60 protein-coding genes (1 of these 60 cut by a window edge) are annotated in these 57,310 nt (G+C 36.1%); 35 read left to right on the top strand and 25 right to left on the bottom strand.

The window, feature by feature from the left end; all coding sequences use genetic code 11:
* From Q0X52_RS04225 to mscL, 4 genes are all read right to left on the bottom strand, one after another.
* Positions 1-281, bottom strand: the 5' portion of a protein-coding gene (locus Q0X52_RS04225) for a type II secretion system protein (protein WP_297575311.1). Its footprint begins 160 nt before the window's first position; only the first 281 of its 441 coding nucleotides appear in the window; the start codon lies at positions 279-281; its stop codon lies beyond the left edge, outside the window.
* Positions 282-337: 56 nt separating this feature from the next.
* A complete protein-coding gene (locus Q0X52_RS04220; RefSeq protein WP_297575309.1) occupies positions 338-1,120 on the bottom strand; it encodes a phosphatidylserine decarboxylase in 783 nt (260 codons plus the stop codon).
* A 1-nt stretch (position 1,121) separates the two neighbouring features.
* On the bottom strand, positions 1,122-2,237 hold the full coding sequence (locus tag Q0X52_RS04215) for a metallophosphoesterase (protein ID WP_297575307.1): 1,116 nt from the start codon (positions 2,235-2,237) through the stop codon (positions 1,122-1,124).
* A gap of 62 nt (positions 2,238-2,299) precedes the next feature.
* Complete coding sequence (mscL, locus tag Q0X52_RS04210; protein WP_297575306.1) at positions 2,300-2,704, bottom strand: large-conductance mechanosensitive channel protein MscL; 405 nt, start codon at positions 2,702-2,704, stop codon at positions 2,300-2,302.
* 103 nt (positions 2,705-2,807) lie between these two features.
* Here mscL and gltX point away from each other — a divergent pair, with 103 nt between their 5' ends.
* The 3 genes from gltX to Q0X52_RS04195 are packed head-to-tail and all read left to right on the top strand — an operon-like array spanning position 2,808 to position 6,006.
* Positions 2,808-4,103, top strand: coding sequence for a glutamate--tRNA ligase (gene gltX, locus Q0X52_RS04205; RefSeq protein WP_297575305.1), 1,296 nt, complete (start codon positions 2,808-2,810; stop codon positions 4,101-4,103).
* Entirely contained in the window at positions 4,100-4,372 is a 273-nt protein-coding gene (locus tag Q0X52_RS04200) for a YggT family protein (protein WP_297575303.1), read from the top strand. Before gltX ends, Q0X52_RS04200 begins: the two co-directional genes overlap by 4 nt.
* Positions 4,369-6,006 carry a lytic transglycosylase domain-containing protein gene (locus Q0X52_RS04195; protein ID WP_297575301.1) on the top strand — a complete coding sequence of 546 codons (1,638 nt, stop codon included), beginning with the start codon at positions 4,369-4,371 and terminating at the stop codon, positions 6,004-6,006. Before Q0X52_RS04200 ends, Q0X52_RS04195 begins: the two co-directional genes overlap by 4 nt.
* Here the strand turns inward: Q0X52_RS04195 and Q0X52_RS04190 are convergent.
* Positions 5,900-6,388: a hypothetical protein gene (locus Q0X52_RS04190; RefSeq protein WP_297575299.1), complete on the bottom strand. Its 489-nt coding sequence runs from the start codon at positions 6,386-6,388 to the stop codon at positions 5,900-5,902. The genes Q0X52_RS04195 and Q0X52_RS04190 overlap by 107 nt on opposite strands.
* Before the next feature lie 113 nt (positions 6,389-6,501).
* Between Q0X52_RS04190 and mobB the strand changes: the two genes are divergently transcribed.
* The 5 genes from mobB to Q0X52_RS04165 are packed head-to-tail and all read left to right on the top strand — an operon-like array spanning position 6,502 to position 10,894.
* On the top strand, positions 6,502-7,002 hold the full coding sequence (gene mobB, locus Q0X52_RS04185) for a molybdopterin-guanine dinucleotide biosynthesis protein B (RefSeq protein ID WP_297575297.1): 501 nt from the start codon (positions 6,502-6,504) through the stop codon (positions 7,000-7,002).
* Positions 6,999-7,841 (top strand): class 1 fructose-bisphosphatase, encoded by an 843-nt coding sequence (locus tag Q0X52_RS04180; RefSeq protein WP_297575295.1) that lies wholly within the window; start codon positions 6,999-7,001, stop codon positions 7,839-7,841. Before mobB ends, Q0X52_RS04180 begins: the two co-directional genes overlap by 4 nt.
* A 2-nt stretch (positions 7,842-7,843) precedes the next feature.
* Positions 7,844-8,038: a hypothetical protein gene (locus Q0X52_RS04175; RefSeq protein ID WP_297575293.1), complete on the top strand. Its 195-nt coding sequence runs from the start codon at positions 7,844-7,846 to the stop codon at positions 8,036-8,038.
* Entirely contained in the window at positions 8,035-9,921 is a 1,887-nt protein-coding gene (gene metG, locus Q0X52_RS04170) for a methionine--tRNA ligase (RefSeq protein WP_297575291.1), read from the top strand. Before Q0X52_RS04175 ends, metG begins: the two co-directional genes overlap by 4 nt.
* Positions 9,902-10,894, top strand: coding sequence for a hypothetical protein (locus tag Q0X52_RS04165; RefSeq protein ID WP_297575289.1), 993 nt, complete (start codon positions 9,902-9,904; stop codon positions 10,892-10,894). Before metG ends, Q0X52_RS04165 begins: the two co-directional genes overlap by 20 nt.
* Positions 10,895-10,915: 21 nt before the next feature.
* Here the strand turns inward: Q0X52_RS04165 and ychF are convergent, their stop codons facing one another.
* The 8 genes from ychF to folD are packed head-to-tail and all read right to left on the bottom strand — an operon-like array spanning position 10,916 to position 16,969.
* Positions 10,916-12,019: a redox-regulated ATPase YchF gene (gene ychF, locus Q0X52_RS04160; protein ID WP_297575287.1), complete on the bottom strand. Its 1,104-nt coding sequence runs from the start codon at positions 12,017-12,019 to the stop codon at positions 10,916-10,918.
* Entirely contained in the window at positions 12,019-13,470 is a 1,452-nt protein-coding gene (locus Q0X52_RS04155) for a leucyl aminopeptidase (RefSeq protein ID WP_297575285.1), read from the bottom strand. Before Q0X52_RS04155 ends, ychF begins: the two co-directional genes overlap by 1 nt.
* Positions 13,457-14,062: a DedA family protein gene (locus Q0X52_RS04150; RefSeq protein WP_297575283.1), complete on the bottom strand. Its 606-nt coding sequence runs from the start codon at positions 14,060-14,062 to the stop codon at positions 13,457-13,459. The genes Q0X52_RS04155 and Q0X52_RS04150 overlap by 14 nt, the downstream gene beginning before the upstream one ends.
* Position 14,063: 1 nt before the next feature.
* Complete coding sequence (apt, locus tag Q0X52_RS04145; protein ID WP_297575281.1) at positions 14,064-14,609, bottom strand: adenine phosphoribosyltransferase; 546 nt, start codon at positions 14,607-14,609, stop codon at positions 14,064-14,066.
* A gap of 3 nt (positions 14,610-14,612) precedes the next feature.
* Positions 14,613-14,798, bottom strand: a complete 186-nt coding sequence (locus Q0X52_RS04140) for a hypothetical protein (RefSeq protein ID WP_297575279.1) — start codon at positions 14,796-14,798, stop codon at positions 14,613-14,615.
* On the bottom strand, positions 14,799-15,242 hold the full coding sequence (gene rpiB / locus Q0X52_RS04135) for a ribose 5-phosphate isomerase B (RefSeq protein WP_297575277.1): 444 nt from the start codon (positions 15,240-15,242) through the stop codon (positions 14,799-14,801).
* 9 nt (positions 15,243-15,251) lie between these two features.
* Entirely contained in the window at positions 15,252-16,112 is an 861-nt protein-coding gene (gene lepB, locus Q0X52_RS04130; RefSeq protein WP_297575275.1) for a signal peptidase I, read from the bottom strand.
* A 5-nt stretch (positions 16,113-16,117) separates the two neighbouring features.
* Complete coding sequence (folD, locus tag Q0X52_RS04125) at positions 16,118-16,969, bottom strand: bifunctional methylenetetrahydrofolate dehydrogenase/methenyltetrahydrofolate cyclohydrolase FolD (RefSeq protein ID WP_297575273.1); 852 nt, start codon at positions 16,967-16,969, stop codon at positions 16,118-16,120.
* Positions 16,970-17,126: 157 nt separating this feature from the next.
* Here folD and Q0X52_RS04120 point away from each other — a divergent pair, with 157 nt between their 5' ends.
* The gene (locus Q0X52_RS04120) at positions 17,127-17,906 is read left to right on the top strand and encodes a sulfite exporter TauE/SafE family protein (RefSeq protein WP_297575271.1); all 780 of its coding nucleotides are present in this window, start codon (positions 17,127-17,129) and stop codon (positions 17,904-17,906) included.
* A 41-nt stretch (positions 17,907-17,947) separates the two neighbouring features.
* On the opposite strand, the gene Q0X52_RS04115 is transcribed toward Q0X52_RS04120, so the two are convergent.
* Together Q0X52_RS04115 and Q0X52_RS04110 are read right to left on the bottom strand one after the other, a co-directional pair.
* Positions 17,948-18,379, bottom strand: coding sequence for a trehalose-6-phosphate synthase (locus Q0X52_RS04115; protein ID WP_297575269.1), 432 nt, complete (start codon positions 18,377-18,379; stop codon positions 17,948-17,950).
* 111 nt (positions 18,380-18,490) lie between these two features.
* Positions 18,491-19,303 (bottom strand): transporter substrate-binding domain-containing protein, encoded by an 813-nt coding sequence (locus tag Q0X52_RS04110; RefSeq protein ID WP_297575267.1) that lies wholly within the window; start codon positions 19,301-19,303, stop codon positions 18,491-18,493.
* 235 nt (positions 19,304-19,538) lie between these two features.
* On the opposite strand from Q0X52_RS04110, the gene Q0X52_RS04105 reads away from it, so the two are divergent.
* From Q0X52_RS04105 to Q0X52_RS04085, 5 genes are read left to right on the top strand one after another with little or no spacing between them, the layout of a single operon-like run.
* On the top strand, positions 19,539-19,889 hold the full coding sequence (locus Q0X52_RS04105) for a cytochrome C oxidase subunit III (protein WP_297575265.1): 351 nt from the start codon (positions 19,539-19,541) through the stop codon (positions 19,887-19,889).
* Positions 19,876-21,147, top strand: a complete 1,272-nt coding sequence (hemL, locus tag Q0X52_RS04100; protein ID WP_297575263.1) for a glutamate-1-semialdehyde 2,1-aminomutase — start codon at positions 19,876-19,878, stop codon at positions 21,145-21,147. Before Q0X52_RS04105 ends, hemL begins: the two co-directional genes overlap by 14 nt.
* Before the next feature lie 9 nt (positions 21,148-21,156).
* Positions 21,157-21,456, top strand: coding sequence for an AtpZ/AtpI family protein (locus Q0X52_RS04095; protein WP_297575260.1), 300 nt, complete (start codon positions 21,157-21,159; stop codon positions 21,454-21,456).
* On the top strand, positions 21,453-21,869 hold the full coding sequence (locus tag Q0X52_RS04090) for a hypothetical protein (protein ID WP_297575258.1): 417 nt from the start codon (positions 21,453-21,455) through the stop codon (positions 21,867-21,869). Before Q0X52_RS04095 ends, Q0X52_RS04090 begins: the two co-directional genes overlap by 4 nt.
* Positions 21,853-23,046 carry an MFS transporter gene (locus Q0X52_RS04085; RefSeq protein WP_297575255.1) on the top strand — a complete coding sequence of 398 codons (1,194 nt, stop codon included), beginning with the start codon at positions 21,853-21,855 and terminating at the stop codon, positions 23,044-23,046. Before Q0X52_RS04090 ends, Q0X52_RS04085 begins: the two co-directional genes overlap by 17 nt.
* Here the strand turns inward: Q0X52_RS04085 and Q0X52_RS04080 are convergent.
* Positions 23,041-24,234: an MFS transporter gene (locus Q0X52_RS04080; protein WP_297575253.1), complete on the bottom strand. Its 1,194-nt coding sequence runs from the start codon at positions 24,232-24,234 to the stop codon at positions 23,041-23,043. The two genes, Q0X52_RS04085 and Q0X52_RS04080, sit on opposite strands and share 6 nt — an antisense overlap.
* 114 nt (positions 24,235-24,348) lie before the next feature.
* On the opposite strand from Q0X52_RS04080, the gene Q0X52_RS04075 reads away from it, so the two are divergent.
* The 3 genes from Q0X52_RS04075 (at position 24,349) to Q0X52_RS04065 (ending at position 26,703) form a co-directional block, all read left to right on the top strand.
* Positions 24,349-24,522 (top strand): DUF2892 domain-containing protein, encoded by a 174-nt coding sequence (locus Q0X52_RS04075; RefSeq protein ID WP_297575251.1) that lies wholly within the window; start codon positions 24,349-24,351, stop codon positions 24,520-24,522.
* A gap of 154 nt (positions 24,523-24,676) precedes the next feature.
* A complete protein-coding gene (locus tag Q0X52_RS04070) occupies positions 24,677-25,990 on the top strand; it encodes a dicarboxylate/amino acid:cation symporter (RefSeq protein WP_297575248.1) in 1,314 nt (437 codons plus the stop codon).
* Between the two features lie 29 nt (positions 25,991-26,019).
* Positions 26,020-26,703, top strand: a complete 684-nt coding sequence (locus Q0X52_RS04065) for an amino acid racemase (RefSeq protein WP_297575245.1) — start codon at positions 26,020-26,022, stop codon at positions 26,701-26,703.
* 2 nt (positions 26,704-26,705) lie between these two features.
* Here the strand turns inward: Q0X52_RS04065 and Q0X52_RS04060 are convergent, their stop codons facing one another.
* On the bottom strand, positions 26,706-27,491 hold the full coding sequence (locus tag Q0X52_RS04060; RefSeq protein WP_297575242.1) for a 3'-5' exonuclease: 786 nt from the start codon (positions 27,489-27,491) through the stop codon (positions 26,706-26,708).
* Positions 27,488-28,135 (bottom strand): ribulose-phosphate 3-epimerase, encoded by a 648-nt coding sequence (rpe, locus tag Q0X52_RS04055; protein ID WP_297575239.1) that lies wholly within the window; start codon positions 28,133-28,135, stop codon positions 27,488-27,490. Before rpe ends, Q0X52_RS04060 begins: the two co-directional genes overlap by 4 nt.
* A 195-nt stretch (positions 28,136-28,330) precedes the next feature.
* On the opposite strand from rpe, the gene rpmB reads away from it, so the two are divergent.
* Genes rpmB through Q0X52_RS04040 form a run of 3 tightly spaced genes read left to right on the top strand, consistent with a single transcriptional unit; the run spans position 28,331 to position 30,581 of the window.
* Positions 28,331-28,522 (top strand): 50S ribosomal protein L28, encoded by a 192-nt coding sequence (gene rpmB / locus Q0X52_RS04050; RefSeq protein WP_297575237.1) that lies wholly within the window; start codon positions 28,331-28,333, stop codon positions 28,520-28,522.
* Between the two features lie 45 nt (positions 28,523-28,567).
* On the top strand, positions 28,568-29,695 hold the full coding sequence (locus Q0X52_RS04045; protein WP_297575235.1) for a TrkA family potassium uptake protein: 1,128 nt from the start codon (positions 28,568-28,570) through the stop codon (positions 29,693-29,695).
* Positions 29,688-30,581 (top strand): bifunctional ornithine acetyltransferase/N-acetylglutamate synthase, encoded by an 894-nt coding sequence (locus Q0X52_RS04040; RefSeq protein ID WP_297575232.1) that lies wholly within the window; start codon positions 29,688-29,690, stop codon positions 30,579-30,581. Before Q0X52_RS04045 ends, Q0X52_RS04040 begins: the two co-directional genes overlap by 8 nt.
* Here the strand turns inward: Q0X52_RS04040 and Q0X52_RS04035 are convergent.
* The 3 genes from Q0X52_RS04035 to Q0X52_RS04025 form a co-directional block, all read right to left on the bottom strand.
* Complete coding sequence (locus tag Q0X52_RS04035; protein ID WP_297575230.1) at positions 30,566-31,000, bottom strand: hypothetical protein; 435 nt, start codon at positions 30,998-31,000, stop codon at positions 30,566-30,568. The genes Q0X52_RS04040 and Q0X52_RS04035 overlap by 16 nt on opposite strands.
* Before the next feature lie 98 nt (positions 31,001-31,098).
* A complete protein-coding gene (lon, locus tag Q0X52_RS04030; protein ID WP_297575227.1) occupies positions 31,099-33,483 on the bottom strand; it encodes an endopeptidase La in 2,385 nt (794 codons plus the stop codon).
* A gap of 9 nt (positions 33,484-33,492) precedes the next feature.
* On the bottom strand, positions 33,493-34,137 hold the full coding sequence (locus Q0X52_RS04025) for an outer membrane protein assembly factor BamD (RefSeq protein WP_297575223.1): 645 nt from the start codon (positions 34,135-34,137) through the stop codon (positions 33,493-33,495).
* 107 nt (positions 34,138-34,244) lie between these two features.
* Here Q0X52_RS04025 and Q0X52_RS04020 point away from each other — a divergent pair, with 107 nt between their 5' ends.
* The 6 genes from Q0X52_RS04020 to Q0X52_RS03995 all read left to right on the top strand — a co-directional run bounded on the left by Q0X52_RS04020 (position 34,245) and on the right by Q0X52_RS03995 (position 45,078).
* Positions 34,245-34,970: a pyrroline-5-carboxylate reductase gene (locus tag Q0X52_RS04020; protein ID WP_297575221.1), complete on the top strand. Its 726-nt coding sequence runs from the start codon at positions 34,245-34,247 to the stop codon at positions 34,968-34,970.
* Positions 34,971-35,065: 95 nt separating this feature from the next.
* Positions 35,066-35,809, top strand: coding sequence for a type II secretion system protein (locus Q0X52_RS04015; RefSeq protein ID WP_297575218.1), 744 nt, complete (start codon positions 35,066-35,068; stop codon positions 35,807-35,809).
* Between the two features lie 23 nt (positions 35,810-35,832).
* Entirely contained in the window at positions 35,833-36,738 is a 906-nt protein-coding gene (locus Q0X52_RS04010; protein ID WP_297575215.1) for a type II secretion system protein, read from the top strand.
* Positions 36,735-37,181 carry a hypothetical protein gene (locus Q0X52_RS04005; protein ID WP_297575208.1) on the top strand — a complete coding sequence of 149 codons (447 nt, stop codon included), beginning with the start codon at positions 36,735-36,737 and terminating at the stop codon, positions 37,179-37,181. Before Q0X52_RS04010 ends, Q0X52_RS04005 begins: the two co-directional genes overlap by 4 nt.
* Positions 37,182-37,191: 10 nt before the next feature.
* Entirely contained in the window at positions 37,192-37,722 is a 531-nt protein-coding gene (raiA, locus tag Q0X52_RS04000; RefSeq protein ID WP_297575205.1) for a ribosome-associated translation inhibitor RaiA, read from the top strand.
* Positions 37,723-37,800: 78 nt separating this feature from the next.
* Positions 37,801-45,078 (top strand): hypothetical protein, encoded by a 7,278-nt coding sequence (locus tag Q0X52_RS03995; RefSeq protein ID WP_297575202.1) that lies wholly within the window; start codon positions 37,801-37,803, stop codon positions 45,076-45,078.
* A gap of 1,207 nt (positions 45,079-46,285) precedes the next feature.
* Here Q0X52_RS03995 and Q0X52_RS03990 read toward each other — a convergent pair.
* The 3 genes from Q0X52_RS03990 to Q0X52_RS03980 are packed head-to-tail and all read right to left on the bottom strand — an operon-like array spanning position 46,286 to position 49,097.
* Positions 46,286-47,011, bottom strand: a complete 726-nt coding sequence (locus Q0X52_RS03990; RefSeq protein ID WP_297575200.1) for an ABC transporter ATP-binding protein — start codon at positions 47,009-47,011, stop codon at positions 46,286-46,288.
* On the bottom strand, positions 47,008-48,015 hold the full coding sequence (locus Q0X52_RS03985) for an iron ABC transporter permease (protein WP_297575197.1): 1,008 nt from the start codon (positions 48,013-48,015) through the stop codon (positions 47,008-47,010). Before Q0X52_RS03985 ends, Q0X52_RS03990 begins: the two co-directional genes overlap by 4 nt.
* On the bottom strand, positions 48,015-49,097 hold the full coding sequence (locus Q0X52_RS03980) for an ABC transporter substrate-binding protein (protein ID WP_297575195.1): 1,083 nt from the start codon (positions 49,095-49,097) through the stop codon (positions 48,015-48,017). The genes Q0X52_RS03985 and Q0X52_RS03980 overlap by 1 nt, the downstream gene beginning before the upstream one ends.
* A gap of 367 nt (positions 49,098-49,464) precedes the next feature.
* Here Q0X52_RS03980 and ureG point away from each other — a divergent pair, with 367 nt between their 5' ends.
* The 9 genes from ureG to Q0X52_RS03935 all read left to right on the top strand — a co-directional run bounded on the left by ureG (position 49,465) and on the right by Q0X52_RS03935 (position 56,811).
* Positions 49,465-50,073 (top strand): urease accessory protein UreG, encoded by a 609-nt coding sequence (gene ureG / locus Q0X52_RS03975; protein WP_297575192.1) that lies wholly within the window; start codon positions 49,465-49,467, stop codon positions 50,071-50,073.
* Positions 50,073-50,792: an urease accessory protein UreD gene (locus Q0X52_RS03970; RefSeq protein ID WP_297575190.1), complete on the top strand. Its 720-nt coding sequence runs from the start codon at positions 50,073-50,075 to the stop codon at positions 50,790-50,792. The genes ureG and Q0X52_RS03970 overlap by 1 nt, the downstream gene beginning before the upstream one ends.
* Entirely contained in the window at positions 50,789-51,091 is a 303-nt protein-coding gene (locus Q0X52_RS03965) for an urease subunit gamma (protein WP_297575187.1), read from the top strand. Before Q0X52_RS03970 ends, Q0X52_RS03965 begins: the two co-directional genes overlap by 4 nt.
* Before the next feature lie 9 nt (positions 51,092-51,100).
* Positions 51,101-51,406, top strand: a complete 306-nt coding sequence (gene ureB / locus Q0X52_RS03960) for an urease subunit beta (RefSeq protein WP_297575184.1) — start codon at positions 51,101-51,103, stop codon at positions 51,404-51,406.
* A gap of 9 nt (positions 51,407-51,415) precedes the next feature.
* The gene (ureC, locus tag Q0X52_RS03955) at positions 51,416-53,128 is read left to right on the top strand and encodes an urease subunit alpha (RefSeq protein WP_297575181.1); all 1,713 of its coding nucleotides are present in this window, start codon (positions 51,416-51,418) and stop codon (positions 53,126-53,128) included.
* A 12-nt stretch (positions 53,129-53,140) separates the two neighbouring features.
* On the top strand, positions 53,141-53,584 hold the full coding sequence (locus Q0X52_RS03950) for an urease accessory protein UreE (RefSeq protein WP_297575178.1): 444 nt from the start codon (positions 53,141-53,143) through the stop codon (positions 53,582-53,584).
* Position 53,585: 1 nt separating this feature from the next.
* Positions 53,586-54,269, top strand: coding sequence for an urease accessory protein UreF (locus tag Q0X52_RS03945; RefSeq protein WP_297575175.1), 684 nt, complete (start codon positions 53,586-53,588; stop codon positions 54,267-54,269).
* 343 nt (positions 54,270-54,612) lie between these two features.
* Positions 54,613-55,113, top strand: coding sequence for a cytochrome c nitrite reductase small subunit (gene nrfH, locus Q0X52_RS03940; protein ID WP_018712491.1), 501 nt, complete (start codon positions 54,613-54,615; stop codon positions 55,111-55,113).
* Positions 55,114-55,131: 18 nt separating this feature from the next.
* Positions 55,132-56,811 carry an ammonia-forming cytochrome c nitrite reductase subunit c552 gene (locus Q0X52_RS03935; protein ID WP_101636383.1) on the top strand — a complete coding sequence of 560 codons (1,680 nt, stop codon included), beginning with the start codon at positions 55,132-55,134 and terminating at the stop codon, positions 56,809-56,811.
* Positions 56,812-56,908: 97 nt separating this feature from the next.
* On the opposite strand, the gene Q0X52_RS03930 is transcribed toward Q0X52_RS03935, so the two are convergent.
* On the bottom strand, positions 56,909-57,310 hold a 402-nt coding region (locus tag Q0X52_RS03930), incomplete at its 5' end, for a DUF805 domain-containing protein (RefSeq protein ID WP_297575160.1).

Below are 57,310 nucleotides of genomic sequence, written 5' to 3'. Positions count from 1 at the left end.
TTCCAGCCAATTCCATTTGGTGCGGCTGTTAGTGACTTGCCCTCCAAAACATTGCCAAAACCGGCTTTTATCGTTGGTGCAGCTATATTTCCACTCATCAAATTTATACCTTTTTGCAAAGCGATTCCAGTTTGTATGGCTTGAACATCTGCTCTTAATTTAACAATTTGTGCATCGTCTCTACTTACAGCAAGTCTTGGTATGGCAACACTTGCTAAAATTCCCAAAATTACTATAACAAAAATCAACTCTATCATAGTAAAGCCCTTTTTTAAGCCCATGACAAATCCTTTGTGGTTGTGATAATATAATTGCTTATTATAGCAAAAATATTTTTCTATAGCACCTTAGCTATTGGTTTTGGAAATTTTAAAAGATCGCCATTTTTAAGTCCAAACTCCAAAACTCCCCTTTTTGCCACTATCAATATAGTTGAGCCAAGCTCAAAGTTGCCGATATGTTCGCCTCTTTTTAGAAAAATTCCATTGTAGTTATATGTAGCTTTACCTTTACTAGCATTTGTCTTTATGCGACTATCAAAGTCAAAGTTCATCTTACCGACATTGAGCGCTCCAACAAAGACAAGATAGAGCTCTTTTTGATTTTTCAGCCTACATTTTAAAATAACTCTCTCATTTTTGGCATATAGATTATCCACCTTTAAAAGTGCTTTTTTGCTCACACTATAGAGATCTGCTGGTATATAGCTACTCCACAAAACTTCAAGATCAAAAGGAGCGTGGTAGTGATGATAATCTTTTGGTGATAGATATATATTTAGATAGTCAAACTCCTCTTTTATCTCATCTAAAAAAAGATCACTCAAAGAGTAGGTTCTGTTTTTTATGCTAAATGCAACTCCATCTTTACTACTTCCAACATCAAAGCAAAGCCCATCACATGGTGCTATAAGTTCGTTTTGCTCCGCTTTTATGGTAGGAGTTGTTATGTAGCTTCGTGTAAATAGTTCGTTTAGACTTTTATACTCATTTAGCTCTTTAAAACCCTCCAAATTTATCTCAAAGTGCCTTACATACCAGCCATTTATGAAGTTTTGAAGAGGCGATATAAATTTAAATGCAGCAACCGCTCCAAATATCTTTGAAATTAAATTTCTCATATTACTCCTTAATTAATTTTAATAGGACTATCTCAGCAGGGGCCAAAACTCTAATCGGCGGCCCCCAAAAGCCAACTCCACTTGAGACATAAATTTGTTTAAACTCATCTCTATAGAGTCCATGAAGATATTTTTGATCCATCTTTACAAGTAGGCCAAAGGGGAAGATCTGCCCTGCGTGAGTATGGCCACATATGCAAAGATCGGCTTCATCTTTTATATTTCTTATGACATATTTTGGTTGGTGAGCTAGAAAGAGTGTCGGTTGGTCGCTTTTTTTGTCTTTTAAGATCTCATCTACGCTTTTGTTTTCATAGCCAAAACTGCTAGCTATAAGATCATTTGCACCAGCCAAATTTAGCCCTTCAAACTCTACCATCCTATCATCAAGCACAACTATACCGCTCTCTTTTAGCAGTTTTACAAGATCGGCCGCTCCTACAAAATACTCATGGTTGCCAGTTACAAAAAAGATTGGTTTTTTGATATTTTTTAGTGGCTCTATTAGCTTTTTTGCTCTCTTTGCATCCACGTCAAACATATCTCCAACTATTAAAAGTGCGTCATATTCAAGGCTGTTTATCTCCTCTACAACTCTTTGTAAAAACTCCTCTTTTAAGTATTCTCCAAGATGAAGATCTGAGATGATGGCAAAATTAAGCTCTTTTTTTAAGTTTTTCAAAACTACCTCAACCTCTTTTATAGTTGGTTTTTTGATGGCGTTGTAGATGCCTTTTAAAAAGTAGCTAAAGGCAAAAATCAAAAATGAGATATCCAAAATCGCCTTTAAACTTCTTCTACGCTCACTGCTAAATGGAATTTTTGTAGCCAAAAAGTCAAACGGACTATAAAAAATGGCAATAAAGAAAAAAGAGATGCTAAAAGCAAAGCAAAATATGGCAAAAGCATAAAGCCTCTCTTGCAAAAAGTAGTTTCTAAATGAGAAAAAATAGAGCACTTCAAAGATAGTTATAGTTATCAAAACAACGGCAACTACTAAGCTATAAGGCTTGAAAATCGACTTTGCAAAAACTGTGTAGATGTAGAGATTGATGGTGGATATCAGGAGTGAAGATATGACTGGAAAAAGCATCAATAAAATATTTTTAAAACTCATAAAAACCAACTAAAAATAGATAATTAGAGCTAAATTTCTCTAACTATCTATTGAAATTTAAGCTATTTTTTAAGACTATCTCTAATCTCTCTTAAGAGCAAAATCTCTTCGCTAGGCTCGGCAGGCTTTGGCTCTTCTTGCTTCTCTTCTTTGTGATTTAGCTTATTTATAGCCTTTATAGCGACAAATATACAAAAAGCGATAATTACAAAATCAACCACAACTTGGATAAAATTGCCATAGTTTATAGTAACAGCCGCCGCCCCATCACTAGCCTTTTTAAGCACTATTTTAAAATCTGTAAAGTTTATACCACCAGTTATCACTCCGATGATTGGCATAATGATATCTGCAACCAAAGAGCTAACTATCTTTCCAAAAGCTGTTCCTATAACAACACCCACTGCAAGGTCAATGACATTGCCACGCATAGCGAATTTTTTAAATTCACTCATAAATTTATTCATTTTTCACCTCTTTTATAAGTTATAATCTTTTGATATTACCAAATTTTGTTAAATTTCTTATAACTTTTAATCGCTATAATGCAAGATTTAAAAAGGAGATATTATGTATCGTTTTGCCCCATCACCAACAGGTGATATGCATATTGGAAATTTAAGAGCTGCGCTTATTAACTATCTTTGTTCGTTGCAAGATAAAAGTGGCTTCAATCTACGCATTGAAGATACCGACAAAGAGCGCAACATTGAGGGAAAAGAGGAAGAGATTATAGAAATTTTAAAGATTTTTGGTATTAAGTGGGATAATTTTTACTACCAGAGCAAAAATCTTAAATTTCATAGAGATTTTGCAAATAGATTGTTGCTTCAAAAAAAGGCATTTTGTTGCTTTTGCACGCAAGAGGAGATAGAGAGAAAAAAAGAGCTTGCCAAAAAAGAGCAAAAGCCCTATAGATATGATGATACCTGCTTAAATTTAAGCGATGAAGAGGTGCTTGGCTCTCAAAAACCCTTTGTCATCCGCATAAAACGTCCAGATAGGGCGCTTAGTTTTGTTGATGAGATAAAGGGCGAGATAACTTTTGAGCCAGAAAACTTAGATAGCTTTGTCATAATGCGAGCCGACAAAACTCCTACCTACAACTTTGCCTGCGCTATAGATGATATGCTTCAAGGTGTTACTTTTGTAATTCGTGGTGAAGATCATGTAAGCAACACGCCAAAACAGGAGTGGATAAGAGAGCAGCTTGGATATAGTGGCAAGATATCCTATGCGCATCTTCCAATCATACTAAACGAAGATGGCAAAAAGATGAGCAAAAGAGATGATAGTTCCTCTGTTAAGTGGTTGCTAGATCAAGGTTATTTGCCAAAAACTATAGCCAACTATCTCTTGCTTCTTGGCAACAAAACGCCAAAAGAGATTTTTACTTTGCAAGAGGCAACCGAGTGGTTTAGCCTTAAAAATATCTCAAAAAGTCCAGCTAAATTTAGCCTTGAAAAGTTATCTCAACTAAACAGAGAACATATAAAAATTGCTAGCGATGAAGAGCTTAGCACCTTTTTTAAACTAGACAAAAAGTTTGCGCCACTTATTCGGTTTTATACTCAAGAGGCAAGTCTTATTCCTGATATCAAGGAAAAGATAGTTCAAATTTATTCAAAAAAGAGCTTTAGCGAGTATGAAAATGAGATAAAAATCCTAAAAGAGGCGATTTTGAGTTTGGATAGTTTTGAGAGTTTTGATGAGTTTAAAAGTGCTTTGATGAGTAAAACTGCCCTTAAGGGCAAGAGCTTTTTTATGCCACTTAGACTGCTTATTACAGGCACAACTCATGGTCCAGAGCTTAGCGAGCTTTACTGCTTCATAAAAGATGATTTAAAGGAGATTGTAAATTTATGATATGGTTGTTTTTAAACTCAATTCTCTATATTTGTCACATTTTGATTACTATTTATACCTGGATTGTAATCATCGCTTGCGTTCTTAGTTTTGTCAATCCAGATCCATATAACAAGCTAGTAATCGCCATCTACAGGCTAACAGCGCCCGCTTTTAACTTAGTAAGAAGAGTGTTGCCGATGAGTTTTGGTGGCTTTGATTTTTCGCCAATTGTCATCATTTTGTCTCTGCAATTTTTGGATAGTTTTGTTTTGTGGAGTATGCGTTGAGAGCAAAAATTCTACTCTTTTTATCACTACCATTTTTGTTAAATGCCGCTCTTTTGCCCTATGATGAGCTTATGAAAAAACCTAGATCTTTGGCAAAGGATTACTATATCTACCGACTTTTAGATGAGAGCGAAAATCTTAGTGGCGAACAGATAAAGGCACTAGAGGGGGAGATATTTAGAAGAACTAACAAAATCACAAAGAAATTTGATGAGTTTTTAGAGCCTGATTTGTTGGATGATAACTGTAGCTTTGTAACTACGCAAAATATTTTAGAAGTTGATGAGAGTTGTCAAAAAAGTAGAATGGAGATCTGGTTTATAAGGGATTTAGATAACAAAACAAGAGCTTTGCTTGCCAAGAAATTTAAAGACAATCTCCAGATAAACAATCTTCTTTTGGGCTTTAACGAGGATAATCCCGCAAAATACTTTGCAAAAAGCAACAATGTAAAAAATTTTTATCTCTACTTTCTTAGCCTAAAGAGCGATGAGCAAGAGGATAAATTTAACTTCGCGCTTTCAAAAGAGTTTGCCTCAAATTTGGTGCAAGAGTGGTGGTTTGGCTCTTTTGTGGCAGATTTGACCATAGGAAAGCGACTAAAAAAATTAAGCAGCTCTTTGCTTTTGATAGATAAAGAGCTTTTAAAGCCAAAAGATGCCTTTATGCTTGGAGTAAATGCAGTTGTTCTAAACAAAAAAAAGAGAGCAAAAGAGCTATTTTTAAGGGCAAGCGACTCTGATGTGGCTATCCAAAAAGACAATGCCATCTTTTGGCTCTATCTTCTTTCAAAAGATAAGAGCTATTTAGAAACTTTATCAAAAAGTAGCAACATAAATATCTACTCACTCTATGCAAAAGAGCTTTTAAAGAGCTTTAACATAACAGTTGTAGTACCAAATCCTACACAAAACAAAGTGCCAAACTACAACAACAAAGATCCATTTGACTGGGTAAATTTAAAAGCCAAAGTTGATAGTGCTGATGATGAGCTTTTAAGGAAGCTAAAAGAGAAGTTTTATACAAAAGAGACAGTTGGAGAGTATACCTACATCTCCAATAAACTTGAAAGATATACAAACAACTACTATCCAATGCCATTTAAAGAGATTTTAGATGAGTTTAGTCTTGAGAGAAAAGCACTTATCTTTGCCATAGCAAGGCAGGAGAGCTTTTTTATCTCAAGTGCTATCTCTACCTCTTATGCGCTTGGGATGATGCAGTTTATGCCATTTGTTGCAAAAGATATCGCCGCAAAAGAGCAGATGAAAAACTTTGATAGCGATGATATGTTTAACCCAATAGTTGCCTACAATTTTGCAAATATTCATCTTGACTATCTAAATAGCTATCTTTTGCACCCAGTTTTTGTGGCATATGCATATAATGGCGGCATTGGCTTTACAAAAAGAATGCTTTTAAAAGGCGATCTTTTCAATAGTGGCGAGTATGAGCCATTTTTATCAATGGAGCTAGTCCCATATGCAGAGAGCAGGGATTATGGCAAAAGAGTTCTTGCAAATTATATTATTTATTTGGAAATTCTATCGAAGGAGTCCAATACATCGATCGTGGAACTTTTACAAAATCTAACTTCACCTCTTTTAAGTGATCGGTTTCGTAGCTTAGAGTAAGTATTTTGCTCTCAACTGACTCTGTTGTTATCTCATAGTAGTTGGCCCAAGGGACCTGTATTGGCAAGAGCTTTATAAGAGGGTCTTTTTCATCAAGCTTTTTAGCGGTTGCTTTTTTGCCATTTATCTTTATGCTATCAAGCTTGATTGTTTCATTTAGTGGATATGAACTCAAAATAAACCACTCAAGACCAGAGTTTGCAAATTTGGCATAGGCGGGATTTAGATAGGTTCCAACGGCAAAAACTCTCAAATTGCCCTCTATAAACTCAGCGTTTTTCGTATAGGAGAGAAGTTCATATTTGATTTTTTCAACTTCACTCTCTTTTTTTGCACATCCAAAAAACAGTACCACTATAGCAGCGATAAAAACAGCTCTCATACTCTCTCTTTTTTATTTGGGATTTTATCTAAATTTAGATAAAAATAGGCAAATTTAGTATTTTTGAAACTCTACTTTGTTATAATTAAAGCTATTTTACATTTGAGGAAGAGATGAAACAGATCGCAGTTGCATTTTCAGGACCATCAAATTCAGGCAAGACAACTCTTATAGTAAAGATAACAAAAAGCCTTATTGAGAGAGGTTTTAGAGTAGTTGTTTTAAAGCACGACCCAAAAGATAAGGGCAAATTTGACATAGAGGGCAAAGATAGCTTTAAATTTAGCCAGGCAGGAGCAGATGTTGTAGTTGCAAGCCCAAGCCAAACAACCTATTTTTGTAAAAACAGAAAAGAAAAAGAGCTAGATGAGATTGTTGGGATGGTTGGAGAGTTTGACTACTTGTTGGTTGAAGGACTTAAAACTCTAAATTTGCCCAGAATTTCACTCTTTAAAGGGAGTGTAGATGAGAGCTATCTTAACTACTCAGATGCTATTGCTACAGATGAGCTGTCCTACCAAACAAAGCTGCCACACTTTAGAAGAGATGATGTAGAGGCGATTATTTCATGGATAGATAAAAATGGCAAAAAAATCAAGGAGAAAAGAGCGTGAAAGAGATAGTAAAAGCGATAGAAAAGATTGCTATAAAGATAGCAGAAGAGGTCAAATTTGCAGACTTTGGATATAGCGATCAGACCAATGAAACGGGCGATAAACAGCTAAAATTGGATATTAGATGTGACAAGATAGTAGAAGAGGAGTTTTTGAAAGTTCCAACTATCAAAGCTTTGATTAGCGAAGAGAAAAAAGAGGAGCTCATCATAAACAAAGAGGCAAAATACATAGTAGCTTACGATCCATTAGATGGCTCAAGTCTTGTAGATGTAAATTTTGCAATAGGCACCATCTTTGGTATCTATGAAGATGAGGTAACGCCGTCAAATTTAAAAGGTGCGGTATATGCTCTCTATGGACCGCGTGTTGAGCTGGTTGTTTGCATAGATAGACCGGTTTTATATAGACTTGGCAAAGACATGAAATTTAAAGAGGCCTTTGAGATAACTCTTAAAGAAAAGGGCAAGCTAAATGCCTCTGGTGCTACACAAAAAGGTTGGAGTAATAAGCATAGAGCGCTTATTAGGTCACTTTTTGATGAGGGATACCGCCTAAGATATAGCGGCGCAATGGTTGCAGATCTTCATCAAATCTTACTAAAGGGCGGCGGACTTTTTAGTTATCCAGCAACTACCGACGCACCAAATGCAAAGCTTAGAGTTGTTTTTGAAGTGCTTCCATTTGCCTATATTTTTGAAAGAGCGGGTGGGGCTACTACAGATGGAGAGAGCAAAACTCTTTTTGATATCAAAATCTCTAAGATTCATCAAACTTCGCCATGTTTTTTTGGCTCACGCTATGAGATAGAAAAGACGCGAGAGTTTTATAGAGAGTAACAATGGATAGTTTTGAGAAAAAATTAGAAGAAGAGAGTGCAAAGTTAAAGTCTTGCCAAAAAGAGCACAATCTTTTAAGTTGCTATAAGTGCGATGAGCTGTTGGATTGCAAAGTAAGAGATGACTATGTAGATGCCGTTTATAAGAGCATGTCTAAGGGCAAGGCGGGCGAATTTAATTTTAAAGGTGGAGAATGAAAAGATATATTACTACGCCAATTTACTATGTAAATGATGTTGCGCATATTGGTCATGCATATACGACCATCATTGCAGATACTATGGCTAGATTTTATAGACTAAAGGGCGATGAGGTCTTTTTTTTGACAGGGACTGATGAACATGGGCAAAAGATACAAGATGCTGCCAAAAAAAATGGTTTTACTCCAAAAGAGTATTCCGATAAGATAAGTATGAAATTTAGGAAGTTGTGGGACGATTTTGATATAAGCTATGACAAATTTATAAGAACAACTGATGAAGAGCACTGTCTTAGTGTGCAAAAATGTTTTTTGAAGATGTTAGAAAAGGGCGACATCTACAAGGGCAAATATGAGGGAAGCTACTGTGTAAGTTGTGAGTCTTTTTATACAGAAAATCAACTAGTGGCTGATGATTGTTGTCCAGATTGTGGCAAAAAAACAACTATAGTAAAAGAGGAGAGCTACTTTTTTAAGCTTTCAAAATATCAAGATAGGCTTCTTAAATGGTATGAAGAAAACGACGACTGCATCATCCCAAAATCCAAAAAAAATGAGATAGTAAATTTTGTAAGTGGCGGACTAAAGGATCTCTCTATCACAAGAACTAGCTTTGACTGGGGTATTAAACTACCAAAAGAGCTAAATGAGCCAAAACATGTCATCTATGTTTGGCTTGATGCACTCATCAACTACATAACAGCGCTTGGCTATGCAAAAGATGGTAAAGATATGGACTTTTGGCAGGATGCAACTCATCTAGTTGGTAAAGATATTCTTCGTTTTCACGCAGTCTATTGGCCAGCATTTTTGATGAGTTTAGATCTTCCTTTACCGCGTAAAATAGCAGCTCATGGTTGGTGGACTAGAGATGGCAAAAAGATGAGTAAATCTTTGGGAAATGTAATTGATCCGTTGCAGATAGCAAATGCTTATGGGGTTGATGAGTTTAGATACTTTATCTTAAGAGAGGTGCCATTTGGGCAAGATGGCGACTTTTCACAAAAGGCCTTTATAAACCGCATAAATGGCGAACTTTGCAACGATCTTGGCAACCTTTTAAATAGAATTGTTGGAATGAGTAGCAAATACTCCAACTATCAAATTTCAAGTAGCGATGTAGCTAAATTTTATAAAGATGAGTTAGATGAGGCAAAAGTGGCTGTTGATGAGGCTTTGAGTGTGATTGATGACTTTATGACCAACAGATATCTTGACGTTATTTGGAAGGTGCTTCATATTGCAAATTTATCCATAGCAAAGTATGAGCCATGGAAACTGATAAAAGAGGGCAGAGCTAAAGAGGCAAATGCCTTAGTTGGGCTCGTTGCAAACCTACTTGCAAAGGCTACTATCTTGCTATCACCTGTTATGCCTACAAAAGCCAAAGAGATATCACACTCACTTGGATTTTGCATAGATACCAAAAACTATCAAAAGCTCATAGAAAAATGGGAACTTGTAGACTTTGTTAGCACGCCTACAGAGCCGCTTTTCTCCAAAGTTGAAAAAGAGCTTATCCAAACTGCACCTATCGTAGAGGAGAGACCAAAAGAGGAGTTTATAAAGATAGATGAGTTTAAAAAGGTTGTTATGAAGATTGGCACTGTGCTTGAGTGTGAAAATGTAAAAGATAGCGATAGGCTGCTTAAATTTAGTGTTGATGTTGGCGAAGAGAGACCAAGAACAATCATCTCAGGACTTAGCAAGTATTATGAGCCAAAAACTCTTGCTGGAAAGCAGGTCTGTGTAGTTTGCAACCTAAAGCCAGCAAAGATATTTGGCAATTTGAGCGAAGGTATGATTCTTACGGCAGATGATGGCTCTTTGGCACTTTTGAGTGTGGATAAGAGTGTAAAAAATGGCGCAACTATTTCCTAAACTTATGACTGTAGAAAACCTCTCGCGGTTAGTTGGCTCTAAACTATCCAAAACACCAAAAATAGCGGCTATTGAGGGGTTTTGCTTCAATCCAAAAAAGGTTAAAAATGCAGATGCCTTTATAGCGCTAGATACTTTGAAAGAAGATATCGATGAGGCCATTGCAAATGGTGCTTATGCTGTGATTTTTGATGATGATATCAAGATGACAAATGATGAGATTGCCTATATAAAAGTTAGCGATATAAAAAGAGCCATTTACCGACTTATAAACTACTTTATCGTTTCAAAAAATATCACCATCTACTCTGTAGATCCACTTCAAGAGGCGATTTTAGACTATTTGGGAGTTGGGGCGCTTTTAAAAGAGTCAAATTTAGAAAAGAGCTTTTTTAAAATTTATGATGGGGAGAGTGATACCAAATTTGTAGCAGCAAAAGAGTTTGCCGCCAAGCTTAGCAAACAGAGCTCTTTTGTTGTTTCTGCTCTATCACAAGAGCCAACTTTGTTTAGTTATGGACTTTTTTACTCTAAATTTGGCTATGAAGACAGACTCTATGAACTTGCCTTTCCAAGAGTTTTTTTAAAAGAGCTTTGTGAGCTGCTCTCTTTTTTGGATAGAGAAGAGCTTTCATATCGACTCACAAAAAGGCCATTTGACCATTTTAAACCACTTTTTCTAAATCAAAACTATGAGCCGATAGATTTTGGAGAGAGTAGGAGAGTTTTTATAATTGAAAGTGATCCATTTATCTTTGAAAGAGCGGCACTTTTTCTAAGAAAAATCTTCCCAAACTCTAGCTATTTGGCAGCGCCACTCTACTATCAAAATAGACTTAAGGCGGATATGTATTATTACAATATAAAAGAGCTTGAGATACGTGCTAATGACTTTTATCTACTTATTTTAGGCGATATGGAGGAGATCTTAAAAAAGCTCTCCCCGCAAAAGAGCAGTAACAGACTCTTTTAGCCACTTAAATTTCAGATTGTTTTATACATTAAACCTAAAGTGCATGACATCGCCATCATTTACAATGTAGTCTTTGCCCTCAAGTCGCATCTTACCAGCCTCTTTTGCGCCATTTTCACCGCCAAATTTGACAAAATCATCATATGAGATAACTTCAGCTCTTATAAAGCCTCTCTCAAAATCATTGTGTATCACACTTGCTGCTTTTGGTGCTTTCCAGCCATTAGTTATGGTCCAGGCTCTCACCTCAACAACTCCAGCTGTAAAATAGCTTATGAGATTTAGTTTTTTAAATGAGGTTCTTATAATATGCTCTAGTCCGCTCTCATTGGCACCCAAGGCTTGCAACATCTCTTTTGACTCATCATCGCTAAGCCCTACAAGCTCCTCTTCTATCTTTGCACAAAGTTTTATAACTTCATGGTCGCTCTCTTTGGCAAACTCTTTTAGGGCTTTTACATATTTATTGTCGCTTTCAATGCCTGCTTCATCTACATTTGCACCATAAATGACCTCTTTTGCAGAGAGCAATCTAAGCTCTTTGTTTAGCTCTATAAAAAACTCATCATCTCTTTCTTCAAAGCTACTTGCACTTTTGCCCTCATTTAGATGATTTAGGAGTTTTGTTGCTATTGCAAGAGTCTCTTTTGCTCCCTTTTGGTTGCCTTTTGCCTCTCTTTCAAGACGCTCTATTTTTCTACTAAGTTGCTCGATATCGGCTAAGATAAGCTCTGTGTTTATGATCTCAACATCTCTTATGGGATCTACTTTGCCCTCAACATGAGTGATATTTTCATCATCAAAGCAACGCACAATATGCAGTATGACTTGTGTCTCTCTTATGTTTGATAAAAACTTATTGCCAAGTCCCTCGCCCTTACTAGCGCCCTTTACAAGCCCTGCAATATCGACAAATTCGATAGTTGAGTATTGAATTTTGTTGGGCTTTACAATATCTGCCAAATTTAAGATTCGCTTGTCTGGCACCGGCACTATGGCTCTATTTGGCTCAATGGTACAAAATGGATAGTTTTGCGCTTGAGCATTTTGAGTTTTGGTAAGTGCATTAAAGGTGGTTGATTTGCCAACGTTTGGAAGTCCTACTATACCAACTGCTAAAGACATCAAAGCTCCTTTTTAAGTTCATCCAAAAAGTAAAGGCAAGCTCTAACTCCAGCACCACTTGCACCAAAGCTGTTATATCCCCAAGCCTTTTCAAGATAGGCAGGACCTGCTATATCAAGGTGAATCCAGCAATCTTTATACTCTTTTTTGATAAACCGCTCAAGAAAAAGCCCCGCTGTAATAGCGCCACCATAGCTACTGCTTGAAGTGTTGCTAATGTCTGCTACATTGCTTTTTATTAGCTCTTTTAGGTATGGATTGAACTCCAAAATGGTATATAGCTCGCCGCTATCTTTGCTAAGAGCTTTAAATTTCTCCTTTAGCTTTGCATTGTTTCCCATAATACCGGCTGTATATTCTCCAAGTCCAACAACGCAAGCACCCGTTAGAGTTGCTAAATCTATCAATATATCTGGTTTAAAGTCTTGCGCATAACTCAGACAATCAGCTAGTACCAGCCGTCCTTCAGCGTCGGTATTTCTAACCTCTATAGTTGTTTTGCTTCTAGAGATAAGCACATCATCAGGCTTATATGAGTTGCCGCCTATCATATTTTCAGTTGCACCAAGTATGGCATGTATCTCAAATGGAAGTTTGAGCTTGCAAGCACCCTCAACAATCGCCATCGCAGCCATAGCACCACTTTTATCACTCTTCATAGTAACCATATAGTTGCTAGGCTTTAGGCTAAGTCCGCCACTATCGTAAGTTAGCCCCTTGCCAACAAAAATAACTCTTTTTTTAGCCTCTTTTGGTTTGTAGATAAGGTGGATGAGGTAAGGAGGGTTAGCCGATGAGCGATTGACCGCCAAAAAGGCATTCATATTCTCTTTTTGTAAAAACTCCTTATCATGTATCACACACTCAATCTCTTTATATCTTTTGGCAACCTCTTTGGCATCGTTAGCCATTTTTTCAGGTGTGTAGCTGTTTGGAATCTCATTTACTCTATCTTTTGCAAAATTTGCGCTACTTGCCATAATCTCGCCTTTTTTAAGGGCAGCTTTTGCCATTTTGCTATCTATTGCTCTGTTGTTAAACTCATCTTTGCAAATATAGATATTGCTCAAATTTAGCTTGCTTTTTTCACTTTTATAAAGATCAAACTCATATGTACCAAATAGCGCTCCCTCGGCATATGCTACAAAAGTTAGCTCATCTTGCTCTGTAAGATAGGAGTGTATTTTGAAGCTTTTGATTTTTAAGTTTTTTAGTGCCTTTATCGCCTTAAATACTCCAACTCTAATAGAGTCCAAATTTAGCTCCTCTAGCGCGATATAGAGTCTTTTTTTCTCAACTAAAAGCAGATTGGGGTTTTTTAAATCTTGGCATAACTTAAAATCATCTTTGTCTATAAATCTATGAGATAGGTCCTCTTTTATAACAAATATCACCTCAAAATCGGCCTTAACCTTATCAAAACTCTCATCTATATAATCAATTTTTATCATCTCTTTCCTTTCTTTTTGTTAATATATTTTTTTCAATTCTTTTAAAAATGTAGATAATAGTTCCCAAAAATAGCACAATAAGTGGCACTGCGATGTACCAATGTCGCTCAATAATAGCAACTAGCTGCCAAATTTCATCTCCAAAATACCAGGCCAAAAGTATTGTCTTTGTAGCCCAGGCAAATGAGCTAACTAAATTTATAATGGCAAATTTCTTCGCATCATATCTAGTAACGCCAATACTCATAGGAATGATTGTCCTAAAACCATACATATATCTTTGCACAAAGATTATTGGCCAACCATATTTTTGAAGTAGTAGATGTGCAATGGCAAATTTTTGTCTTTGTTTGGCTAGTTTTTTGTTGATATAACCTTTGCTATAGCGCCCAATGTAGAAGTTTAGCTGATCTCCCAAAAAGGCGCCAAAGCTTGCAAAAAGTATAATAAGTCCCAAATTTACATAGCCCTCATGTGCAAAAATCCCGCCCAAAATAAGTGCTAACTCGCCCTCAATTACGCACCAAACAAATATAATAATATAGGCATATTGTTGATAGTTATTTAAAAAATCTCTTAAAAATTCCTGCATCTTACAGCTCTAACACACTATAGACTTTTGTAAGTTTCTCTATCTCTTTTGCTCCATTAAGCTCTTTTAAATTTATGATAAAGCAAGCCTCTACGCACTCCGCACCAATCTCTTTTATTACCTCAACACTAGCTTTTGCAGTTCCACCAGTTGCTATTAGGTCATCTATTAGCAAAACTTTGGCTCCCTTTTTGCCCCTAAAGGCGTCAAGATGAATCTCTATCTCATCAAAGCCATACTCAAGTGAGTATTTTTTAGAGATTGTTGTAAATGGAAGTTTTTTTGGCTTTCTAATGGGAACAAAGGGTAAATTTAGCCTAGCACAAAGCGCACCAGCAAAGATAAAGCCTCTACTTTCAATGCCACAAATAAAGTCGATATCTCTCTTTTTGTAGCGTCTTTCTAAGTGGTCAAGCAGTAGCACAAAGGACTCTTTGTTGTTTAAAAGTGTGGTGATATCTCGAAAGATTATGCCAGGTCTTGGAAAATTTTCAATCGCTCTTATGGAATTTAAAAGCAGCTCTTTTTCATTTGGCTTTCGCTCCATTATCTATCCTTTCTTGTTTTGCATCTCTAGTCTGTTTATCGCTATTTTAAGACTCTCTTTTAGAGTTTGGATATCGTTATTTGCGCTATTTAGGCTCTTTTTTAACTCTAAATTTTTCTTATGGATAGTTATGATATAAAATATCAAAAGCACAATAACTAGTGACAAAATAAGATCAAATGCTAACATCTACTCTCCTTTTAACTTATCAACTCTTCTTTGATGGCGACCTCCCAAAAAATCGCTTTCAAAAAAGAGCTTAGTCATCTTTAAAATCTCTTCAATGCTACTTAATCGCTCGCCAAAGGCAATGACATTGGCATTGTTATGCTCTCTTGCAAGTCTTGCGTGATCACAGGTTGTTGCAAGGCCGCATCGTATATCTTTGTTGCGATTAGCAGCGATACTCATACCAATCCCACTTCCACAAACTAGCACTCCATAAAAGTCACTATCTTTTTGGACATTTTGGCAAACTTCCCTTGCAAAATCAGGATAATCAACACTAACCTCGCTACTATTGGTTCCACAATCAACAACCTCATAGCCAAGAGCCAAAAGTAGCTTTTTAATCTCCTCTTTTGCCACAAATCCAGCGTGATCGCTTCCTACAAATATTTTTTTTACAGTCATTTTTATCCTTTATGGTTGATCATAGATAAATCTCTCATCATTTTGCAAAGTCTCTACAAAACGTCCAACTCTCTCCCATCTTATCTCTTTGTTTGAATTCCAACTAAAATAGACAAACCACGGCTTTCCAACTATAAATTTATACTCCACGCTTCCCCAAAATCTACTATCATTTGAGTTATTTCTGTTATCGCCTACCATGAAAAACTCGCCCTCTGGCACCTTTGTATAAAAGGCATTGAACTCTAGCTCTTTATAAGTTGGAAACTCCTTTAGAAGTATTGGCTTCATCGCTATCTCATAGCCATTTTTTCTTATAAAAATTTCTCTATTTAGAGTTGCTAAAGCAGCTTGCTCAAAGGCATCTTTTGTAGCTATATATCTTATCCCCTTAAACTCATAGGGCTCTTTTACAAATAGCTTGCCATCGATGGTTGCTAGCTTTTCTTTGGGATAGTTTTGGGTTATAAATTTATCGCCCTCATGTGGTCTTAAAAACATGCTATTTTGCATAAAGATAACCTCATCGCCACCAACTGCAAAGTTTCTTTTCACAAAGTGAATTTTTGGAGCTTTTGGATTTCTAAAGACAACTATTTCACCTCTTTGGGGCATTTTGCCACGAATAAGATGTCCATCGCCTCTAAAATCAGGAAAAACTTTTATCTCAAGCCACGGTAAGTGTGGCGTAGGAATCCCATAGCTATACTTTTTAACAAAGAGATGATCGCCTATAAGAAGTGTATTTTTCATAGAGCCACTTGGGATAACAAAGGCTTGCGCTACAAAAAAGATGATAAACAAAACTATTACAATAGTTCCTGTCCAAGTTCCTGAAAAGTGATAAATCCTACTAAAAAAGTTTTTCATCATCTCTATCTTTTTTGGTGGAAATCTTTAGCGGCTTTTAGTGTGTTTGAAAGTAGCATTGCTATAGTCATTGGTCCAACGCCACCTGGCACTGGAGTGATGAAACTACATTTTTTGCTAACTGCCTCAAAATCCACATCGCCTACTAATTTGCCGCTCTCTAGTCTATTGATACCAACATCAACTACAACTGCGCCATCTTTTACCATATCGGCTGTCAAAAAGCCCGGTTTGCCAATAGCAACTACTACGATATCTGCTCTTTTGGTGACCTCTTTTAAGTTTTTTGTCCTGCTATGAGTTATGGTAGGAGTTGCATTTGCATTTAGCATTAAGTTTGCCATCGGTTTTCCAACAATGGAGCTTCGTCCAACAACGCAGACCTCTTTTCCGCTAACTTCTATCCCATACTCTTTTAAAAGTCTCATTATGCCAAGTGGAGTGCAAGGGACAAATCCATCAATACCAAGTAGTAGTCTTCCTACATTTATTGGATGAAAGCCATCAACATCTTTGGCTGGATCTATAGCAAGCAAAATTTCATAAGTATCTATTTGTTTTGGAAGTGGAAGTTGAACTAAGATACCATGAACCTCATCGTCACTGTTTAGCTTTTTTATAAGTTTTAGTAGCTCATCTTTGGTTGTATCTTTTGGAAGTCTATAGACAAAAGAGCCCATAGAGCAAGCCTTGCAAGCCTTTTCTTTGGAGGCGACATAGGTCATACTTGCCTTGTCTTCACCTACCAAAATAACTGCAAGTGTTGGTTTTGTACCAAGGGTGGTTAGCTTTTCGCTCTCTATTTTGACCTCATTTTTAACTTTTTTAGATATCTCTTTACCATCTATTATCTGCATAAAAGAACCTTTTTTGTAAATTGTAAATAACTATGTATGATAACTAATTTTTGATTAAACTAATATTTTTTATTGCTTTTTTCAGATATATTTCAACCAATTAGAGATAAATTTAGAGCTGTTTTATTAAATTTATCCACTTTCAAAGGAAATTCAGGTGATAGAGTATCTTTTTTTGGGCTGTTTTGTTGGCGTTTGTGCAGGAATGTTTGGGATTGGGGGAGGTGGCATTATGGTGCCAGTATTTACTATGATATTTTTAGAAAACTCAGTTAATGAGCCCCTTCATTTAGCTCTTGGAAGCAGTATGTGTGCCATCATCATTACCTCATTTTCAAGTTTTAAAGCACACAACAAAAATCACGCAGTTAGATGGGATATATTTAAATTTATGGCGCCAGGTGTTGTTGTAGGAACTATGAGTAGCGCATTTGTAGCTTCGATTATACCGGCTTTTTATCTAGCTTTGATATTTAGTCTTTATATGTTTATTCAAGCTCTAAGAATGTTTTTTGCAACTGTTACAACAAAGGCTTCTAAAGTCTATAAAAGGGGCGTGCAGTTTATCGCAGGTGCTATTATAGGAGCAGTTTCAGCAATCGTTTCTATTGGTGGCGGCAGTCTTAGCGTGCCATATGTTGCATCTCAAGGAGTTGATATCAAAAAGGCCATTGGAACTTCGGCAGCTATTGGCTTTCCGCTCTCTATAGCTGGGACTTTTGGCTACATAATAAGCGGTTGGCAAAATACAGATATCGCCAACTTTATAGTTGGATATGTAAATTTAAAGGCAGTTTTTTTTACAACTATTACTAGCTTTTTGTTTGCCCCTCTTGGTGTAAAGATAGTTCATCACATCAAGTCAAGTATCGTTAGGAAGATTTTTGGAGTCTTTTTGTTTGCTTTGAGTATAAATATGTTTCTTAAATTTATCTAGTTTTGGCATATTTAGAGTTTGAAATTTAGCATAAATTGAGATTATAGATGCCACATAGCTTTTGCAAAAAAGACAACTATTATGCATAAGATGAGAGCTATTTGGTGTGAAAATTTGCCAAATGGATCTGGCTTTTTTAAAACTGCTACAAAATAGACCGATACAAATGTTATAAGGCACATAAAGATAATTGTTAATATCTTTAAGCTTAAAAATATTTGAAATTTAGAGTTAAAAAAGCCCTTTGAGATGCCGATATATCTTGATGAGAGCCATATTCCACTAGCTAACAATACCAAAAATATCACTCCAAAGACTATGCCACTTCCTTTTGTGTAGGCTTTTTTAACAGCTATGTAGAGTTTTTCATCAATTTTTTGTTTTGCAAAGGGATAGATTATCACATCAAAAAAGAGATAGCCTATAAAAAATATAGCAGACAAAAGATGGATAAATAAAACTAACAGATACATCTCTATCCTTGTTGAAATTTAGGGTGATTTTAATCTTTTTTATCTTTAAATAGTCTAAATTTGAAATTTAAAACAGAGTGATAGTTGGCTTTTGCTCGCCAACTATCTAACTTAGCCAAAAAGGCGGTAAAAATCATCAAGTATGACTGACTTTGGATCTAGCGTATCTTTATAAAATGGCTTAAAGTATTTGTTATATAGCTCTTGAAAAAAGCCCTCTTTACTAAGCTCTATCATCGCCTTGTTTAGCTCATCTAACAAACCTTTATTGCTAATGGATACAGCAGGTGTGATGTATTGGTTTTGACCAAGAGTTGCAAAGGGTTCGATAACCTTAACATCGTCATCTGTGATACAAAAAGAGAGAATTATGAGGTTGTCATTTATGTAGTAGTCGCCCAGACCATCTTTTAGCATAGCATAACCCTCCATATTGGAGCCGCTATAGACGATAGAAGATGATGGCAAGTTTTTTCTAACATAGCTTTCACCGTGGCTTCCAGCAATGACTATTGCAGTTTTATCTACTAAATCTTTTAGTCCGCCAACTGTGCTATCTTTTTTAGTCATTATTGCTTGAGGAACTTGCAAATATGGCATAGCAAAGGCAAACTCTTTTAGATATTCTTCTGTTTTGGAAATCATTGCGATGACGACATCAACTTTGTTTTCTTTAAGAAGTGTGACTCTTTCTTGTGGAGAACTTATCGGAACTACGACCATTTTTCCATTTGGAAGAATTCTCTCTTGGAGTTTTTTTGCAAGATCGGCTTCAAAACCTACATATTCGTTGCCTTGTAGAGTTGAAAATGGCATTAAATCTTTCCACAAGCCTACTCTTATCTCATTTGCACTTTTAATCTCATCAATTGAATTTGCAACCAATAACGAACCAATCATCAAAATAAGTAGAATTCTTTTCATAAAACAATCCTTTGCTCTATCAGTTTTGCTATATTCTATCTTAAAAAGCTTAACTTAAAGAAAAAATTTAAATTTATCTTTGCATAAATTTAGCCTAAAAAGGAGTTCAAATTTAACAAAATTTCTATAAATTTGCTATTTTTATCATTAAATTTAAAGAGCTATTATATAAATTTAACTCCATAAATTTAAGATTGTTAGGTTATAATTTGGGTATTTATTTGTGGAGTGGCTGTTGATTAGAGTCTTGTTATCGCTATTTTTTTTCTCTTTAGTTTTTGCAGATAACTTTATTACAAAGTTTGAGTATGGAACTATGCTTTATAAAAATCCCCGTGGGATTGGCTGTCATGGCTGTCATGGCAAATTTGGCGAGGGCGGAGTGATAGCTACATATAAAGATGTAGGAAAGATAGTTGAGCTAAAGGCGCCACCAATTAGAGGGCTAACTCCTCAAAAGTTGGCAGACGGGATCTATAAAGCAGCAGATATTATGCCGCAATATTTTTTAACAGCAGATGAGATTTTGGCTATATATAGCTATTTAGAAGAGATTAACAAAAGGAGAGAGAATGACAAACGATGAACTATTTATGATAGCAAAAAAGCTTATACCTGGTGGAGTAAATTCGCCAGTTAGGGCATTTGGCAATGTAGGCAGCAGACCATTTTTTACAAACTATGGAAAGGGCGCTTATCTAATAGACATTGAGGGCAACAGATATCTTGACTTTGTGCAGAGTTGGGGCCCGCTTATCTTTGGGCATTGTGATGAAGATATAGAAGAAGCAGTTATAAAAAGTGTTAAAAAGGGGCTTAGTTTTGGAACATCATCGCCACTTGAAGAAAAACTTGCCAAACTTATACTAGATGACTATGATTTTTTGGATATGATTCGCTTTGTAAATAGCGGCACAGAGGCTACAATGAGCGCTATTAGAGTTGCTAGAGGCTATAGTAAAAAAGATGGCATTATTAAGTTTGAAGGCTGCTATCATGGACATAGTGACGCACTTTTAGTAAAGGCTGGAAGTGGTGCTACAACCTTTGGAAGTGCAAGTAGTAGCGGAGTGCCAAAAGAGGCTGTTGCTAAGACCTTTTTGGCTATCTATAATGATATTGAAAGTGTAGAAAATATAGTAAAAAACAATGAGATAGGCGCCATTATCATAGAGCCAATTGCTGGCAATATGGGACTAGTTCCTGCTAAAAAAGAGTTTTTGATAGCACTTAGAGAGCTTTGTGATAGAGAAAATATAGTGCTAATTTTTGATGAGGTGATGAGCGGATATAGGGCAAGTAGGCTTGGTGCTTATGGTATTTATGGCATAAAATCCGATATGGTTACCTTTGGCAAGGTGATAGGTGGCGGACTCAATGCTGCGGCATTTGCTGGCAAAAAGGAGATTATGGAGTGTGTTAGTCCGCTTGGCTCAGTCTATCAAGCAGGCACACTCAGTGGCAATCCTGTAGCTATGTCAGCTGGTATCGCCTCGCTAACAAAGATTGCAAAGAGTAAAAATCTCTACCAAAATTTAGAAGCACTTGCCAAAAAACTAACCGATGGCTTTAAAGAGATCTCATCTAAAAAGGGAGTTGCTATACAGACTTGCTATGTTGGCTCTATGTTTGGGTACTTTTTTACAGACAGAAAGGTCCAAAACTATGCAGACGCGCTTACAAGTGATACCAAATTTTTTGCTAAGTTTTATAACAAGATCTTAAAAGAGGGGGTCTTTTTGGCACCTAGTCAGTTTGAAACAGGCTTTATCTGCTCTGTTATGGGCGATAAAGAGATTGATTTTGCACTGGATAAATTTAAAAAAGCGATAAATAGCATTTAGAGGTTGATTTTGAGAAGAATAACAAGACATTTATACAAGATAATAAGAGGTGCCAACTATCTAAGTCTTGGCATCTCTATAGTTGTAGCTATTGCATGTGGAGTCTTTTTGGGAATGTGGCTACAAAAGCTAACTGGAAGTAGGTTTTTGTTCTTCTTCTGTCTGTTTATTGGGCTAGCTGCTGCCTATCTAAATGTCTATAAGGTCTATAGATCACAAATAAAACAGATGAAAGAGCTTGAGAGTGATGAGCGTTATAAAAACTTTAAGCCCGATTTTAGCGATGAAGAGAAAGAAGAGGATGAATGAAGCTAGCTTTGTACTGTTTGGCTGGACTTTTGTTACTGCTAATTTTGTCCTATTTTTTGGGGTTTAATTTTTTAATAAGCTCTTTTAGTAGTTTTTTGTTGTCTCTGCTTATTGTTTTTAGCTCATACAATGCCTACTACAACAAAATCATAAAAAACCTCTATGACACAGGCTTTGAGATTGCACAAGATGATGAGAATGGCAAAGATGATGAGAGAGCAGAGATGAAGAAAAATAGAGTATTTTCTAGCTACTTTTCGCCACTTAGACTTTTTTGCTATTTTTTGTTTGCACTTTCATTCTTTGCATTGGCTAAATTTCACTTACTAAATGTTTTTGGTATCATTTTGGGCGTTGTTGTTATGCAGCTTACTATCTTTATCTACGGATTTATCAATGCAAAGAGCAGTTAAACTTATAAGAGCCTTGCTTGGGCTTTATGTCGGTATTAGTTTTATCTTTATAGGTAATGGTTTGGCTATAACTTCAGCAGGAGTTATCCTAAAAGGTGGCGGTTATAGCGAACTTGCCATTGGCTTGGTTACATCGTGCTTTTTTCTTGGGGCAATGTGTAGCACTATCTTTACCTATAGCTTTATATCGGCCTTTGGATATGTGAGATCTTATGCCATCTTAACGGCACTTTTTGCTCTCTCAGCTCTTTTCCATAATTTCTGGTCAAATATCTTTTATTGGGCTATTCTTAGGTTTTTTCTAGGATTTTCATACTACAGCATTGTTATGATTGTAGAAAGCCTTCTAAATACCAAATCTACCAACAAAAATCGTTCCGTTTTCTTAGGCCTTTATGAGATCATCTACTACGCAAGTTTTGGTATCGGTGTGCTTTTTTTATCGCTAAAGCTTGATTCTAGTTACATCATACTAATAAGTGCTTCATTTATAGTGCTTGGCTCCATTCCTGTAAATATCATCGGCATAAGAGAGCCACGTCTTCCACCAAAGCGAAAACTCTTTATACCAAATATATTTGGAGTAGTTCCATTGGCGCTATTTTCAACATTTGTTGGCGGTATTGCGCTAAATGGCTTTTTCTCTATGGGTAGTGTTTATGTCTTAAATTTGGGGCAAGATGTCTCTATGATATCGCTATTTATGATAGTTGCTATGGTTGGTGGCTTTGTATCGCAGATATTTTTTGGACTCTACTCATACAAAATCGGCAGAAAATACTCCATAATGCTAGCAGCTAGCACGGGATTAGTTGCCTCTACTTTGATGGTTATCTTTAGTGATAACTTTTTAGCTCAGATACTTTTGGTCTTTTTCATAGGTTTTGGAACATTTTGTCTCTATGTGCTTGGACTTGCAAGGGCAAATGATGTCTTACACGACAAAAGCAAAACAGTTGAGATAGGGGCGGCACTGCTTCTTAGCTACACTACAGGCTCGCTTTTTGGACCGCTAATTGCAGGACTTTTTATGAAGATGTTTGGAAGTAAGGGCTTTATGCTTGTCTATGTAGTGGCGCTTTTTGCACTTATTATCTTTGCACTCTATCAAAGGCAGGTCCCAAAAGAAGACAGAAGCGACGAGTTTCCAACTAGCAAACTTACAGAGTCACTATAGGCTAAATTTCTTGATGACATATCTATAGTAAAAGGCCCCTATAAAAAAGGCAAAACCCATCAAAAATGTGATAAAACTAAGAGATAACCCAACCTTATAAAGAAAGCCAATAGCAAGAGAGGTTAGGGCAGAAACGCCTAAAAACACCATATCTACATAGGCAACAACTCTTCCATGATACTCCTTGTCGCAGTGATTTTGTATAAGAGTGTAGCTATAAGACCAAAGAGTTGAGGTGCAAAATCCAGCACAGACTAGGCCTATAAAGCCAACATAGAAGTCAAATTGCAAAATAGACCAGATACCAATGCCTAAAAACTGCCCTATAAAGAGCCAAAATAGTGTTTTTGTGTTGGTAAATTTACTTAGGATTATAGGTCCTAATATAAGCGAGCAAGCCCTTGACATATTCATAAAGCCAATTATCAAAGAAGTGCTTAAAATCTCTTTATATTTATAATCAGCCATAAGCGCAATAAGCGTATCATAAGAGGTTATTCCTACAAAGGAGTGTATTATGATGAGATGTATCATTAAGGGGCTATTTTTTATATATGCAAGACCATCTTTTAACATAGTCATAACTTTTTGCTTTTTGCTCTGATAGAGTGGTGGAAGCTTTAGTTTAAAAAGTAGCGCTATGCCTATAGCATAAAGTATAGAGTCAAAGACAAATGAGCTATATATGCCAAAGTTGTGTATATAAATGCCTGCTAGTCCCATGCCAGCGGTATATGAAACTGCCCAGATGACGGAGTGGATTTCATTTGCTAGTTTTAGGTGAGATCTTGTTAAGAGCTTTGGAAGTAGGCTCATCTCTACTTGAAAATACATTCCCGCTAAGCCCATTCTTATAAAGACAATAAGTTGCATAAACCAAAACCAACTCATACTATCTACCAAGATTAGTAATAAAACTGTTATGCACTCAATTAGCATAAATGAGATAAATAGACTAAATGGCTTAAATTTATCTATGATAACGCCGCTTATTGGAGCAAGGACGACACCAGGGACAAATGCCATTGCAGCTGTAAAGCTTATCGCCCATATTGGAGCATTTAGCTCAATTAATAAGGTAAAGATACCAGTGTAGCTAAACCATCCGCCAAAATAGCAGATGAGTTGGATTGTAGCAAGGATTCTTATGTTTTTGTTTAGTAGTAAAAGTGCAATATGTCTTCTCATAACTCTCCATTGTAAAGAGTTGATTATAACTAAAATTTAGCTTTTTGTGATTTGTTTAAAAACTTTAATAAATTTCATAGTAAGATAGACTATTGAAATTTAAAAGGGGTAAAGATGAGTAGAAACAAAAGAATTTTAAGAGTTCTGTTGGGAGTTGTTTGGATAGCGGTTTTTTATTTTGCTTTTCATAGTTGGTTTGCTCTTGTTGGGCTTTTGCCTATTGCAGTTGGGATAAGTGGCTTTTGTCCTGCTTGCTACTTTTTAAACAGATGCTCTATAAAAAAATAGAGTTATTTTAAAGATAGGCTAAATTTGGTCTATCTTTTTTAAATTTGATAGTCGATCTTTCTCATATATAGATATTTTTAGCCACTTTTTTTATATTTTAATCTCTTGATAGATAGATTTTGTTAAAATGGTGCATATCAATTAAGGAGGATTTATGTCATCTAAAAAAAGTATATTATCTTTTTATTTCAATACAAGCTTAGTTGTTAGAATCTTTGTTGCGCTAATTGCAGGAATTATCGTAGGAATGATTTTTACAGCAGGCGAGCTACCAAATGGCGAGTTAAATTTGGGAGCTAAAATGATTGGTTTTTTAACACCTTTTGGAGATCTTTTTGTAAGACTTTTGAAGATGATTATGGTGCCAATCATTATCTGTTCTTTGATAATAGGAACTAGCTCTATAGCGCCATCTCATCTTGGAAAAGTTGGAGTAAAGGCGGTATTTTTCTATTTTGTAACTACAGTTTTTGCTATCATCATAGGGCTAGGTTGTGGCTTGTTGTTTGCTCCAGGAAGCGGACTAGAGTTAAGTGACGCATCTATTGCAATTGCAAAAGAGGCACACTCAGAGCCACTTAGCAAGATCTTTTTAAATATGATTCCTACCAATCCTTTTGAATCCATCGTAAAGGGCGATATATTACCAATCATCACATTTTGTATATTTCTTGGTATCGGTCTAGCTTTTATAAGAGATAGCGATGATGAACGCATCAAAAAGGCGGGCGATACTGTCTATAACTTTTTTGATGGTATGAGTGAGATTATGTTTAAGGTAGTTAGATGGGTTATGGAGTATGCACCTATTGGAGTTTTTGCCCTTATGTTTGTGGTCTTTTCTGCCAATGGTGCTACAGCTTTTGGCTCACTTGCCAATGTAACAGCTGCTCTTTATACAGGACTTGTTTTGCAGGTAGTTTTGGTCTATTTTGGAATTTGTCTTCTTATAGGACTTAAACCACTTGAGTTTCTCAAAAAGGTTCGTGCTCCGATGATTACAGCTTTTGTTACTAGGAGCTCAAATGGAACTTTGCCTATCACTATGGATGTAACTGACAAAGAGATGGGTGTTCCAAGAAGTATCTATGGCTTTGTTTTGCCTGTTGGCGCAACCGTCAATATGAATGGAACAACTGTTTATTTGGGAGTTTGCACACTTTTTATAGCAAATGCTTGCGGCATAGATCTAACATCAAGTCAATATGTGACTATTGTAATCACTGCGATATTGGCAGCTATTGGAACAGCTGGAATTCCTGGAGCTGGCGCTTTAATGCTTCTTTTGGTTTTGGAGTCAATTGGCATAAAAGTTGATGGCAATGTTGCTATAGCCTATGCGATGATACTAGGAATTGACGCACTTTTGGATATGGGAAGAACTTCTATGAATGTTGTTGGTGATGTTATTGCCTCTATATGGGTTGCAAAAACAGAGGGCGAGCTTAATATGAGCAAGTGGAAATAGTAATTTAAATTTATAATAAAGAGGTAAAAATGAGAAGAGTAGGCATAATGGGCGGAATGGGACCTTTGGCAACCATAGATCTTTTTAAAAAGATAGTAGAGCTTACAAAGGCTAAAAGCGATCAAGAAAATATTCCGCTACTTATCGATAATTATCCACAAATTCCCGATAGAACAGCTTTTATATTGGGCGGCGATAAAGATCCTTTACCACAACTAATAGAGAGTGCAAAAAGACTTAAAAATGGTGGCTGTGAAGCACTTTGCATAGCTTGTAACACAGCTCACTACTTTGCAGATGCTATAGAAAAAGAGGTTGGTATTGAGATTTTGAGGATTAATACTATTGCCGTAGAGGCTATTAAGAGGGATTTTAAAGGTGTTAAAAATATAGCAGTTGTTGGAACTACTGCTACAAAAAAGGCTAAAATTTACGATCTAGTTTTGAGCGCAAATGGTTTTAACTCAGTGGAGTTTAAAAAAGAGGCTCAAGATAGGATAATGTCAGCCATATATGATGGAGTAAAAGCCGGTAGAGTAGAGTGGGCAGCAAATAGACTTGAGAGCGCTTTAGATGAGGTTAAGGCAGATCTTTTTATAGCAGGTTGCACAGAAATACCTGTAATGTTACCATATCTCAAAAAAGAGAGAGTTTTTTTAGATGCTACAAACGAACTTGCCAAAGCAGTTGTAAAATACTCTTTGGATGACTAAATTTACTCTTTAACTGCTGCTATCTTCAAGCTAGCGGCAGTTTTACTAAATGTTATTAGATCTTCTGTAGTTTGCACATACCAAGGAAGCTGTTTAAGCGAAACTTTTAAAACCTCCCAAGCACTTATTGCATCATTTAATGCTCTGTGGTGTTTACCACTGATGTTTAGCTGCTCTTTTAGGCTACCAAGTCCATACTTTGTGGCAGGTATTGTTCTTCTTGCTAGATCTATGGTACAAAGTCTTCTGTTTAGAAGTATTCCAAAACCAAGCTCTTGCATACTTTTGCTTATATAGTCATAGTCAAATCTAACATTGTGCGCGACAAAAATGCTAGTGCCTAAAAATAGCCTAAATTTCTCCAAAACATAGGAAAGTGGTGGCGCATCTTTTAAGTCATCTAAACTTATACCTGTTAGCTCTTGGATCTCTGGTGGGATAGATGGTGCACTTATAAAAGTCTTAAACCTATCAATTATCTCTTTGCTCTTTAAATTTACCTTAATTGCACCAATTTCGATGATTTGACCGCTCTTTATGCTCCCGCTTGTCTCAATATCAACTATGCAAAACTTATCATCTATAAAATCTCTCTGCCTTGTTTTTAGAGTGAGTTTGGTGTTGTCAAGTTTAACTATCTCTAGCCCAAGCAACTTCCACATAGAGAGATCTTTTGGATCAAAAATCTCAGTAATCTCCTCTATTTGATAGGCCTTATGTATAAAGTCATGATAGTTAAGGCTAGTTCTTGCTAAAAGCGAGATGAGATTTTCGAGTTGTTTTGTCAAAATTCAAGCTTTAAAGAGCGGATTGACTCTGCATAATTTTTTGATGAAAAGATATAGCTACCAGCCACAACTATATCAGCGCCTGCCTCTTCGATGTCTGCTATATTTAGTCCATTTACGCCACCATCTACCTCTATCATACAAGCAGCACCACTTTTATCGATAAGCTCTCTTAGTTGCCTTATTTTGGTAAGTGTTGATGGTATGAAGCTTTGTCCGCCAAAACCGGGATTGACGCTCATTAGAAGTACCATATCAACCTCTTTTATTATAAATTCCAAAGTTGATATTGGAGTGTGAGGATTTAGAACTATAGCAGGCGAGACCCCAGCATCTCTAATCTCTTTTATAACTCTTAAAGGGTGAGTTGCCTCTTCGATGTGAAAGCTTAGAAATTTAGGCTTAAGTGGCAAAAATAGCTCTACAAAAAATGGGATATCTTTTACCATAAGATGGATATCAAGTGGCTTGCTAGCAGCCTTTTTTACCGCCTCTACAACCAAAGGTCCGATGGTCAGATTTGGAACAAAATGCCCATCCATAACATCAACATGAATAAGATCAGCTCCAGCCTCGCAAATAGCTACAATCTCATCTTTTAATATCCCAAAATCAGCCGATAAAATACTTGGTGCAACATACATTTTTTGCCTTTGAACTCTTTTTAAATATGGATTATATACTCTTTGATTGAGATTTAGCTTATATAAAATTTAGAAATTTATTTTTATTTAGTTAAATTTAACGATAAATGGGCTATTAAATTTGGCTTTTAAGTTAATATAAAACTTATTTTGATAAAATAATCCCTTATTTAAAATCATCAAAAAGGAACCAACATGGCAAAAAGATGCGCTATAACAGGCAAAGGTCCTATGACAGGACATAGAGTAAGCCACGCAAACAACAAAAACAAAAGAATATTTTTACCAAATTTAAGAACAGTTAGAGTTGTCTTAGAGGATGGAACGACAAGAAAGATCAAAATAGCCGCTTCAACTTTAAGAACTATGAGAAAACAGTCAAAATAGTATAAATTTGTCAATAAATTTAAAAAAATGGCATAAATTTAAGATATGTCACTTTTAGATAAAATAAAGAGATTTCTTAACTGGCAAACTCCTGCAAAACCAAAGATAGATTTAAACGCAGATCTCTACGAACAACTAAAGCCCTTTAGACTTCCACTCATTCTCATTGTTGCAATGCTTATGATTGGGGCTATGGGCTATGTATTTTTTAGCAACTTCTCTTTGATAGATGGCATTTATCAAGCTGGAATGACCTTCACGACAGTTGGTTTTACCGAAGTTGCACAGATAACTACTGCAGGACGACTTTTTACAATTCTTTTTATTTTTATGGGTTTTATCGCATTTACCTTTTCAATGGGTCTTTTGATAGAAACTCTTAAGAATGGAAAGCTAATCAAACTTATAAAAGAGCGAAATATGATCTATAAAATTGCACGACTAAAAAACCACTTCATCGTTTGCTATCACAATATTTATACCATTGACCTAACGGAGCAGTTTAGGCTAAATCACATACCATTTGTTGTAATTGATGTAGATGAAAAGCTTGAAGAAATTGCTCTAAAATATAAATATCCCTACTACATAGTTGGCGAGCCGCACACCGAAGAGTCGCTTTTGAAGGCGAATTTATCAAGTGCAAAAGGAGTTATCTCTCTTAGTCAAAATATCGCTGACAATATCGCACTTATCGCAACTGTAAGGCTTTATGAGGCGGAATTAGGAAGAGAGCCATATTTTGTTATGAGTTCAGCAGATACCAAAAATGACATTGAAAAGTTAAAAAAACTTGGAGCAAACTCTGTTGTTTCACCATCAAAACTTGCCGCACAAAGACTAAGCGCAATAAGCGTTCGTCCCGATATGGAAAATATCTTGGATAAGTTTCTCTACCAAAAAGACTCACTTATTGATATAGAAGAGATTGTTGTGCCGCCTTACTCTTGGCTTAGATTTAAAAGACTTTCAGAGACTAGACTTAGAGATATGACAAAGGCAAATGTCATAGGAATAACCGATGAAAATAGCAAGTTTATACCGATGCCAGAGGGCGATGTGCTAATTGGTAGCAACGCAAGACTCTTTGTTGTAGGGACAGCGGAGGGCATAAGAATGGCAAAAAGGCTAGTTTCCCTAAAATATAAGCCAAAAGAGGTTAAATATGTTTGATATCTTTCCTTTGAAGGACGGAGTTATAAACGTTGATGGCTTTTGTTTTGAGCCGATGAATGAAGCTTTTTTAATAAGAGCAAATGGCCCTTTTGAGAGCTTAAATTTGACTAGCAGGGATAAATTTAAAACTATTTTTGAAAAAGAGCAACCAACAACTAGCAACGCTTTACTGATAGCTTCAAAATATGATATTTTAAAAAAACTTTCACCAAAAACAGCTCCACTCTTCATCAAATTTGAGAAATTTAACAAAGCTTTTACAAGCAAAGAGGGTTTTTATGAACTTTGTCTAAATGTCAAAAAAGATAGCAGTAGCTTTAACCTTGCAGGAGTTTGTCAAATTTCATCTTCCAACTCCACAACTTGCCTAATTTTAACCGATACAAATATCCCAAAAACAGATCAAAAAGAGCTTCTAAAAGAGGCTATGGAGCAAAGTTTTGGCGCTCTTTTGAAAGATGAGATAACAAACGATAATGTTATATTTGTAACAAGCCAAACAAAACCATACGACAAAATGGCTTTTAAGAGAGCTTTAAATATGCTCTTAAGAGAGCTTTTTATAATGAGCCTAAGAGACAGTTACAAAAAAATTGTAGTTTTTGAAATAAAGGGCGCAAAAAATAGCGATGAGGCCAGAGCTGTTGTAGAAAAACTAAAAAACTCAGATATAGAAAAAATGGCTTTGATACTTCAACAAAGTGATATGGATAAAGTTAAAATTTATCTAAATGACCTTTTGATATATAGCAAAGAGCAACCAAATTTAAGTAAAGAGAGCCAACAAAAAGTTTATAACATCACTCAAAAGAAAAGCTTTAAGATAGTTTGCGACTTGGGTGTAGCTAGTAGTTGCTACACTGCCTATCAAGCCTTAAAGTGATCTTTGTTTAGTGCGTGCAATCTACTTTGAGCCGATTCACAAGATGCGTGCATAAGATCGTGTATATTTTCTAAGCTTTCAAAAAGTGCCTCTGCAATCTCATAGTCATTTTCTTCAAGATGTTTGAGCTTGGATTTTGGCGATATTGGGTTTTCTAAAAAGATAGAGTAAATTTTTTCACAGGTTTTTTTCCATTCTTCGTATTTTTTTGAAATACTATCAAAAAATATGATACCAACCAAATCTTCTAGCTTAAATTTCTCATCATAAAAAAACTCACCAAAAAGCTCCTCTTTGCCAACGATATCCAAAAAGTCTTCAGCTCTACCAGAAAGAATGGCATTTTTGATGCGGGTCATCAAAAAAAATTGCTGTGACATAGCATTTTCAAATGTACCAATAGTCTGTTCTTTAGTCATTGCAACAATCCTATTATTAAGATAATGGCTTAATTATACATATCAATGTTTATTTTTTGTTTAAACTAAGCCATTTTTCTAAAATAAACCCTATATTGTCATATAAGTGCCACTTTAAGCACATCTTCTATGGTATCTACAGGCAAAATTTCAAGGCTTTTTTGCACCTCTTCAGGGATCTCGTCTAGATCTCTCTCATAATTTTTTCTAGGAATTAGTGCTGTTTTTATCTTGGCTCTGTGTGCGGCTATGAGCTTTTCTTTTAAGCCACCAATTGGCAAAACCTTTCCTTGAAGAGTTATCTCGCCAGTCATTGCTACATTTGAGCGCACTTTTTTCTCTGTAAAGATAGAGGCGATTGCTGTAGCCATTGTGATTCCAGCACTTGGACCATCTTTTGGAGTAGCGCCCTCTGGCACGTGTAGATGAAGATTAAATTTATTATAAATTTGCTCGTTATCTTTGCTGCCTCTCTCATCTATAGCTTTGATTTTGCCATTGTCGATTAGCACCTTTACCACGCTAAAGGCAATTTGTGCTGACTCTTTCATAACATCGCCAAGATGACCTGTTATTTTTAGCTCGCCTTTGCCTTTGATTTTGATGGCCTCTATCTGCAAAATATCGCCACCAACGCTAGTCCAAGCAAGTCCATTTACAAGACCTACATAGTTGTTTTTTGATACTGCATCTATCTCAAAAACTTTTTTATCTAAAAATTTATTTAAGTTTTTGCTATTTACAACTACCTTGCCATCACTCTCTTTTTTGAGTATTTTAACAGCTATTTTTCTAAGAATAGAGGCTATTGCTCTTCTTAAATTTCTAACGCCGCTCTCTCTTGTGTAGTCCGATATTATAAGCTTTAGTGTTGCATCGCTTATGCCAACTTCATTAGCTAAAAGCCCATGTTTTTGCAACTCTTGAGGAAGTAGGTATTTTTTGGCTATGTGAAATTTCTCTTGCGGTGTGTAGGAATTTAGGTAGATAAACTCCATTCTATCTCTAAGTGGCGCTGGTATCATAGAGAGATCATTTGCTGTTGCTACAAAGATGATTTTGCTTAAATTTATATTGAAATTTAGATAATAATCCCTAAATTTACTATTTTGTTCAGGATCCAAAATCTCAAGCAAAACAGCGGTAGGATCGCCTCTAAAGTTTCTTGAAAGTTTATCTATCTCATCAAGCACAAAGACAGGATTCATCTCTTTTGCCTCGATAAGTCCTTGCACCACTCGTCCAGGCATAGCACCAACATAGGTTCTTCTATGACCTCTTAACTCATTTACATCTTCCAATCCACCAAGCGCTATACGCACCAAACTTCTTTTAAGTGCCTTTGCTATGGAGTTTGCAAGACTTGTCTTTCCAACTCCAGGAGGTCCTACAAAACAAAGAATGATACCGTTGTTTGACTTCTGGCTTTTGCCTCTAAGCTCCAAAAGCTCTCTTAACGCAAAATACTCAACTATCCGCTCTTTTGGCTTTTGTAGTCCATAGTGATCAATATCTAGTTGATTTTGCACATCGCTTACTAGCATTGACTTGGTAGCTAGTTTTTCAAAAGGGACCTCCAAAACCCAGTCAAGATAGCTTTGCACCATAGCCGAATCAGCCGAATCAGGATGAAGTCTTGCAAATCTATCAATCTGCTTTTCTATCTCTTTTTGTCCATCTTCATCTATAAAGGGCTTTTTCTTTTTTAGTTTTTTTCTATACTCTTTAGTTTGATCTTCTCTCTCATCATCGCTTCCAAGCTCTTTTTGTATCTGTTTGAGCTGCTCTTTTAAAAAAAACTCTTTATTTGTCTGTTCTATCTTGGAATGGACTTTGGTCTTTATCTCTTTTTCGAGCTTTTGGCTCTCTATCTGTGAGCTTACTAGCTCTATTAGTTTGTAAAGTTTCTCTTCTAAATTTGTCATTACGAAAAATTTATAAGACTCTCTGTTTTTTAGCTTCATACTACTAAGGACTAGATCGCAAATTCTCAATGCATCTGAACTATCTTCTATCGTTTTTAAAAGATCTGGCGGAAAGAGATGAGATGAGTTTCCAAAACTTCTAACTCGCTCTTTTAGGACATTGAGAAGTGGGGTGATTTTTTCTTTTTCGCCAAGCTCCATCTCGATAGTATCTATCAGGCCAACAAGCGGAAAGCTAGTTACTGGTCTTATTAGCTTTCCTTTGAGTGAGCCTTGAAATAAGATTTTAACTCTTCCATCTGGTAGTTTAGTAACTCTCATAATGCTACCTATAACACCTGCATCAAAGATAGAGTCAAAGTCCCTTTGTCCGCTATATTGACTTTTTTGTGTTGCTACCATTATCATAGTTTGGTTTTTTTGTGCAAGTTCAAGTGCCTCAATATTCTTTTCATCACTCAAAAATAGCGGTGTTATCATGAATGGATATAAAAAAAGTTCATCTTCTACAATTATTGGAAGTTCCATAGGAAAGGTCTGTCTGTTTTCTATCTGCACATCTTCTCCTTATTCAAAAATCTTTCTATAAAAAGGGAGTTTTGGCGGTATCATATCGACTTTGTTTAACTCATCTTGCTCTATAAGTTGGCGATAAATTTTAGCCGACTCATTTCTACCGGTTCTTTCATAAAGTGATAAAATATCTCTATTTAGATAGAGCAATGCTAGTCTAAATTTCACAAGCATAGTTTGAATTTGAGGTTTGTAGATGCTATTTGGATAGTCATTTAAAAAGCTCTCAATGGTAGCAATGCTCTCTTTCATAAGTCCTTGATTGCGGTTTGGTCTAACAAATGAGTTGTAATTTACTCTGATCTTTAAATACCTTGCATACTCTATCTTCTCATATGTTCCAAATCTTACCATATATTGATCCAAATAGGCATTTGCCTCTTCATAGTCACCCTCTTTTTCGCAAACACTGCTTAAAGTTAGCAGTATCGACTCTAAGAGCGGTGAGTTTATATGTTCGCTACTAAATGAGATGTAGTATTGTTTGGCTTTGTCAAACTCTCTTTTGTCAAGCTCTTTTAAAATCATCTCATACCACTGCTGTGGCGATAGATTGTAGAGCTTCTCTTTTGTAGAACAAGCCACGAAAAGTAGCGCACAAGATAGAGTTAGTGCCGCTTTTTTGTATAAATTTAACATACTCTCCCTTTTTTGTTAAATGGTGATTTTACTATCTTTTGATAAATAGTCCATTATTCTAACCAATAAAAACTAATTTGTAGTAAAATGTATCAAAAGGAGAGTAGATGATTTATATTTTAGGAAGCGGTCAAATGGCGCTAGCTTTGGCAAAGGGCTTAATAAAACATTATGATTTAACCATAGTTGCAAGAGATAGCAAAAAGGCAAAAAACTTTGAAAGTATTGGCGCAAAAGTAGAAGAGTATGGCAAAAGCTACAATATAGATGGCAAGGATATCATCTTGGCTTTTAAACCTTATGTGCTAGATGAGGTTTTGCCTCTCTTAAAGGGAGAAGCTAGAAGTTGCATAAGTGTTTTGGCAAGAAAATATTTAAAAGATTTAGAGCCATTAAATGCCAAAGAAAAGCTCTGTTGCCTACCAAACATTGCAGCCGCATACAACAGCTCCATAACGCCATACATAGCTAGCAAAGGTGCAAAAACAGCAGTAGAAATCATCTCTAAAATTGGTGAAATTTATGAGTTAAAAAGCGATAAAGAGCTAAATATAGCGGGAGTTTTAAGCGGTTGTGCACCAGCTTTTTTGGCTTTGGTTGCTGAGTCTTTGCAAGATGGAGCCATCAAAGAGGGCTTGGATAAAAACAGCGCCAAGGCCATCATAACAGCACTTTTCAAAAGTACATCAGCACTTCTATCGCACACTCACCCAGCTCTTTTAAAAGAGATAATCTCTTCGCCAGCAGGCACCACTATAAAAGGCATTGCAGCTTTGGAAGAGGAGGGCGTTAGATGGGCCATTATAAAGGCTATTGGTGCAAGTTCAGATTAGTTTCAGCAAATTTACACATACTTTATGGTAATATGATTAGATTTTAGTTGGCATTAAGGCTTATTTGAAATTTAAATATTTTTAGGATCTATTTTATGAAGAGAGCTTTTACACTACTTGAGCTTGTTTTAGCCATCATTGTTCTATCTTTAGCACTTATGGCGGTGCCTAGGATTATTTTACAATCCCAAAGTTCAAATATCTATGCACTAAAACAAGAGCTTATCTATCATGCCAAATCCCAAGCGCTTATATTTATGAGATATCCATGGGATAGTGCAGCCTACTACTTAAATTGCCAAGATAATCCAGAGGAAAATAGAACAGTTGGGGAGTGCGCTAGGACCAATAACATGCTTTTGCCGATTTACAAGATAGCTCCGCAAGGCGAGGGAGGCGACGCCTCTCGTCCAGGCATCATAAGAAATGATTTTGTCACTAGATATGAGAGTTTAAGACCAGATATTACTTACAGTGCTACTAAAAAAGCTGATTTTACAAACGTTAGTTGGGGTGTATCAGAAAAAAACGACATAGATGACTTTGATGGAACTACTTATCGTGTCTATAGAAGTGAGGATAATTTTGATTTTGTAACAGATGTGGATATCAACTCTAGTGTTGATTTTATAAACGATAAGGCCACTGGAGGATATAAAAGTGCAACCTCTATTTCTATTGATTTTACAAACGACACTAACACTAGTTTTCCAAGTCCAACAAATATAAAAAGAGTCAATATAAAAGTAAGCGATAGAGATCATATCGCCAAAGATATAGTTATGAGTCTGTTTTCATTTAACTATGGCGATTCGCCAGAGATAGTGACGCTTCATTAGTTTTGTAGGTTAAGGAGTGAGTTATGAATAAAAGAGCATTTACAATGATAGAGCTAATAGTTGTTATTGTTGCGGGTGGAATTTTGGCTCTTCTTGCTACAAATATACTCTTTAACATCTATAAAAGCTACGCCATATCAAGAGCGGTTGAAGACCTTGAGACTAGAACTACCGTGGCTATAGATCAAGTTGCTAAAAGGCTTGGTGATAGAGTGCCAAACACCGTCATAGGTAGAAAGCACATAGATGATGAAAATTTTGAAATATTGGCAAACGTCGATACAAATCACAGTATTATGGAGTGGATAGGGCAAAGTAGCATTAGCAAAAACCTACACTTAGAAGGTGGACGGGCTACAGGCTGGTCAGGATATATCACAGAGAGGTCAGGCAGTTATTTTATCACTCCAGGAAGTGACTTAGTAAGAGCAGCCGAAACTATCAAGTCAAAAACTAATGGCACTGTTTCAGACTTGGGTATTATCTTCATAGGTCTTTGTGATTATAGCGGTCTTGGCTATGGTTTTGATAGAGATGTAGCAACAAAGATAGCTCGTGCCAATCTAAGCTTAAGCAGTGCTGATAAACTCTATAGCGACTACAATGGCTCTTATACCTATAGATACTATTTGGTTGATAGTGCCTATGCTTTGGCAGAAGAGAGTGTAACAATGCCAGATGGCGTAGAGGTAAAAAACCTAGTTCTTTACTATGACTACAGACCATGGGTTGATAGCAATATAAGACTTTATAAACCAGCTAGCAGAGTTAAATTTAAAAAGACTATCTTAGCAAGAAATATTGAGCTTTTTAGATTTAGAGGACATGCTAAAGGAATCGATTTTAAGCTTTGTATGAGATTTTGTCCAAAGGGCAAGAAGTGCTTTCCTAAAGATTTTGTAGTTTGCAAAAATAAGGTTTTACTATGAAAAAAAGAGGTTTTGCTATGATTATGGCGATGATTTTTATGGTAGTCATCGCTACAATTGGTGTTTTTACTATGAATTTTGCGAAGAAAAATGTCACAAAAACTACAGATAACTTTGTAAAAGAACAGGCTGAGTTACTTGCTGTAAGTGCTGCCAACTATGCACGTATGGCTATGCAGTTGCATGATTTTAGTAGTAGTTGCCTAAAAGATATCAATATAAGCTACCCATCTAGCGATAAAGATAAGAAGATATTTGATATAAATGTAAGGCTTTTTTACTATAACAGGGGCTATGTTGGCAAACCTGGTTGCACAGTCATCTCACAAACTGACCTAACCAATACCGCTTTGCAAAACTTGGCTTTAGTTGATGTCAAGGTAAAAAGTGTCTTAAAAGATGCGCCTGTAGTCTATGGCTTGAGAACAGTCCAAAAACCATAAAGGAGAGAAGATGAATTTAACAATAACCGGTAAGCAGTTTGAGCTAACAGAACCTATTAAAAACTACATCTACAACGCTTTTGAGGGGCTAACTAAATATAACTTAGATGTCATCTCTGCAAGGTGCGTTATAAGCGCTGACGAAAGAAGAGGCAAAAAGGGCTTTATAGTAGATCTTGCGCTAAATTTAGCTAAGAAAGAGACCATAGTTATAACTCAAAAAGACAAAGATCTCTATGCTGCCATTGATAGTATCAACGATAGAGCCTCCAAAGTGCTTCGCCGTCATCATGACAAACAGACAACTCACAAAAACAAAGATGACCACAAAGAGGAGATTTTGGATGAGTTGCACGATATCAAAGAGTATGATGTCGATGAGATAGTGCCAGTGGAGCTTGAAACATACAAGCCAATGGAGGTAGATGAGGCACTCAAGGTCTTGAAACAAAGCGATGATCAATTTTTGGTATTTAATGACCTAGACGCCAAACTTCGCATACTCTATAAGAGAAAAGATGGGAAATTTGGTCTATTTTAGGATTCGGCTTTTAAGCCGGATTTACAAAGCTTTTATGAGTAAGAGTTTTGTAAATAAGGTTCTATACGGAGGTATATGATGAAATTCAGATCACTTTTTATAACTTTTTTGTTGGCTTTTGGCTTTGTAGTACTGCAAGCTGAGATAAAGCCAGAAGATATCGATTCGAAAAATATCGGCAAGTCCAAGGCAGCTATCGACGCCACTAAAAAGGGACGTTGTATGATAGCAAATCTTGATAGGGATATACCAGGAGATTTACAAAAGTCTGATAAAGGAACTCTATATGACTCAAGAAAGCCTATAAAATGGTGCTATGTAGATGTTGGTGGTGGAAAAATTCATCAGTATCATACAACCAATAGAGCATTAGGCGCTGGTTTTTGGGGTGCTAATGCTGTTGGAATGGCTACACGAGTAGAACAGAGTGTTATGGATGAGTTATGCGGTAGAGATTGTGTTCCTGTTAGAGATCATATGGCTGGAAAGTTAGACTCTACTAGAGTATCTAATCACTATCAGGATTTTCAATCCATCGGTAAAGCTTATCCAGATCTTCCAAACTGCCTTAGTATTGTGGAGTATATACCAGAAAATCAAAAATATATATTTGCCAATGACGGAGTAACTATTATAGGTGTCAAAAAGCCAGAGGTTAAAGCTTGCTTCTTCCCAAGAAATAAATTTTATGATGGTAATGATAGATTGAGAGGAGCTTATTTATATGCGTACGAATCAACTTTTGGAAAAGGTTTAAACAAAAAAACTCTTCTAGATCCTATTGATAACTATAAAATGAATCCATCTGTTTGGAGCCAAGACAAACTAAACGAAGTGTGCAAAGGTTGTTTTGTCTCTGAAAGACTTATGAGAGGTGATGGTAAGATATGTACTATAAAAGACTTGATTGGTAATGGTGATTGTACAACAGTAGGTGTTACTCTTCCTTATGTGGAAGATCCATACTATGATGAATACAACAAACTAAGAAAAGAGTTTATCAAAAGAAAAGAGCAAGAAGAAGCAGAAAATATAGATGTAGGTGACGATCAAGACCAGATCCTAGAGCCACTCATCGAAGCACCAAAGATTATGGCAAGACCACCAAAAAATGATGGAACTATTTTCCAAAAAGGTATTTATGGTGGAAAATTAAATGAACTTAAGATAAATGCAGAGGCCTTTAACTGCATGTCTATGACAAATGCTTGGCTTGGCTATCACTGCGTCAAATTTAAAGATAAAAAAACTGCAGATATAGCATGGAGTTGTGAAGAAAAAAGAGCTGATAAAAAGGCATATGATGAGTGCGTAAAAAATAACTTTAACGACCCTACAAAATGGGAAGTATATGGATATCATCGCTATCCATTTCCACTACATCACAAAACAGTTCCTATTTATAACTCAGAGTATGGCTTTGCTATGAATAAACATCTCTATAACTATGGTAGATACTATGCTAACAAAGATAGAGAGTTTAGCCTCGAAAAGAAAAAGGCAAAGAGCCCTAACTTTATAAATGAGATAAAAAATACAGAAGAGGCAAATAGATTTTTATATCTTTATAGTTGGATAGATAGACAAGCAGAGGTTTCACAAAATGCTCCAAAAGACCTAAGAAAAGCTTGCAATGGTTGTGTAAAGCTTGCAGGAGATGCTGTTGGTGGTGCTTTTGTCGTTAAGCAAAAGAGACTAAGAGAAAATAGAGATAACTTTATAGATACCTATAAAACAACTCAGTTTCAAACAAACGTCCCTTGCGAAAGAACCAACACCTCATTTGACCTTTTGGATACTACTGTAACAAACGTAGCAACAAACGTAGTTCCACAAAGAATAAGAGCCTATATGAAGGGCTATAAATGCTCTGACTTTAAGTTTCCAAGAAACTATAACAAGATAAGAGAGTATGTCAATGGAGACTACACACTTACTGGTAATACCATTTTAAAGGTAGATGCACTTGATACAAATGTATTTGGTGAATCTTTGGAAGCGCACGTTGATAATGTAATTACTGATTTTAGAAAAGACTCAAATTTGGCTGCATTTACAATAAATAGTTCAAGCAACGATCTCTATCTCCCACCTGATCTAAAACCTGAAGATATCGTCTTTGCGAGACTTTATTGGACTGGTGTTATCCAAGATGGCTTTAGCTCAGAGACAAAAAACCAAACCAATCCTTTGGGTAAAGAGTATATGAATATAAGACAGAACTATCCATGCGGTAACTATAACCTTACAAATATCGGCAGGGTAAAAACTCCAAACTATTGTAGAATCGGAGATGGTAAAAATGGCACAACAAATGGTGACACTACAGCAAACTTTCTTCCAATGGTCTGGCTAGATAACCAAGCTCAAGCCAATCCAAATGATGAAGCAAATAGTAGTCAAAACATTAAAGATGCACTAAAAGGCTATAGAAGCATCAAATTTACAGCCGATGGACTAAAAGAGGTAAAAGAGTATGAGGCAAAGGATAAAGACATTAAGTTTGTTCTCTCATCTGATGACTCTTTGACTATATCAGATCCAAGAAATAGTATAGTTGGTTTTGCTAAAAACTACATCTGGTTTGAAAGGGAGAGAGGATATTTCTTTGTCTATTCAGCCAATACCGATGTTTTGGAGCAAGTAAGAGAGGCAGTGGCTGTCAATCAAGCCAAATTTAAGATAGATGAGAAAAATGCAAGCAAAAATCTACCAGTCTCTATCAAATTTACAGCAGGAGATATCATCTCTTCTAAAGGCTCTGTTAGAAATATCCACAAAGGTAACAGATGGATAAATGGCTCATTTAGACTAAGAGGTGGTTATGGTGTAGGTACTGGTAAAGATGCTACTCAAAATCCAGACGGAAGCTACACAGGTGAAATAGCCTATCATGAAGGCTCAAGGATGGGTAACTTTGGCGCATGGTCACTTCTTGTAGTCTATGATAAAAAAGATGCTATAGATAAAGCTAGCCAAGGTGGCATTTATGCGCCTGCAAAAAATGAACTTGGAGAAGATAGTGGTATGTTTAACTACTACAAACCAAGAAAACTCACACTTAAAGATGGATTGGCCACTATGGTTGTAGGAGATGTTACTGGCTCAAGCGATAGTGCTGAGTTTACCTTTGACGGCTTTTTTACTCCAAAGAGCGATGATTATGGTGCTAAGGTAAGTATATTTAGTATCGGTGGAACAGGTGCTACCTATAGTCCAAAAGGCGGTATCTCTATAAAAGATGGTCGCGATAAGGATATGAGAGAGTATATAAGAGATGAAAGAGAATATATAAAAGATACAAGAGAGCTTATAAAAGACGCTAATGGCAGACTAAAGCCAAATCCTTATTTTGGAAGAGAGGTAAGAAACCCTAACTTTGGTAAAGTAAATATAAAAAATCCAGACTACAACAAAACCAATACAAATCATGGAAATTTTGCTCAGCTACACAACGCTCTAAACCCAGTTCAAAATCAACTAAATGGAACTATTACAGTGATGAAGCCGGGCGATTTTAAAGTTACTAGTTTGGCAAATAGTAGTGATAAATTGGCTACAGTTGGAACCGATATCGATACATTTAAGATATCAAATTTACTTGGCAAGAGACAGACGCAAGCTACACTACGAGTTGGCGTTGATAATACCAACCCATCAACTACCAATGGTGGCTTTAGACCTGAGAGATCATTCCTTAGCTATGTTGCATTTTCAACTGAACTCTACATTCCAAACATTTGTAAAAGAGTCAATACCTACAATGAAGCAGGTCTTAAAAATGACTTTGTAGCAGCCGATGGAGAGACTCTAACACACCTCATCATCATAGAAAATGATGATAAAAACGGCTCAAAAACCGATGATGCTGAGGGTCTTGTGATAGGTATAAATTTAAATGATTACATTGACAATACCATTAGACTAGACAACGTTGTTACAAAAACACGACCTAAGTATTTTACAAATGCAAATGCTGACAAGTTAGGACTCAAATTTCTTATAGACAGCCATCCAGGTGTCTATAAGGATATGAAAAAAGATATCTATGGCAATATTGATATGGCATATATGAATGGCCAACTCATAAGAGGTACGGCTGACTCTGTCTATGGTGATGGCACCAATAAACAATTTAGCCTCAAAACAAGAGTTGGAGATCCAAAGAGTAGAGAAAATCGTATCAATCTCTATGTAGGTCATGGCGCAGGTAAAATGCAAGAGATAAATGGCACAAAGAAAGTTTCAGGCGGAACTTTAAGACCAGGAGAGTTGATTGCATTTGAGATGAAGACCAAGGCAAGAGTAGGATATACCGAGCCAAGGATCTACTCAAACTTTTCAATGAATGCTGATGATGGCTCTACAATAAGCTTTAACTATGATATGCCTATACCTGATTGTAAAGATATCAAAGAAAAAAGAAAGATAAAAGTTATCTCACTTGATCAGTTTAAGATAGTCAATCAAAACTACAAAGCACCAAGTCTAACAAACCTAGACAGCCAAGGCAAGGTCATAGAGGATAACACTCTCTATACTCAAGTAGCAGGAAAAGAGCACAATGCTAAATTTGTCTATAGCCATATCGGTAAATTTCATTTTGATGGTAACAAAACCATAGAAGATAGCTCAGACTTCCAAGACATAAACAAGACTTTGGAGGGAAATTATACAAGAATTGGCTCTATGGAGCTCTCTTTGGTTAAAAACGAAGTTCTAAACAAAATAGGTTGCCAAAACCTAACCGATGACCATAAAATCCCATTTATCTATAATGATTTTAGTACAAAATCAGTCAAAAAGGTAGTTGGAGTAAATGACGATGGAACAGCTAAACTAGACTCACACACTCTAAATAAAGATAAACATAAAAATACTCTTTATAAGAGTTATGAGTTGCCAGTAGATGAGAAGCTAGTTACAACTCCAGATGGAGTGCCTCTAAAAGATCTCAATCTTCTTTTGGCAGATCAAAGTCTTAGCTTTGTTCTCTCTTATATTCCTACAGGATCATCCAAGAAGGTAGCTTGCCAGGCAGAATGTGAAAAGAATTTTGAAAGTTCTTTAAAGCAAAATACTAATCAAAAAGATAAATTAGAAAAAGAGAAGCTAGAGTGCTATGCAAAATGTATGGATAGCTACGAAGAGGACTATGAGATAGATAAAAACTTAAGTAGGATTAATGACAACAAGGTCAATAAACAAGGCGTTATCAACATCTGCCCAGCATCTGATGTCTTCTCTGTAAGACCTGCGTTTTTTAGAGTTCATAACGTTGATGTTGTAAAGCGCGGCGGTCAAGATGGCATAGAGAAAAATGCTACCTATCCATCAGGTAAGACCATAAAACTAACATTTTCACCATCACTTTATACAGGTGATATCAATGTCTCAAATGGTCCAGACAAAACCAACATTTTTGCTATGGGCTATACAGGCGTGCCAAGTGGAGCTATAACTCCTATCTATCCAAACAGTTGCAACCCAAATAAAGGTATCTATCTAGTAGATGGAAAAGTTGAGTATAACAGCACCAAACCAACAGTAGGCTCCACCATAGAAACACTATGGAAAGCCTCTAGTATGGCTATCAAGAGCGACTTTGGTTACAAAAATCATAAATTTATCTATACTCCAAGAGATGATGAGTTAGTTAAAGATGGTGACTATCAAGCCTTTGTTAGATCTTATAAAGAAACAAACCTTAAAATTGCCAAAGAGAATATGAATAAATATCTACAAGACAACAACCGCTACGCAGTTGTAAATGTAGAGGATTTTGATGGCAACAACCATACAGATGGCGCCTTTACCTACTACAACATCGGTTATGTAGATATCAATCTTTTAGACCAAGCTTGGACCAACATCGATAAGTCAAATGGCGGTTGTATAGAAGATAGCTCAAGTTTTGTTGCTGATAGCTTGGGCAAAGTAGGTTGCGATACAGCAGTTTATAGATATCACGACTATAGAGAGCCTTGGATGAGTGATGTGGCTGGATTGTCTAAATATCCACTCACACCATACTACAGCTATGACCGCATAGAAGCGGGAGTTGATGGTCTAAAAGACCATTTAGCTGCAGATATGTCATTAGCTCCATTAAGAGCCTTTAAAGGTGCAGTTGGTATGAACTACAACCTTTACAACGATCTTACAAAGGCAAGAGATACACAAGAAAGAAGAATGGGCGGCTATATCGACCTAAAGAGTATCGTTATAAGTAGCGATCACAAATCTGGCGATAAGATCATCGCAACGCTCTTTTCTAATGGTTGCTATGCAAAAGATACTCCATTGACACTTGCTTTTGGCTATGATTGTGCAACTGGCAAAGATAAAAAAGGAGATAGATGTAGTTCCGTCACTGGCAAGGTAACTGCTAGCAACAAAGAGAATATCTGCTCACATAATATCCTTGATAGTAGATGTTATAACCCATATGAGCGTGGTGGTACTCAAGGTCTAGTTAGCAACATTGCCTACAGCTCATTTGCAGCTGATGCCAACGCAACGCCTCTTGTAGAGCAAAGTGGCGCTGTGGCAAATGGTAAGATAGATCTCATACTCAAAGGCTTTGGTTATGATGAAGGTATCTTTGCAAGTGGAAATGGACATAAATTCCTATTTAACTTCAAAAAGAATATTATAGAGCCATCAAACCCAACAAGGATTGATGCAGGTGATTTTGTTGTTGAAAAAACAGCCTCTAGCAAGGATAAATTTCAACCGCTAGATTTAAACTCATCTAGCTCAACCTATTTTTACTATGGCTATGCCAATGCACACCAACCAAAGTATTATGCAAGTAACTCTCAAGCAACAGTTGGAATAGATAGTTATATATATTGCAACGATAGAGAAGCTGGCATATCAAATGGTAACTGCAAGAACTTAGACGGTGAGTTGTTGCTCAAAAATAGTGCTTCAATTGCCATAACAACAAGACCGGGATATTATAAAAACTCATCTCAAAACTATATGGGCAATATAGATATGTCTACCTACTTTGTATCAGAGTATAGACCTACAAAGAGTGATGTAAGTGTTAGCCTTAACAACCCAAGAAGACTAACTCCAGCTGCAGCTGAGTTTGGTGTCTTTAAAAATGACAAGGCAAAAGTGCCATATGAAGACCACATCAAAGTCATAACTAAGAGCTATCTACTTGGCGATGGTTTTGAAGATAGAAATGAGTTTATCATAGTCTTTGACAATACCAAAGGCGGATGGGGCGGCTTTGGCGGAACAGTCAAGGATAAACAAGGCGTAGGCAACTGGATAGTAGGTGATGATAACAAAACTCTACATGACAATAGCCCTAGAATGAACAGAGGAACTATCTGGTAATAAAATGTAGGAGCCTTAAATGGCTCCTACAACTCTCAAATTTAACTCTCAAATTTAACTCTCAAATTTAACTCTCAAATTTAAGCTCCAAGTTTTTAAATTTTATTTTTACAAATTCATTTTTTAAATTTCAAACACTATAAAAAGAGCTTTAAAACTGCCAGCTCATAACATCTAAAACTTATAAAAAAGCTCATATTTTCCATATTGAAATTTAAACCAAAAGGCACCTTTCTCATAACAAAAGATAAAATGATTTTAAGAAATATATACTAATATCTTTTAAAAGTATTAGTACAATAAACTTGCAACAATAATTTTAGAATAGAATTGAATTTGCACCGTGCAGGATTGTAATTACTCTCCTAGTTGAAATCAACCAAGAGAGTTTAAAATTTTAGTGTTGTGATTTTCCTTGTGTGTTGTTTTCTTTGTATGCTTTATAACATACATAAGCAAACAATAAAACAGTTATTATTGCTGTGATTGTCATAGCTGTTTCATTCATCTTTTACTCCTTTTATCAATGTAAATAAAATCGCCATAATTCCAACACTAAAGGCTGTAATTGTGAAGCTTTGTATTGTAAAAACGCCATTTAAAAGAGCGAAATTTCCATTAACAAATAAACCTAAGCCTATGTTTTTTATTAATTCACTTATTTTCGGAATTTTACACTAAAAAACTTAAACACTCTTGATTTAAAGAACTTTACAGATTTTTCTGTATTGTTGAGAGCATATAGACATATTTATTTAAATATCAAGGCTTTTTATATAAAATATCTATTTTTTACGAAATATTTACATAACAAAGGAGTGTAATATTTTTTCACATTTTATTCTTTTGTATTTTTAAGCTCTTTAATCAAATCTATTTTTTTAATCTTATTTTTTAGACGATAGTTTTTAACCAATAAATTAAGATTTTTTTCGTTGGCAATGGTAAGTTATTGGCATTTGCCACTCACTTTTGAACGGCAGTTATATACACTCCTAAAGTATTGGCTAATTCTTTCTAGCTCTTTGCAACATACATTTTAACTATATTATCTTCCTGCTATTTTAGTAGAGCCTACTAGGAAGCTGCATTTATAAAAGCCATTATTGTCAAATTTAAAAGTAACAACTTTTTTAAATCTTGGCAAATCTAAAATGAAAATATAAAAGCATCACAAGAAAGAAGAGGCGCTCTTGCACCTCTTAATTTAGTAATTTACTATAATTTTTTCTCTGTTTTTATTGATAAATATCTCAAAATCAACATCAAATATCTCTTCTAATATCTCAATATCTAGCTTTGACTTATCATCAAAAAACCTAACCTTACCATCTTTTAAGACAAGGATCTTATCTCCATATTTGATGGCGTGGTTGATGTCGTGAATGTTGATAACAGTTTTGATGTTGTTGGCTTTGGAGTATTTATAAAAAAGTTCCAAAATATTTTTTTGATGTTTTAGATCTAAGTTTGCAGTTGGCTCGTCCAAAAACATGATCTTTGGCTCTCTTGCTAGAAGTTGCGCAACCAAAACAAGTCGCTGCTGTCCGCCTGAAAGCTCATTAAAGTAGAGTTTTGCAAAATCCACTATCCCAACATGTTTAAGCGCTGCCCAAACTTTGTCTAAGTCCTCATCGCTAACTCTAAGTCTTAGCTCGCCAACTCGTCCCAAAAGCACAAACTCAAAAACACTCAAAGCGTCATTTGGCATGATATTTTGACTAAGATAGCCAATTTTGTTGATAGAGATGTTGTTAGTATCTATCATCCCTTTTGTTGGTCTCAAAACTCCTGCCAAGCACTTCATAAGTGTGCTTTTACCAACGCCATTTACGCCAAGAACAGTGACTATCTCGCCATCTTCTACATTGAAATTGATATCTTTTAAGATGTCTCTATGGCCATAAGAAAAATAGAGATTTTCAACCTTCATCTCAATCCTTTTCTAAGTATAATTACCAAAAAAAAGACCGCCCCTATAAAAGAGGTGATGATACCTATTGGAAAAATTATGCCGCTTATGATGTTTTTACTCAAAACCGATGAAAACGATAGCAAAAACGCACCAATAACAGTAGAAAAAACTAGATAAAATCTCTGCTCGCCGCCTATTAGAAGTCTTGCTATATGCGGACTTACAAGACCTATAAATCCTATAGTTCCTACAAAACAAACACAAATTGTAGTAAGCAAAGAGACGCATATTAGCACCTCGATTTTGAGTTTTTCTGTATTTATGCCAAGACTTTTTGCCTTTTCATCGCCAAGAAGTAGGGCGTTGAGGCTCCAGGATTTGGCTAGAAGCAGTATCAAGATGACTAGCAACGTAGCAAAAAGTATTGAAACGTTTAGATAGGAGGCGCGCGATAGTGAGCCAAAGGTCCAAAAAACGATATTTGAAACCTCTATCTCATTGGCGAGATAGACAACAAAGGCTTGAAGACTTTGGTAGATAAAAACCAAAATTATTCCTATCAAAACAATTGTTGAAGAGCCTAAAAAGACCCTTTTAGAAAGATAGTAGATAAAAAATAGGCTAGCTGCAGAGAAGATAAAGGCAAATATCCAAATGCCCCAAAAACTTCCATCAAGAAAAACAATTCCAACGGCCGCACCAAAAGCCGCCGCTGAGCCAATTCCTAGAGTATATGGACTAGCAAGTGGATTTTGCAATGCAGTCTGCATAACAGCACCACTTAGTCCAAGACTAGCCCCAGCAACCAAAGCCATAAGCGCATAGGGAATTCTCATCTCAAAGACGATGAAATTTATACTTTCATCATACTCAATGCCGATGATATTTTTAAAGACCTCAATGAAACTTAGCTTCGCAGGTCCAGTAATGACATCAAAAACAAAAAGAGTTCCCATTAGCACCAAGCCAATGAGAATAAAAATAACTCTTTTTAGGATAAGTTTTTTATAAAAATCAGCCATCAATAATCAACCATCCATGTTCCGCTAAACTCTACAGGGTAAAACTTATCAAAAAACTCTTTTAGCTCTAAATTTGGATCGATATCCTCAAATAGCTCAGGATGAATTTTTTTGGCAAAGTATAAAAGTCCTGCAAAATCAAATATATGCCTACTTAAGTCATGATAAACAGCGCCTATGCGGCGATTTTTAACAGCATTTATTGTATTCCAGCCATTTCTTTTGGTATATGCACCAAGATTTTTCTTAGCCTGCTCTTCGCTAATGCCATAACCTAGTGGAATGTTTTTAAAACTATTTAAAAAATAGTTGCCCGCAAAGATGATAACATCAGGATTTTTAGCCACTATAAACTCTGGATTGATTGTTGCTGTAGTGCCTTTGATAAGACCTTTTGCTATATTTTCGCCACCAGCAATAGTTACAAAACCGCCCCACATTTTGTCATCCCATGTTGGGCCAAATGTATTTGGGCCATCTTTTTCGCTAAACTCAAGATAGACCTTTGGACGTTTTAGCTCTTTAACGCTCTTTAATCTCTCTTCTACAAGCTCAAATTTGGATTTGTAAAACTCATTTATCTTTGCAACCTTTGCCTCTGTTCCAAAAACTTCACCCAAGATTTCCATACTTCGCATATGTCTTTGCATATTTTGAATGTGAAAATCTATAAAAATAGCCGCAATATTTGCTCTTTCCAAATTTGAGATATAGTTTTTTACCTTTTCATAGTCATTTTGTGCAAAAATCACAACATCTGGCTTGAGTGCGATGATCTTTTCAAAAGAGATGGTGTTTTTTGGTCCATAACCAACATCTGGAATTTTATCTATCTGTGGAAATTTATGCAAAAATGCCTCCCAAGTTGCCTGTCTTCTGCCCTCCCAATACTTCCTAGACCAACCAACAATCTTATCTATCGAGTCATCTCCTGCTGCGGTAAAATACTCTTCAAAATAAAATGTCAAAACCACTCTTGAGTTCTGCTTAACTTCGACCTTTCTATCCAAAATATCTGTAACTTGAGTAGCAAAAACAAAGCTACATGAAAACAAAAGTGCTAAAAACAGCTTGCGAAACATCTTTTCTCCTTAGCAATAAAATGTAAATTTCTATATAGTAGTATTTCTAGTATAAGAGTATTATTAAATAATCAAATTTGAAAGTTTAAATTATTGTTTGTTAAGTTAAATTTCAACTTTAAATTTCTGATAAATTTACTATTGATAGTTAGATATAAATTCAAACTTAAGATATATTTTGCCATTTAAAGAGCTTAGTAAGTTTAGAAAGATATTAAAAAATAAAATTAGTTTAAATACTTAATAAATTTAGCCAAAAAACTATAAAAAACAACTTTTTTTTAGGCGCATTTTTTGCTATACTTTAGTGCAATTTAACTAACAGCAAAATAAGATAACTACAAATCATTTTAGAGGTAAATATAGTATGAAAAAACCAATCATTATAGGAGTTGGTGGTCCAGTTGGAGCTGGCAAGACCTTGCTTATTGAAAGAGTTGTTAGAAAGATGAGCAAGGAGTATGAGATAGGCGTTGTTACAAATGACATCTATACCAAAGAAGATGCAATGTTTTTGGCTAAAAATAGCGTTTTGCCAGCTGAGAGGATTATTGGTGTTGAAACGGGCGGTTGTCCGCATACTGCCATTAGAGAAGATGCTTCGATGAATGAAAATGCCTTGCAAAACTTAAAGAGTAAATTTGAGCTTGATATTATCTTTTTGGAGAGCGGTGGCGATAATTTAGCTGCTACTTTTAGTCCTGATTTGGTGGATTTTAGTATCTATGTGATAGATGTCGCACAAGGCGAGAAGATCCCTAGAAAAGCGGGCGCTGGTATGATAAAGTCTGATCTTTTCATCATCAACAAAATAGACCTTGCACCCTATGTTGGAGCCGATCTTAGCATAATGGAGAGGGATACAAAGGTATTTAGAAAGGATAAAGAGTTTTATTTTACCAATCTTAAAAAAGATATCGGACTTGATGAAGTTATAAAATGGATAGAAAAAAATTGCATGTTTAAAGACCTATAATGAGCATTTTAAGGACAACTATCAAAAATGGTAGCCTAAAAGAGCACTATCAAAGAGGCTCTTTGCGGCTTATTGATCTGCCAGTTGAGTATGGTAGTAAGCTAGCCAAAGATGACAATAGATTTTTTGCCTATCTTAGCACTTTGGGTGGTGGCTTGGTTGATGGCGATGACTATTTACAAAAGTTTAACATCATAAACAGCGACGCAACTCTTAGCTCACAATCCAACCAGAAGATTTACAAAGGTAGTTCGCGCCTAAAGACAGTTGTTTTGCTTGATGAAAGATCAAGACTTCTGTTTTATAATCATGCAAATATTTTTTATGAAGAGTCAAATTTAGATAGCAAAGTGGCTATTTTTTATAAAAAGGGAGCTCGTCTTTTTTACTTAGATGGTGGCTTTATAGGCTATGCAAATGCCAAATGTAGGGCTAGAATGAGCCTTAGGATATATGAAAATTACAGGCTTAAACTAAATGATCTTTTTTGGTATAAAGAGCGTTTAAATTTGAATGGATTTTTTGATTATGACTACTTTTATGCCATCATAATCATATGCAACGAGTTTGAGATACCAGAGGTAAATGAGCGAAATTTAAAGGCATTTTCAAGTAGGATTGATAACTTGACGATGATAAGAGTAGCTAGCAATAACAATGACATTGCAATGAGCTATATTGATGAAATTAAAATGAAATTTATAAAGGAGAGTAGATGAAACTTACGCGAAAAGAGGAAGAGAAGCTAATGCTAAGCTATGCAGCTGTTGTTGCAAGAAAGAGGCGAGATAGAGGTGTGAAGCTCAATTGTCCTGAAGTGATAGCCATCATAAGTGACTTTGTTTTGGAGGGCGCAAGAGATGGGCGAAGCGTTAGTGAGCTTATGGATGAGGGAAGAAGAATCGTAAGTAAAGATGAGGTTATGGAGGGAGTTGCTGATATGGTGACTGAAGTGCAGATAGAGGCAACTTTCAAAGATGGTACAAAACTAGTTACCATACACAACCCGATAAACTAAGGAGAGATGATGAAACTTGGTGAAATTATATATGCCAAAGGCGATATCGTCTGCAATGAGGGCAGCAAAGCGATAGAGTTAGAGGTCACAAATAGCGGCGATAGACCGATACAAGTTGGTTCTCACTACCATTTTTATGAGACAAATAGAGCTTTGAAATTTGATAGAGAAAAGTCCAGAGGCAAAAGGCTTGATATCATAGCAGGAACGGCAGTTCGTTTTGAGCCAGGTGTTACTATGACTGTAAGACTTATAGATTTGGCTGGGACAAGAGAAGTTTATGGTCTAAACAACCTAATAGACGGAAAGCTATAAGGAGTAGATATGTTTAAAATGAAAAGAAAAGATTATGCATCTCACTTTGGACCAACAACGGGCGATAGCATAAGGCTTGCAGATACCAATCTCTTTGCAAGAGTAGAGAAAGACTTTACAAAATATGGTGAAGAGTGTAAATTTGGCGGTGGAAAGACCTTAAGAGATGGCATGGGACAAAACTCAAGACTTTTAAGAGAGAGTAAAGATGTTGTTGATTTGATTATTACAAATGCCCTTATCATCGACTACACAGGTATTTATAAGGCAGATATTGGTATAAAAGATGGCAAAATTTATGCCATTGGCAAAGGTGGCAATCCAGATATCTCAGATGATGTAGATTTTATAGTTGGAGTTAGCACCGACGCTTTAGCGGGCGAGGGGCTTATAGTAACAGCGGGCGGAATAGATACTCACATACACTTTATAAACCCAGAGCAGGTAGATGAGGCGCTAACCAATGGACTAACTACTCTTTTTGGTGGTGGAGTTGGACCAAATGATGGCTCAAAAGCCACAACTTGCACACCAGGAGCTTTTAATATCGAAAGAATGCTACAAGCAACAGATGATCTTCCTATAAATATTGGACTTTACGGTAAGGGAAGTGGCTCAAATTTGGAGGTAAATTTGGAACAGCTAAAGGCAGGCGCTGCAGGGCTTAAGGTGCATGAGGATTGGGGTGCTACCAAAAGCACACTAGAATACTCACTACAAGCCTCACAGATAGGCGATGTCTCTGTTGGACTTCACACAGATACCTTAAATGAGTTTGGTTTTGTAGCAGATACGATAGCGGCGATAAATGGTAGAACCATACACACATTTCACACAGAGGGCGCAGGTGGCGGACATGCTCCCGATATCATCAAAATGGCAGGTCTTCCAAATGTCCTTCCAGCTTCAACCAACCCAACTCTTCCATTTACAGTAAATACAATTGAAGAGCATCTTGATATGCTTATGGTTTGTCACCATTTGAGTAAAGATATCAAGGAGGATGTTGCATTTGCCGATAGCAGGATAAGAAAAGAGACAATTGGTGCTGAAGATGTACTTCATGATATGGGTGTCATCTCTATCACAAGTAGCGACTCACAGGCAATGGGTAGGATAGGCGAAGTAATTTCAAGAACTTGGCAGGTAGCTCATAAAATGAAGATGCAGTTAGGCACGCTAGAGGGCGATAGCGAGTATTCAGACAACAACAGAATCAAAAGATACATCGCCAAATACACCATCAACCCAGCAATTGCAGTAGGAGTTGCCGACTACATAGGTAGTGTTGAGGTTGGAAAGATTGCCGACTTGGTGCTTTGGGATCCAAAATCTTTTGGAACGAAACCAAAGATGGTTTTAAAAGCTGGTTTTTGTGTCATGTCAGAGATGGGCGATAGCAACGCCTCAATACCTACACCTGAGCCTGTAATCCATAGAAAAATGTATGCAGCATATGGCAAAGCTCTGTATAAATCTTGCTTTACATTTATGTCAAAGTTGGCAATAGAGTTAAATGTAGCTGAGAAATATGGCATTCAAAAGCAAGTTTTACCAACAAGAGGAGCCGCAACTGCTAAAAAGGCAGATATGAAGCTAAACAACGCCACACCAAACATAGAGGTAGATCCTCAAACTTACAAAGTCACTATTGATGGCAAGTTGATTTATAGTGAGCCGGTTGATGAGGTGCCGATGGCTCAAAGATACTATCTATTTTAAAGAGAAGTTTAGATGATAGTAAAAGAGATTTTAGGCAATATAGCCAACTTTGATACCAAAACAAAAGAGATTGTTAAGGTAAAGATTGGTGCTGATGATAGACTAAAGCGAGTAGTTAGGCTAACTAGCGATAATGGCGTTGATATTGGCATAAATTTAAACGATGAAGTGGTGCTAAAAGATGGCGATATTTTAGGCGAAGATGATAAATTTCTCTATGTTTTGGAGTGTTTGGCGCAAGATGTTTTGGTTATAAAACCTAAAGAGATGTTGCAGATGGGATTTGCTGCCCACTCCATCGGCAATAGACACGCACCGGCTGTTTTTAAGCAAGGAGCTATGATAGTTGAGTATGACTATCTCATAGCAAAGTGGCTTGATGAGAACAAAATTCCCTACTCAAGGCAAAACTTAGTTCTTGCAACACCGCTAAAACACGCAACTCACAGACACTAATATGATAAATCAATTCCTCTTTGATAGTGCATTTCCAAATGGCGGATACTCTCAAAGTTTTGGCTTTGAGAGTTACATCTCTTGGGGCGAGATTAGAGATATTTCAACCTATGAAAAGTGGCTTGAAAACTATATGTTAAATATCTTTGCTATGAGCGATGGCACCATCTATTGCATAGCTTACGCGCTCAAAGATCAAAAACTCACACTTTTAAAGTTGGCAAGAGCGGCAAATGCTTCAATCTCATCTTATGAAAATCTCCAAGCACTCATTGCAATGACCAAATCAACGCTAAACAACACCGAGTTTATGCATGATGACTATGTGAAGTGGTATGTTAAAGTGATAGAAAAAGATGACAAGTTTGCCAACCCTGCCGTTGCTTTTGCACTTTTAAGCAAAACTCAAAGTCTTGAAAACTATGCCTACGCAACTATCAAAACATTGACGATAAATGCCACAAGAGCTGTTCCTTTGGCATATAAAAAGTCCAATGAGCTTATCTTTTCAAGACAGGACTTAGTCAAAAAGGTGGCTAGCAAATCAAAAAGCATTGCAAAAGAGCTTATCCAAAAGGGCTATTTTAGTCTAAATGATAGCTCAAATATCTTTGCAACGCACAATGAGCTAGATATGGCGATGTTTGCCCACGAAAAGCTAAATTTCAGACTTTTTATGAGTTAAATTTGACATAAATTTAAGCACAAAATCAAACTCTTAGCTATCATTTTATTAAAATTAAATGACTTTTTATATCTATCAAATTTATAAATTCAGTCACAAAACCGCCTAAAAGCCCAAAATAAAAGGCCTTGGCTCTCTTTATATCATCAGATAGCAATTTTTTTCTTATCAAGATTTTTTGTTTAAAATGTATTTAAAGAGCCTATTTGCAAGCAATAGCTCAAAACAGGACTGTTTATTAAATTTAAATCTTAAAGTGGTTAATTAATTATTGAAAATAATTTAAATTCTCTCTCATTGCAGTATAATTAGAGCCTAGTTAAATTTCAACAAAGGAGGCTTTTTGAAAAAACTAATTGATAAAATTAAGCGCTCTCCATCTGCTTTTGCTACTTTGGTTCTTGTGATAAGCTTTGGTTTGGTTATCGGACATGGGCTTTTTACATTTGTCTATGCAAAAGGTTTTTCATATTTTGGACATGATTCCGAAGCCTGTAAAAACTGTCATGTTATGAATCAAGTCTATGAAAGCTGGATGAAAGGCGGGCACCAACATGTTGCAACCTGTAGTGATTGCCATGTTCCCGAAGGCTTTGTATCTAAGTGGTTATTCAAGGCTGAAAATGGTCTTCATCATGGATATGCTGTTACTTTTAAGCAAAATCCAGTGTCTTTTCAAGCCACAGATAAAGGTAAAAACATAATCCAAAATAACTGCATCGCCTGTCACAGCGAATACGCTGCACACTCAATAGATGCAACTATGAAAAAAGGTGCTCCAGGAAGCGAGCCACTATCTTGCGTATCGTGTCATAGACAAGTCGGACACGCACATAACTTTTAAAATCAACAAGGAGAAATAATGAAAAAATGGACTTTATATACGGTGGCTTTTTTTGTTGCCGTTGTTTTGGGTGCAGCTATGTTTGCACTATTTGTAGATATCGGTTCTAAATTTGAGGAGGAAAAAAGCTATCCGATGATGCTTCATAAGGTAAGTGATTTGGACCCTGATGTAAAAGAGTGGGGTAAAAATTTCCCATCACAATATGAAAGTTTTGCCGCTATGGAGAATATTGCTTACGAGACACCATACGCAGGTTCGGTTCCATATAGTAAACTAATTCGCTATCCTGCGGCTACTAAATTTTGGGATGGATATGCTTTTGCAGTTGACTATAACCGCCCAAGGCTTCATTTTTATACACAAATTGACCAGATTGAAACAAAAAGGAATGATAAAGAGTATTTAAACTCTCACGGACTTCCTAAATTTAAAGGTCAGTCAGGAGTCTGTGTAAATTGCCATACTGGGCATTTAACTGCTATTATGAAAGATGGGGATTATAACTTAACTAAAGATCCTGTTGAATCAGCTAGTAAAGATATGCCATTTTTTGATGTAAAAGGCGAAGAAGGCAAAAAAGAAAAAGCCGCATGGACAAAGATGAACTCAATTCCTTATTTTGATGTTATGAAAAAAGTAGCTGATAAACATGGCGAAGATCCATATAAAGGCTCACATTTAGGAAGTAGCTGTGCTGATTGCCATAGTCCTGATGATATGAGTTTAAGAGTAACAAGACCTGCATTTGTCAATGCTATGGTTGATAGAGGTTATGAGGCAGATGCAAAAAGTGGACTAAAAGCTAGTCGCCAAGAGATGAGAAGTTATGTTTGTATGCAGTGTCATGTGGAGTATTATTTCCAAGGAAAAGATTCAACTTTAACTTTCCCATGGGCTAAATGGGAAAAAGATAAACCATTTAAAATAGAGATGTTTGATGAGTATTATGATGAGATGTTTGAAAATGGTAAGTTTAAATTTGACTATAAGCATAAAACTACAGATGCACCAATCATTAAAATGCAACATTCAGAAGCTGAACTTAGCTCAGCTGGAATTCACGCAAGAAGTGGTGTAAGTTGTGCTGATTGTCACATGCCATATAAAAGAGAGGGCGCTCAAAAGGTTTCAAGTCATACTGTACAAAGTCCATTTGCTGACATTACAGGAAGTTGTAAGACTTGCCATATGCAAAGCGAAGATAAGTTAGTAGAGCGTATAAATTTTATACAAAATCGCCACTCTTATGAGCTTAGAAAATGTGAAAATGCACTACTTTCTCTAATCCAAGATATTGAAGTAGCAAGAGGCGAGCTTGCAAAACTTCCTGAGTTTGCAAATTTAGATGGTGACACACAAAAAGCTGAAATTTCAAAAGCCTTGGAAAAAACTTTATGGAATCAAAGACGTGCTCATATGAGATGGGACTTTGCATTTAGTGAAAACAGCTATGGTTTCCACGCACCACAAGAAGCTGCAAGGATCATCGGACAATGCCAAGAATTTGCTAGAAAAGGTCAAATAGAACTATCAAATGAACTAGCCAAATTTGGAGTAAATATAGAGCTAACTCAAACAGCAGATGAGGTGCCAGAGCCAGAACAAATCACAAGTCATAAAGGTTTAGTTGCAACTCCACCATCACAAAAACTTAAAGAACTTGATGAGAGAGTTAAAAATTTAGATTTTAATTAAAATTAAACTCTTAAATCTCAAATCCACATTGTCACGGGCATAAAGTCCGGCTTTGTGGATTTGTGAATTTTAATAGCGCCTAAATTTCAATAAAAATTTACAAATTTAGTGCTTTTGGATCACTTCCATAAGCATTCTCTCCCTCATCACCTTTTTTAAATATAGGTAAAAAAATAAAATAAAAAAACAAAGCAAGTCCTACTACTAAAAATAACATACCTAATTCTTTTGATGTTTGAATAAAAAGAAGACTAACTATAAGTGCTATTGTTGGGGCAAATATTATAACTAGCACAAACCACCCACTTTTGCCAAAATCATGAACTCTTCTTACAAGTAGCGCAAGCGATGGTATAAACACAACCAAACCATAAATTGAACTAAACATCCCATCTGCATCACCAAAAACTAAAACATCAATTATGCCTAGTATCAAGCCAACGATAAAGCTAAAAACGCAAAACCAACCATACTCTTTTCTTCTAGCTCTGCCACTAAA

This window comes from uncultured Campylobacter sp., assembly GCF_947255105.1.
Taxonomy (GTDB): Bacteria; Campylobacterota; Campylobacteria; order Campylobacterales; family Campylobacteraceae; genus Campylobacter_B.
This window is presented reverse-complemented; position numbering and strand designations above follow the sequence as displayed.

Bases quoted from the DNA above. Each gene is read 5' to 3' on its own strand.
- Q0X52_RS04165 (WP_297575289.1), top strand. From the start codon at position 9,902: ATGGCGCAACTATTTCCTAAACTTATGACTGTAGAAAACCTCTCGCGG.
- Q0X52_RS04045 (WP_297575235.1), top strand. From the start codon at position 28,568: ATGTCACTTTTAGATAAAATAAAGAGATTTCTTAACTGGCAAACTCCT.
- raiA (WP_297575205.1), top strand. From the start codon at position 37,192: ATGAATTTAACAATAACCGGTAAGCAGTTTGAGCTAACAGAACCTATT.
- mscL (WP_297575306.1), bottom strand. From the start codon at position 2,704: ATGAATAAATTTATGAGTGAATTTAAAAAATTCGCTATGCGTGGCAAT.
- Q0X52_RS04115 (WP_297575269.1), bottom strand. From the start codon at position 18,379: ATGTATCTGTTAGTTTTATTTATCCATCTTTTGTCTGCTATATTTTTT.
- Q0X52_RS04080 (WP_297575253.1), bottom strand. From the start codon at position 24,234: ATGAGAAGACATATTGCACTTTTACTACTAAACAAAAACATAAGAATC.
- Q0X52_RS04085 (WP_297575255.1), top strand. From the start codon at position 21,853: ATGCAAAGAGCAGTTAAACTTATAAGAGCCTTGCTTGGGCTTTATGTC.
- Q0X52_RS04175 (WP_297575293.1), top strand. From the start codon at position 7,844: ATGGATAGTTTTGAGAAAAAATTAGAAGAAGAGAGTGCAAAGTTAAAG.
- Q0X52_RS04200 (WP_297575303.1), top strand. From the start codon at position 4,100: ATGATATGGTTGTTTTTAAACTCAATTCTCTATATTTGTCACATTTTG.
- Q0X52_RS04025 (WP_297575223.1), bottom strand. From the start codon at position 34,137: ATGTTAAATTTATACAAAAAAGCGGCACTAACTCTATCTTGTGCGCTA.
- ureC (WP_297575181.1), top strand. From the start codon at position 51,416: ATGTTTAAAATGAAAAGAAAAGATTATGCATCTCACTTTGGACCAACA.
- Q0X52_RS04155 (WP_297575285.1), bottom strand. From the start codon at position 13,470: ATGATAAAAATTGATTATATAGATGAGAGTTTTGATAAGGTTAAGGCC.
- Q0X52_RS04020 (WP_297575221.1), top strand. From the start codon at position 34,245: ATGATTTATATTTTAGGAAGCGGTCAAATGGCGCTAGCTTTGGCAAAG.
- Q0X52_RS03985 (WP_297575197.1), bottom strand. From the start codon at position 48,015: ATGGCTGATTTTTATAAAAAACTTATCCTAAAAAGAGTTATTTTTATT.
- Q0X52_RS04190 (WP_297575299.1), bottom strand. From the start codon at position 6,388: ATGAGAGCTGTTTTTATCGCTGCTATAGTGGTACTGTTTTTTGGATGT.
- rpe (WP_297575239.1), bottom strand. From the start codon at position 28,135: ATGTATGTTGCACCAAGTATTTTATCGGCTGATTTTGGGATATTAAAA.
- Q0X52_RS04075 (WP_297575251.1), top strand. From the start codon at position 24,349: ATGAGTAGAAACAAAAGAATTTTAAGAGTTCTGTTGGGAGTTGTTTGG.
- Q0X52_RS04040 (WP_297575232.1), top strand. From the start codon at position 29,688: ATGTTTGATATCTTTCCTTTGAAGGACGGAGTTATAAACGTTGATGGC.
- Q0X52_RS03950 (WP_297575178.1), top strand. From the start codon at position 53,141: ATGATAGTAAAAGAGATTTTAGGCAATATAGCCAACTTTGATACCAAA.
- mobB (WP_297575297.1), top strand. From the start codon at position 6,502: ATGAAACAGATCGCAGTTGCATTTTCAGGACCATCAAATTCAGGCAAG.
- ureG (WP_297575192.1), top strand. From the start codon at position 49,465: ATGAAAAAACCAATCATTATAGGAGTTGGTGGTCCAGTTGGAGCTGGC.
- lepB (WP_297575275.1), bottom strand. From the start codon at position 16,112: ATGAAAAACTTTTTTAGTAGGATTTATCACTTTTCAGGAACTTGGACA.
- Q0X52_RS04150 (WP_297575283.1), bottom strand. From the start codon at position 14,062: ATGCAGGAATTTTTAAGAGATTTTTTAAATAACTATCAACAATATGCC.
- Q0X52_RS04010 (WP_297575215.1), top strand. From the start codon at position 35,833: ATGAATAAAAGAGCATTTACAATGATAGAGCTAATAGTTGTTATTGTT.
- Q0X52_RS04065 (WP_297575245.1), top strand. From the start codon at position 26,020: ATGAGAAGAGTAGGCATAATGGGCGGAATGGGACCTTTGGCAACCATA.
- gltX (WP_297575305.1), top strand. From the start codon at position 2,808: ATGTATCGTTTTGCCCCATCACCAACAGGTGATATGCATATTGGAAAT.
- ychF (WP_297575287.1), bottom strand. From the start codon at position 12,019: ATGTCTTTAGCAGTTGGTATAGTAGGACTTCCAAACGTTGGCAAATCA.
- Q0X52_RS04090 (WP_297575258.1), top strand. From the start codon at position 21,453: ATGAAGCTAGCTTTGTACTGTTTGGCTGGACTTTTGTTACTGCTAATT.
- Q0X52_RS04110 (WP_297575267.1), bottom strand. From the start codon at position 19,303: ATGAAAAGAATTCTACTTATTTTGATGATTGGTTCGTTATTGGTTGCA.
- rpmB (WP_297575237.1), top strand. From the start codon at position 28,331: ATGGCAAAAAGATGCGCTATAACAGGCAAAGGTCCTATGACAGGACAT.
- Q0X52_RS03995 (WP_297575202.1), top strand. From the start codon at position 37,801: ATGAAATTCAGATCACTTTTTATAACTTTTTTGTTGGCTTTTGGCTTT.
- Q0X52_RS04015 (WP_297575218.1), top strand. From the start codon at position 35,066: ATGAAGAGAGCTTTTACACTACTTGAGCTTGTTTTAGCCATCATTGTT.
- Q0X52_RS03965 (WP_297575187.1), top strand. From the start codon at position 50,789: ATGAAACTTACGCGAAAAGAGGAAGAGAAGCTAATGCTAAGCTATGCA.
- metG (WP_297575291.1), top strand. From the start codon at position 8,035: ATGAAAAGATATATTACTACGCCAATTTACTATGTAAATGATGTTGCG.
- Q0X52_RS04215 (WP_297575307.1), bottom strand. From the start codon at position 2,237: ATGAGTTTTAAAAATATTTTATTGATGCTTTTTCCAGTCATATCTTCA.
- Q0X52_RS04005 (WP_297575208.1), top strand. From the start codon at position 36,735: ATGAAAAAAAGAGGTTTTGCTATGATTATGGCGATGATTTTTATGGTA.
- ureB (WP_297575184.1), top strand. From the start codon at position 51,101: ATGAAACTTGGTGAAATTATATATGCCAAAGGCGATATCGTCTGCAAT.
- Q0X52_RS03980 (WP_297575195.1), bottom strand. From the start codon at position 49,097: ATGTTTCGCAAGCTGTTTTTAGCACTTTTGTTTTCATGTAGCTTTGTT.
- Q0X52_RS03970 (WP_297575190.1), top strand. From the start codon at position 50,073: ATGAGCATTTTAAGGACAACTATCAAAAATGGTAGCCTAAAAGAGCAC.
- Q0X52_RS03945 (WP_297575175.1), top strand. From the start codon at position 53,586: ATGATAAATCAATTCCTCTTTGATAGTGCATTTCCAAATGGCGGATAC.
- Q0X52_RS03990 (WP_297575200.1), bottom strand. From the start codon at position 47,011: ATGAAGGTTGAAAATCTCTATTTTTCTTATGGCCATAGAGACATCTTA.
- Q0X52_RS04220 (WP_297575309.1), bottom strand. From the start codon at position 1,120: ATGAGAAATTTAATTTCAAAGATATTTGGAGCGGTTGCTGCATTTAAA.
- rpiB (WP_297575277.1), bottom strand. From the start codon at position 15,242: ATGACTGTAAAAAAAATATTTGTAGGAAGCGATCACGCTGGATTTGTG.
- apt (WP_297575281.1), bottom strand. From the start codon at position 14,609: ATGGAGCGAAAGCCAAATGAAAAAGAGCTGCTTTTAAATTCCATAAGA.
- folD (WP_297575273.1), bottom strand. From the start codon at position 16,969: ATGCAGATAATAGATGGTAAAGAGATATCTAAAAAAGTTAAAAATGAG.
- Q0X52_RS03935 (WP_101636383.1), top strand. From the start codon at position 55,132: ATGAAAAAATGGACTTTATATACGGTGGCTTTTTTTGTTGCCGTTGTT.
- Q0X52_RS04070 (WP_297575248.1), top strand. From the start codon at position 24,677: ATGTCATCTAAAAAAAGTATATTATCTTTTTATTTCAATACAAGCTTA.
- hemL (WP_297575263.1), top strand. From the start codon at position 19,876: ATGACAAACGATGAACTATTTATGATAGCAAAAAAGCTTATACCTGGT.
- Q0X52_RS04140 (WP_297575279.1), bottom strand. From the start codon at position 14,798: ATGTTAGCATTTGATCTTATTTTGTCACTAGTTATTGTGCTTTTGATA.
- Q0X52_RS04035 (WP_297575230.1), bottom strand. From the start codon at position 31,000: ATGACTAAAGAACAGACTATTGGTACATTTGAAAATGCTATGTCACAG.